Annotated in this window: 53 protein-coding genes, 2 tRNA genes and 1 pseudogene (1 of these 56 only partly in view); 36 read left to right on the forward strand and 20 right to left on the reverse strand. The window is 72.5% G+C overall.

The features are described 5' to 3' along the window. Positions 1-2 precede the first annotated feature (2 nt). Both ACLQ29_RS26870 and ACLQ29_RS26875 read left to right on the forward strand, forming a co-directional pair. Positions 3-75, forward strand: a tRNA-Glu gene (locus ACLQ29_RS26870). 153 nt (positions 76-228) lie between these two features. After that, positions 229-301 (forward strand) — tRNA-Glu (locus ACLQ29_RS26875). Between the two features lie 203 nt (positions 302-504). On the opposite strand, the gene ACLQ29_RS26880 is transcribed toward ACLQ29_RS26875, so the two are convergent. Continuing rightward, positions 505-1,191: an IclR family transcriptional regulator gene (locus ACLQ29_RS26880; protein ID WP_110562481.1), complete on the reverse strand. Its 687-nt coding sequence runs from the start codon at positions 1,189-1,191 to the stop codon at positions 505-507. A gap of 49 nt (positions 1,192-1,240) precedes the next feature. Between ACLQ29_RS26880 and leuC the strand changes: the two genes are divergently transcribed. From leuC to ACLQ29_RS26900, 4 genes are all read left to right on the forward strand, one after another. Continuing rightward, entirely contained in the window at positions 1,241-2,686 is a 1,446-nt protein-coding gene (gene leuC / locus ACLQ29_RS26885) for a 3-isopropylmalate dehydratase large subunit (RefSeq protein ID WP_425774231.1), read from the forward strand. 14 nt (positions 2,687-2,700) lie between these two features. Beyond that, positions 2,701-3,288, forward strand: a complete 588-nt coding sequence (gene leuD / locus ACLQ29_RS26890) for a 3-isopropylmalate dehydratase small subunit (RefSeq protein WP_425774232.1) — start codon at positions 2,701-2,703, stop codon at positions 3,286-3,288. A 172-nt stretch (positions 3,289-3,460) separates the two neighbouring features. Beyond that, positions 3,461-4,144 (forward strand): HU family DNA-binding protein, encoded by a 684-nt coding sequence (locus ACLQ29_RS26895; RefSeq protein ID WP_425774233.1) that lies wholly within the window; start codon positions 3,461-3,463, stop codon positions 4,142-4,144. 141 nt (positions 4,145-4,285) lie between these two features. Further along, the gene (locus ACLQ29_RS26900; RefSeq protein WP_425774234.1) at positions 4,286-6,364 is read left to right on the forward strand and encodes an endonuclease/exonuclease/phosphatase family protein; all 2,079 of its coding nucleotides are present in this window, start codon (positions 4,286-4,288) and stop codon (positions 6,362-6,364) included. A gap of 11 nt (positions 6,365-6,375) precedes the next feature. On the opposite strand, the gene ACLQ29_RS26905 is transcribed toward ACLQ29_RS26900, so the two are convergent. From ACLQ29_RS26905 to cofC, 5 genes are read right to left on the reverse strand one after another with little or no spacing between them, the layout of a single operon-like run. Continuing rightward, positions 6,376-7,254 carry an NUDIX domain-containing protein gene (locus ACLQ29_RS26905; protein WP_425774235.1) on the reverse strand — a complete coding sequence of 293 codons (879 nt, stop codon included), beginning with the start codon at positions 7,252-7,254 and terminating at the stop codon, positions 6,376-6,378. After that, positions 7,242-8,762 (reverse strand): CHAD domain-containing protein, encoded by a 1,521-nt coding sequence (locus ACLQ29_RS26910; RefSeq protein WP_425774236.1) that lies wholly within the window; start codon positions 8,760-8,762, stop codon positions 7,242-7,244. The genes ACLQ29_RS26905 and ACLQ29_RS26910 overlap by 13 nt, the downstream gene beginning before the upstream one ends. Before the next feature lie 24 nt (positions 8,763-8,786). After that, positions 8,787-11,147, reverse strand: a complete 2,361-nt coding sequence (locus ACLQ29_RS26915; RefSeq protein ID WP_425774237.1) for an RNA degradosome polyphosphate kinase — start codon at positions 11,145-11,147, stop codon at positions 8,787-8,789. Between the two features lie 54 nt (positions 11,148-11,201). Then, complete coding sequence (locus tag ACLQ29_RS26920) at positions 11,202-11,399, reverse strand: cold-shock protein (protein WP_030335323.1); 198 nt, start codon at positions 11,397-11,399, stop codon at positions 11,202-11,204. A 22-nt stretch (positions 11,400-11,421) separates the two neighbouring features. Then, a complete protein-coding gene (cofC, locus tag ACLQ29_RS26925) occupies positions 11,422-12,069 on the reverse strand; it encodes a 2-phospho-L-lactate guanylyltransferase (RefSeq protein WP_425774238.1) in 648 nt (215 codons plus the stop codon). A 127-nt stretch (positions 12,070-12,196) separates the two neighbouring features. On the opposite strand from cofC, the gene ACLQ29_RS26930 reads away from it, so the two are divergent. The 5 genes from ACLQ29_RS26930 to ACLQ29_RS26950 all read left to right on the forward strand — a co-directional run bounded on the left by ACLQ29_RS26930 (position 12,197) and on the right by ACLQ29_RS26950 (position 17,392). Further along, a complete protein-coding gene (locus tag ACLQ29_RS26930) occupies positions 12,197-12,934 on the forward strand; it encodes a lysophospholipid acyltransferase family protein (protein ID WP_425774239.1) in 738 nt (245 codons plus the stop codon). 67 nt (positions 12,935-13,001) lie between these two features. Continuing rightward, positions 13,002-14,009 carry an NAD(P)H-dependent glycerol-3-phosphate dehydrogenase gene (locus tag ACLQ29_RS26935; protein ID WP_425774240.1) on the forward strand — a complete coding sequence of 336 codons (1,008 nt, stop codon included), beginning with the start codon at positions 13,002-13,004 and terminating at the stop codon, positions 14,007-14,009. A 7-nt stretch (positions 14,010-14,016) separates the two neighbouring features. Further along, positions 14,017-15,135 carry a cystathionine gamma-lyase gene (locus ACLQ29_RS26940; protein ID WP_425774241.1) on the forward strand — a complete coding sequence of 373 codons (1,119 nt, stop codon included), beginning with the start codon at positions 14,017-14,019 and terminating at the stop codon, positions 15,133-15,135. A gap of 7 nt (positions 15,136-15,142) precedes the next feature. Then, on the forward strand, positions 15,143-15,922 hold the full coding sequence (locus ACLQ29_RS26945) for a putative protein N(5)-glutamine methyltransferase (protein ID WP_425774242.1): 780 nt from the start codon (positions 15,143-15,145) through the stop codon (positions 15,920-15,922). Positions 15,923-16,342: 420 nt separating this feature from the next. Continuing rightward, on the forward strand, positions 16,343-17,392 hold the full coding sequence (locus tag ACLQ29_RS26950) for an ROK family protein (protein WP_425774243.1): 1,050 nt from the start codon (positions 16,343-16,345) through the stop codon (positions 17,390-17,392). Positions 17,393-17,492: 100 nt separating this feature from the next. On the opposite strand, the gene ACLQ29_RS26955 is transcribed toward ACLQ29_RS26950, so the two are convergent. Together ACLQ29_RS26955 and ACLQ29_RS26960 are read right to left on the reverse strand one after the other, a co-directional pair. Continuing rightward, positions 17,493-17,693, reverse strand: a complete 201-nt coding sequence (locus ACLQ29_RS26955; RefSeq protein WP_425774244.1) for a DUF397 domain-containing protein — start codon at positions 17,691-17,693, stop codon at positions 17,493-17,495. A 5-nt stretch (positions 17,694-17,698) separates the two neighbouring features. Further along, complete coding sequence (locus ACLQ29_RS26960; protein ID WP_393372848.1) at positions 17,699-18,544, reverse strand: helix-turn-helix domain-containing protein; 846 nt, start codon at positions 18,542-18,544, stop codon at positions 17,699-17,701. A 277-nt stretch (positions 18,545-18,821) separates the two neighbouring features. Here ACLQ29_RS26960 and ACLQ29_RS26965 point away from each other — a divergent pair, with 277 nt between their 5' ends. Further along, positions 18,822-19,040 carry a hypothetical protein gene (locus ACLQ29_RS26965; protein WP_425774245.1) on the forward strand — a complete coding sequence of 73 codons (219 nt, stop codon included), beginning with the start codon at positions 18,822-18,824 and terminating at the stop codon, positions 19,038-19,040. Between the two features lie 195 nt (positions 19,041-19,235). After that, positions 19,236-20,336 carry a D-alanine--D-alanine ligase family protein gene (locus ACLQ29_RS26970; protein ID WP_425774246.1) on the forward strand — a complete coding sequence of 367 codons (1,101 nt, stop codon included), beginning with the start codon at positions 19,236-19,238 and terminating at the stop codon, positions 20,334-20,336. 45 nt (positions 20,337-20,381) lie between these two features. Here ACLQ29_RS26970 and ACLQ29_RS26975 read toward each other — a convergent pair whose 3' ends face one another. Both ACLQ29_RS26975 and ACLQ29_RS26980 read right to left on the reverse strand, forming a co-directional pair. After that, positions 20,382-21,062, reverse strand: coding sequence for a DUF3515 family protein (locus tag ACLQ29_RS26975; protein WP_425774247.1), 681 nt, complete (start codon positions 21,060-21,062; stop codon positions 20,382-20,384). Between the two features lie 9 nt (positions 21,063-21,071). After that, positions 21,072-21,305, reverse strand: coding sequence for an Lrp/AsnC ligand binding domain-containing protein (locus ACLQ29_RS26980; RefSeq protein WP_013284547.1), 234 nt, complete (start codon positions 21,303-21,305; stop codon positions 21,072-21,074). A 153-nt stretch (positions 21,306-21,458) separates the two neighbouring features. On the opposite strand from ACLQ29_RS26980, the gene ACLQ29_RS26985 reads away from it, so the two are divergent. Both ACLQ29_RS26985 and ACLQ29_RS26990 read left to right on the forward strand, forming a co-directional pair. Next, positions 21,459-22,391: a thiamine-phosphate kinase gene (locus ACLQ29_RS26985; protein WP_425774325.1), complete on the forward strand. Its 933-nt coding sequence runs from the start codon at positions 21,459-21,461 to the stop codon at positions 22,389-22,391. Between the two features lie 29 nt (positions 22,392-22,420). Next, positions 22,421-22,882 (forward strand): GNAT family N-acetyltransferase, encoded by a 462-nt coding sequence (locus ACLQ29_RS26990; protein ID WP_425774248.1) that lies wholly within the window; start codon positions 22,421-22,423, stop codon positions 22,880-22,882. 97 nt (positions 22,883-22,979) lie between these two features. On the opposite strand, the gene rpmB is transcribed toward ACLQ29_RS26990, so the two are convergent. Beyond that, a complete protein-coding gene (rpmB, locus tag ACLQ29_RS26995) occupies positions 22,980-23,171 on the reverse strand; it encodes a 50S ribosomal protein L28 (protein WP_091671657.1) in 192 nt (63 codons plus the stop codon). A 303-nt stretch (positions 23,172-23,474) separates the two neighbouring features. Between rpmB and ACLQ29_RS27000 the strand changes: the two genes are divergently transcribed. Then, the gene (locus tag ACLQ29_RS27000; RefSeq protein ID WP_425774249.1) at positions 23,475-25,088 is read left to right on the forward strand and encodes a DAK2 domain-containing protein; all 1,614 of its coding nucleotides are present in this window, start codon (positions 23,475-23,477) and stop codon (positions 25,086-25,088) included. After that, positions 25,085-27,283: an ATP-dependent DNA helicase RecG gene (gene recG / locus ACLQ29_RS27005; protein ID WP_425774250.1), complete on the forward strand. Its 2,199-nt coding sequence runs from the start codon at positions 25,085-25,087 to the stop codon at positions 27,281-27,283. The genes ACLQ29_RS27000 and recG overlap by 4 nt, the downstream gene beginning before the upstream one ends. Positions 27,284-27,327: 44 nt before the next feature. Here recG and ACLQ29_RS27010 read toward each other — a convergent pair whose 3' ends face one another. Next, positions 27,328-27,588, reverse strand: a complete 261-nt coding sequence (locus tag ACLQ29_RS27010; protein WP_425774251.1) for a flavin reductase — start codon at positions 27,586-27,588, stop codon at positions 27,328-27,330. A gap of 267 nt (positions 27,589-27,855) precedes the next feature. On the opposite strand from ACLQ29_RS27010, the gene ACLQ29_RS27015 reads away from it, so the two are divergent. Together ACLQ29_RS27015 and ACLQ29_RS27020 are read left to right on the forward strand one after the other, a co-directional pair. After that, a complete protein-coding gene (locus tag ACLQ29_RS27015) occupies positions 27,856-28,578 on the forward strand; it encodes an XRE family transcriptional regulator (RefSeq protein WP_425774326.1) in 723 nt (240 codons plus the stop codon). After that, the gene (locus tag ACLQ29_RS27020) at positions 28,575-29,048 is read left to right on the forward strand and encodes an NUDIX domain-containing protein (protein ID WP_425774252.1); all 474 of its coding nucleotides are present in this window, start codon (positions 28,575-28,577) and stop codon (positions 29,046-29,048) included. Before ACLQ29_RS27015 ends, ACLQ29_RS27020 begins: the two co-directional genes overlap by 4 nt. A gap of 203 nt (positions 29,049-29,251) precedes the next feature. On the opposite strand, the gene ACLQ29_RS27025 is transcribed toward ACLQ29_RS27020, so the two are convergent. Then, positions 29,252-30,463 (reverse strand): cell wall anchor protein, encoded by a 1,212-nt coding sequence (locus ACLQ29_RS27025; protein ID WP_425774253.1) that lies wholly within the window; start codon positions 30,461-30,463, stop codon positions 29,252-29,254. Between the two features lie 430 nt (positions 30,464-30,893). On the opposite strand from ACLQ29_RS27025, the gene rsmD reads away from it, so the two are divergent. The 9 genes and pseudogenes from rsmD to ACLQ29_RS27070 all read left to right on the forward strand — a co-directional run bounded on the left by rsmD (position 30,894) and on the right by ACLQ29_RS27070 (position 38,907). Further along, positions 30,894-31,457: a 16S rRNA (guanine(966)-N(2))-methyltransferase RsmD gene (rsmD, locus tag ACLQ29_RS27030; RefSeq protein WP_425774254.1), complete on the forward strand. Its 564-nt coding sequence runs from the start codon at positions 30,894-30,896 to the stop codon at positions 31,455-31,457. Continuing rightward, the gene (gene coaD, locus ACLQ29_RS27035) at positions 31,454-31,936 is read left to right on the forward strand and encodes a pantetheine-phosphate adenylyltransferase (RefSeq protein ID WP_425774255.1); all 483 of its coding nucleotides are present in this window, start codon (positions 31,454-31,456) and stop codon (positions 31,934-31,936) included. The genes rsmD and coaD overlap by 4 nt, the downstream gene beginning before the upstream one ends. 262 nt (positions 31,937-32,198) lie before the next feature. Continuing rightward, positions 32,199-32,696, forward strand: a complete 498-nt coding sequence (locus tag ACLQ29_RS27040; protein ID WP_281899866.1) for a hypothetical protein — start codon at positions 32,199-32,201, stop codon at positions 32,694-32,696. A 110-nt stretch (positions 32,697-32,806) separates the two neighbouring features. Continuing rightward, positions 32,807-33,370 (forward strand): YceD family protein, encoded by a 564-nt coding sequence (locus ACLQ29_RS27045; RefSeq protein WP_425774256.1) that lies wholly within the window; start codon positions 32,807-32,809, stop codon positions 33,368-33,370. A 5-nt stretch (positions 33,371-33,375) separates the two neighbouring features. Continuing rightward, complete coding sequence (gene rpmF / locus ACLQ29_RS27050) at positions 33,376-33,549, forward strand: 50S ribosomal protein L32 (RefSeq protein WP_252416735.1); 174 nt, start codon at positions 33,376-33,378, stop codon at positions 33,547-33,549. 114 nt (positions 33,550-33,663) lie between these two features. Continuing rightward, the gene (locus tag ACLQ29_RS27055; RefSeq protein WP_425774257.1) at positions 33,664-34,650 is read left to right on the forward strand and encodes a phosphate acyltransferase; all 987 of its coding nucleotides are present in this window, start codon (positions 33,664-33,666) and stop codon (positions 34,648-34,650) included. Continuing rightward, positions 34,647-35,396, forward strand: a pseudogene (gene rnc / locus ACLQ29_RS27060) (ribonuclease III); the annotation flags it as partial. The gene ACLQ29_RS27055 and the pseudogene rnc, both read left to right, overlap by 4 nt. A 211-nt stretch (positions 35,397-35,607) precedes the next feature. After that, entirely contained in the window at positions 35,608-36,465 is an 858-nt protein-coding gene (gene mutM, locus ACLQ29_RS27065) for a bifunctional DNA-formamidopyrimidine glycosylase/DNA-(apurinic or apyrimidinic site) lyase (protein WP_425774258.1), read from the forward strand. A gap of 222 nt (positions 36,466-36,687) precedes the next feature. After that, a complete protein-coding gene (locus ACLQ29_RS27070) occupies positions 36,688-38,907 on the forward strand; it encodes an MMPL family transporter (RefSeq protein ID WP_425774259.1) in 2,220 nt (739 codons plus the stop codon). 223 nt (positions 38,908-39,130) lie between these two features. Here ACLQ29_RS27070 and ACLQ29_RS27075 read toward each other — a convergent pair whose 3' ends face one another. Beyond that, complete coding sequence (locus ACLQ29_RS27075) at positions 39,131-39,973, reverse strand: endo alpha-1,4 polygalactosaminidase (protein WP_425774260.1); 843 nt, start codon at positions 39,971-39,973, stop codon at positions 39,131-39,133. 117 nt (positions 39,974-40,090) lie between these two features. Beyond that, complete coding sequence (locus ACLQ29_RS27080; RefSeq protein WP_425774261.1) at positions 40,091-41,392, reverse strand: CAP domain-containing protein; 1,302 nt, start codon at positions 41,390-41,392, stop codon at positions 40,091-40,093. Between the two features lie 373 nt (positions 41,393-41,765). On the opposite strand from ACLQ29_RS27080, the gene ACLQ29_RS27085 reads away from it, so the two are divergent. From ACLQ29_RS27085 to ACLQ29_RS27095, 3 genes are all read left to right on the forward strand, one after another. Beyond that, positions 41,766-41,960 (forward strand): hypothetical protein, encoded by a 195-nt coding sequence (locus ACLQ29_RS27085; RefSeq protein WP_030487463.1) that lies wholly within the window; start codon positions 41,766-41,768, stop codon positions 41,958-41,960. 524 nt (positions 41,961-42,484) lie between these two features. After that, positions 42,485-46,099, forward strand: a complete 3,615-nt coding sequence (gene smc / locus ACLQ29_RS27090) for a chromosome segregation protein SMC (RefSeq protein WP_425774262.1) — start codon at positions 42,485-42,487, stop codon at positions 46,097-46,099. Then, the gene (locus tag ACLQ29_RS27095) at positions 46,099-46,719 is read left to right on the forward strand and encodes an HAD family hydrolase (protein ID WP_425774263.1); all 621 of its coding nucleotides are present in this window, start codon (positions 46,099-46,101) and stop codon (positions 46,717-46,719) included. The genes smc and ACLQ29_RS27095 overlap by 1 nt, the downstream gene beginning before the upstream one ends. 7 nt (positions 46,720-46,726) lie before the next feature. Here the strand turns inward: ACLQ29_RS27095 and ACLQ29_RS27100 are convergent, their stop codons facing one another. The 5 genes from ACLQ29_RS27100 to ACLQ29_RS27120 form a co-directional block, all read right to left on the reverse strand. Then, positions 46,727-47,257: a DinB family protein gene (locus tag ACLQ29_RS27100; RefSeq protein WP_425774264.1), complete on the reverse strand. Its 531-nt coding sequence runs from the start codon at positions 47,255-47,257 to the stop codon at positions 46,727-46,729. Positions 47,258-47,299: 42 nt separating this feature from the next. Then, entirely contained in the window at positions 47,300-47,794 is a 495-nt protein-coding gene (locus tag ACLQ29_RS27105) for a universal stress protein (RefSeq protein WP_425774265.1), read from the reverse strand. Between the two features lie 9 nt (positions 47,795-47,803). Beyond that, positions 47,804-49,423, reverse strand: coding sequence for an MDR family MFS transporter (locus ACLQ29_RS27110; RefSeq protein WP_425774266.1), 1,620 nt, complete (start codon positions 49,421-49,423; stop codon positions 47,804-47,806). 146 nt (positions 49,424-49,569) lie between these two features. Further along, positions 49,570-50,010, reverse strand: coding sequence for a MarR family winged helix-turn-helix transcriptional regulator (locus tag ACLQ29_RS27115; RefSeq protein WP_425774267.1), 441 nt, complete (start codon positions 50,008-50,010; stop codon positions 49,570-49,572). A gap of 10 nt (positions 50,011-50,020) precedes the next feature. Further along, positions 50,021-51,748, reverse strand: a complete 1,728-nt coding sequence (locus ACLQ29_RS27120) for an alkaline phosphatase D family protein (protein ID WP_425774268.1) — start codon at positions 51,746-51,748, stop codon at positions 50,021-50,023. Between the two features lie 218 nt (positions 51,749-51,966). On the opposite strand from ACLQ29_RS27120, the gene ftsY reads away from it, so the two are divergent. From ftsY to ACLQ29_RS27145, 5 genes are all read left to right on the forward strand, one after another. Beyond that, the gene (gene ftsY / locus ACLQ29_RS27125; protein WP_425774269.1) at positions 51,967-53,154 is read left to right on the forward strand and encodes a signal recognition particle-docking protein FtsY; all 1,188 of its coding nucleotides are present in this window, start codon (positions 51,967-51,969) and stop codon (positions 53,152-53,154) included. A gap of 6 nt (positions 53,155-53,160) precedes the next feature. Beyond that, positions 53,161-54,024 carry an aminoglycoside phosphotransferase family protein gene (locus ACLQ29_RS27130; RefSeq protein ID WP_357077819.1) on the forward strand — a complete coding sequence of 288 codons (864 nt, stop codon included), beginning with the start codon at positions 53,161-53,163 and terminating at the stop codon, positions 54,022-54,024. Positions 54,025-54,299: 275 nt separating this feature from the next. Next, positions 54,300-55,712 carry an ammonium transporter gene (locus tag ACLQ29_RS27135; RefSeq protein ID WP_425774270.1) on the forward strand — a complete coding sequence of 471 codons (1,413 nt, stop codon included), beginning with the start codon at positions 54,300-54,302 and terminating at the stop codon, positions 55,710-55,712. 25 nt (positions 55,713-55,737) lie between these two features. Then, a complete protein-coding gene (locus ACLQ29_RS27140; protein ID WP_172862163.1) occupies positions 55,738-56,076 on the forward strand; it encodes a P-II family nitrogen regulator in 339 nt (112 codons plus the stop codon). Positions 56,077-56,096: 20 nt separating this feature from the next. After that, on the forward strand, positions 56,097-56,970 hold the beginning of the coding sequence (locus ACLQ29_RS27145; RefSeq protein ID WP_425774271.1) for a [protein-PII] uridylyltransferase. Its footprint extends 1,403 nt past the window's final position; only the first 874 of its 2,277 coding nucleotides appear in the window; it begins with the start codon at positions 56,097-56,099; its stop codon lies off the right edge, out of view.

A 56,970-nucleotide genomic window follows, 5' to 3' on the forward strand; every position in this document is an offset into this window, starting at 1 on the left:
CTGGCCCCGTCGTCTAGCGGCCCAGGACGCCGCCCTCTCAAGGCGGTAGCGCCGGTTCGAATCCGGTCGGGGCTACATCGTGCACAGCCCGTCTCACCAGGTGAGGCGGGCTGTTTCGTGTCCGCCGCGAGGCCCCGCGTGCGACCCCGCACCCCGCGCTTGTGCCCGGGTACGGTGCCGCTAGACTACAGCCGCACCGCTCGCGAGGGCGGTGAACAGGAAAGTTCTGGCCCCGTCGTCTAGCGGCCCAGGACGCCGCCCTCTCAAGGCGGTAGCGCCGGTTCGAATCCGGTCGGGGCTACAACCAAAGGCTCATCTCGCCAAGCGAGATGAGCCTTCGCCGTACCCACCTCCCCCTGCCCCCGCCCCGCCCCCGCCCCCGCCCCCTGGCCCCGGTGATCATGAGGTTTGCGGGCGCGACACGCCGTCGCGCGTCACGCTAACCCCATGATCAACGCGGGAAAGGGTGGGGTGGGGCCGGGGGGTGGGGGGGTGGGGGACTGGTTAGAGGCCGGAGAGGCGTTGGCCGGCTCTTACTACGGCCATGGCGTGGCGTTCGCCGGGGCGGCGGCCCAGGCGCTCGATGGGGCCGGAGATGCTCACCGAGGCGATCACTCTGCCGGTGCGGTCGCGGATCGGGGCGGAGACGCTCGCCACACCGGCCTCCCGCTCGGCGACGCTCTGCGCCCAACCACGGCGGCGTACCTCGGCCAGGGTGCGGCCGGTGAACTTGCTGCGGGGCAGCAGCGGCATCACCGCCTCCGGCGGCTCCCAGGCGAGCAGGATCTGCGCCGCGGAGCCGGCGGTCATCGGCAGCACCGAGCCGACCGGAACGGTGTCCCGCAGGCCGCTGGCGCGTTCCGCGGCGGCCACGCAGATCCGCTCGTCGGCGCGGCGCAGGTAGAGCTGGGCGCTCTCGCCGGTGGCGTCGCGCAGCGCGGCCAGCAACGGCTCGGCGGCGGTCAGCAGAACGTCCGGCGCGGCGTTGGCCAGCTCGCCGAGGCGGGGCCCGGGGCGCCATCTGCCCTGGGTGTCCCGCACCAGCATCCGGTGTATCTCCAGGGCCTGGGCCAGCCGATGTGCGGTGGCCCGGGGCAGCTTGGTGCGATCAACGAGTTCGGCCAGGCTGGCGCCGTCGACGCAGGCGGCCAGGATGACCACCGCCTTGTCGAGAACGCCGACACCGCTCATACTGTGTCCCACAAGCCGAAACTTACCTCCCAGAATTTAGGATGTCCAGATGGTGGGAGTCACTCCTGAGCCGAGGACCCTGGCCGAGAAGGTCTGGGACGCGCACGTCGTACGGTCCGCCGCTGGTGAGCCGGATCTGCTCTTCATCGACCTGCACCTGCTGCACGAGGTGACCAGCCCGCAGGCGTTCGACGGGCTGCGGCTCGCCGGCCGCCGGGTGCGTCGTACCGACCTGACCCTCGCGACCGAGGACCACAACACCCCGACCGGGTACGCCGACCCGGCGTTCCGCCTGCGCCGTGGTGACCTGCTCACCATCGAGGACCCGACGTCGCGTACGCAGATCGAGACGCTGCGGCGTAACTGCGCCGAGTTCGGGGTGCGGCTGCACCCGCTCGGCGACGAGAACCAGGGCATCGTGCACGTGATCGGCCCGCAGCTCGGTGTCACCCAGCCGGGCATGACGATCGTCTGCGGCGACTCGCACACCGCCACCCACGGCGCGTTCGGGGCGCTCGCCTTCGGCATCGGCACCAGCGAGGTGGAGCACGTGCTGGCCACCCAGACGCTGCCGCAGAGCCGGCCGAAGACGATGGCCGTGAACGTCACCGGGCGGCTGGCCCCGGGCGTCACCGCCAAGGACCTGGTGCTCGCGCTGATCACCCAGGTCGGCACCGGCGGGGGGCGCGGGCACATCGTCGAGTACCGCGGCGACGCGATCGAGGCCCTCTCCATGGAGGGGCGGATGACCATCGCCAACATGTCCATCGAGTGGGGCGCCAAGGCCGGCATGATCGCGCCGGACGAGACCACCTTCGCGTACCTCAAGGGTCGACCGAACGCGCCGCAGGGCGCGGACTGGGACGCGGCGCTGGAGTGGTGGCGGACGCTGCCCACCGACGAGGGCGCGCGCTACGACGCCGAGGTGACCCTGGACGCCAGCCGGATCACCCCGTTCGTCACCTGGGGCACCAACCCGGGGCAGGGGGCGCCGCTGAGCGCTCCGGTGCCGGACCCGGAGGACTTCGTCACCGACTCGGAGCGCACCGCCGCCCGCCGCGCCCTGGAATACATGGACCTGCGCCCCGGCACACCGCTGCGGGAGCTGCCCATCGACGTGGTCTTCGTGGGTTCCTGCACCAACGGCCGGCTGGAGGACCTGCGGGCCGCCGCCGACGTGCTGCGCGGCCACCGGGTCGCCGACGGGGTCCGGATGCTCGTGGTGCCCGGTTCCGCCGCCGTCCGGGAGGCCGCCGAGGCCGAGGGGCTGGACAAGGTCTTCGCGGACGCCGGGGCCGAGTGGCGGTTCGCCGGCTGCTCCATGTGCCTGGGGATGAACCCCGACACGCTGAAGCCGGGTGAGCGCTCGGCCTCCACCTCGAACCGCAACTTCGAGGGCCGTCAGGGCCGGGGTGGGCGTACCCACCTGGTCTCCCCGCCGGTCGCCGCCGCCACCGCCGTGGTCGGCCGGCTGGCCGCCCCCGCCGACCTGTAGAAGGGACCGAGGAGATGGACAAGTTCACCACCCACACCGGCACGGCCGTGCCGCTGCGGCGGTCCAACGTGGACACCGATCAGATCATCCCCGCCGTGTACCTCAAGCGGGTGACCCGGACCGGCTTCGCCGACGGGTTGTTCAGCGCGTGGCGGGAAGAGCCGACATTCGTCCTCAACGATGAAAGCTATTCCGGCGCGTCGATCCTGATCGCCGGTCCGGAGTTCGGCACCGGCTCCTCCCGGGAGCACGCGGTCTGGGCTCTGCGGGACTGGGGCTTCCGTGCGGTGGTGGCGCCCCGCTTCGGCGACATCTTCCGCGGCAACGCCCTCAAGGAAGGTCTGTTGCCGGTCGAGCTGGAATTGAAAGCCGTCGAAGAGTTGTGGGATCTCGTCGAGGCGGATCCGACCACCCCGGTGACCGTCGACCTGACCGCCCGCCAGCTCCGGGCCGGGGACGCCAACTGGTCGTTCCCGCTTGACGACTTCAGTCGTTGGCGGCTGCTGGAGGGCCTCGACGACATTGGACTCACCCTCCGCAACGTCGCCGACATCGACTCCTACGAGGCCCGCCGACTGCCGTTCCTGCCCTCCGTGGCATAGCCGTACGCTCGGCCGCACAGCGGATTTCACCCCCATCGGTCCCACCGGTGGGGGTGAATCCGTTACGACACAAGGGCTTTTTTCTACCGAATGTTTGTGTCCCGGCAGCGCAGGGCATAACGTGCGCGCAGAATGGCTCGCGACGAGTCAGTTGCACAATCGGGAGGAAGTCGTGAACAAGGCCGAGCTCATCGAGGCGCTCGCTGTTCGCCTGGGGGACCGGAAGACGGCGACGAACGCCCTCGAGGCGGTCCTCACCGAGGTCCAGGCGGCGGTCACCAAGGGCGAGAAGGTGGCGATCACCGGATTCGGAGCGTTCGAAAAGCGTGTGCGTGGTGCGCGAACAGCGCGCAACCCGCGTACCGGCGAGGCGGTGAAGGTCAAGAAGACATCCGTCCCGACCTTCCGCCCCGGCGCCGGGTTCAAGGAGATGGTGGCCAGCGGCAAGGTGCCGAAGGCCACGGTGGCGACGAAGAAGGCCGCCACCACCACCGCCACGGCCAAGACGGCCGGCACCAAGGCGGCGGGCACCAAGGCGACAGGCGCCAAGGCCGCGGGCACCAAGGCAACCGCGGCCAAGACGGCCAGTAAGAAGACCGCCCCGGCCAAGGCGAGCAAGACCACCACGGCGACCAAGACGGTCGCCAGCAAGAAGACCGCCCCGGCCAAGGCGAGCAAGACCACCACGGCGACCAAGACGGCCGCCAGCAAGAAGACCACCGCGGCGAAGAAGACCACCGCGGCGACCAAGTCGACCGCGGCGAAGAAGACCACCGCGGCGGCGAGCAAGAGCACGGCGGCCAAGAAGGCGCCGGCGAAGAAGGCTCCGGCCAAGAAGGCGGCCAGCAAGCGCTGACCGACCAACACCGAAAGGGCGTCCACCCGTTGGTGGACGCCCTTTCGGCGTACGGGGACCGTTGACCCGGTCGGCGCGCTCGCGCAGAATCGCCGTGCCGGCCCCCCTCCGCCGGTCCGCCGACACCGAAATGGGGCGCCGGTGCGCTACCGCCAGGTCACCACCGGGACGCTCGCGCTGGGCGTACTCCTGCTCATCGACGTGCTGCGCGTCTGGCTGCCCGGCATCATCACCATCTTCGGTCAGGCGGCGTCCACCCCGGCCGAGCTGATGGGCGCGTTCGCCCTCGGCTGGTTCGTGCTCGCCCTGGGCGCACCCGCTGTGGTTCGCCGGGTCGGCGCCCGCCCGGTCACTGTCGCCGCCGCCGTCCTACTCGCCGTCGCCCGGCTCGCGCTCACCGTCGCGCCCGGAGGGCGTACGCAGCTCTGGCTGGCCACCGCCGGGCTGCTCGCCGGGCTCGTCTGGTTGGTCGGCGTCGCCGCCGACACCGACCGACCGGTCCCGGGGCTGGCGTTGGGATTCGCGGTCAACGCGGCCCTGCACGCGGCGCTGGACACCGTCGACCTGGTCTGGCGGGGCGACTGGGTGGCCTGGCTGCTCAGCTCCGTGACGGTGGCCCTGTTCCTGTTCGGTACGGCGCGCTCTGGCAGCGCGGCCGGTACGGCGGGCTCTGGCAGCGCGGCCGGTACGGCGGGCTCTGGCAGCGCGGCGGGAGCGGCGGGTTCCGGCAGCCGGGCGGGCGATGGTGGGGTTCGGGCCTGGCTGCTGGCGGGGCCGGCGCTGCTGCTGGCCGGCATGGTGGCGCTCTCCCCGGCGCTGGCCCAGACCGGAATGTCGTACCTGCAGGTCGGTGGCGGCGTGGCGCGCTCGCCGCTGCTCGGCATGGCGCCGGCGCCGGTGGCGGTCGCGGCGTTCCTGTACACCGCGTTGACCCGACCGCCCGAGCGGTGGGGCCGTGCGTACGGGCCGGTGGCGGTGGTGGCCGGCGCCGTGCTGTTCGCCCTCGGCCAGGGTGACCTGCTCCTCCCCGCCGTCCTGCTCGCCGCCCTCGGTCTCGGCACCTGCCTCGCCCGCACCGACGACGCCACCAGCCCGAGGAGCGGCACCACTGCCGGTCCGGCGGACGCTGTCGGGAACGAGGCGGACGCTGTCGGGAACGAGGCGGTCGCTGTCGGGGACGAGGCGGTCGCCGCCGGCGGTGAGACGGTCGACGAGGCGGTCGTTGCGCGGGGGGCGGCCCGGCGGGGGTACGCGGCCGCCGCCGGCATGCTCGTCTTCGCGCTCGGTGCCGTCGGGTACTACTCCGCCTACGACCTCGGCTACCCCAACGCTCCGGTGCCCGTGCTGGTGGCCCTGCTGGTCGCTGTGGTGGCGTTCACGGCCCGTCCCGTGGCGAACCCCACCCCCGGGCCGTTTGCGCCGCTCCGGGCCGTGGGGGCGGTCGCCGCGCTGGCCCTGCTGGCGCCGGTGCTCGCCGACGAGGTGCAGGTGGCCAGCAACCGGGAGGGTCCACCGGAGCGGCTGACCGTGGTGGCGTACAACATCCGGATGGGTTTCGGGCTGGACGGTCGGTTCGACCTGACCGGGCTCACCGAGGCCGTCGACAGGCAACGACCGGACGTGGTGCTGCTCAGCGAGGTGGACCGGGCCTGGCTGCTCAACGGTGGGCACGACACCCTGGACCTGCTGGCCGATCGGCTCGACATGCAGTACGTCTTCGGGCCGGCCGCGGACCCGGTGTGGGGCGACGCGGTGCTCAGCCGTTGGCCGGTCACCGATCCGCGGACCCTTGCCCTGCCGGCCGTCGGGGCGCCCACCGGCGCGCAGGCGCTCGCCGTCACGCTGGATCTCGGCGACGGCGTCCGCACCGCCGTGGTGAGCACCCACCTGCAACCTCCACCCGGGCGGGGTCCGGTGGTCCAGGCCCGTGCGGTCGCCGACTTCGCCACCGGGTACGCGGCCGGCCGGCCGCTCGTGGTGGCGGGTGACCTGAACACCGAGCCCGGCGACGAGGCGTTCGGACAGTTCACCGCGGCCGGTCTGGTCGACGCGTTGGCCACCGCCCGACCACTGGCGACGAGCCCCGCCGACGATCCGCGCCAGCAGATCGACCACATCTTCGTCTCGCCCGGCCTCACCGCCACCGATCCGGTCGCGCCGCGCGGCACGGCCAGCGACCACCTGCCGGTGGCGGTGACCCTGACCCTGCCACCCCGCTGACCCCGCCCGCGCTACAGGCGGTCGGCGGCGAGCAGCCGATCGCCGCCGAAGGCGAGCAGCCACCCGCCGCCCTTGGGGGTGGAGAAGTCCTCGTCGGTGCGGCCGGTCAACCGTTGCAGGGCACCGGGCAGCACCTTGCCCTGGCTGCACACCGCCACCTGCCCACCGGCGGTGGCCAACTCCAGCACCGTGGCGGCGGTGGCGAGGATCTGCTCGTCGGCCTGTTGGCCGGGCTGTGGCTCGTCCAGGTCGCCGCAGATCTCGATCGGCAGGTCGAGCAGCGCGGCGGCCGGGTCCAGTGTCTGCACGCAGCGTCGCGGTGACGCCGACACCAGCCGGGCCGGTCGGATCAGGGCGACCAGGTCGGCCAGCGCGGCAGCCTGGGCCCATCCCTCGGCGTCCAGGGGCCGGCCGACATCCGGGCCGGACCAGGTGGCCCGCTTACCGGCGTGCGCGTGCCGGACCAGCGCGACAGTCGCGGTGACCGCCGGCAGCGCGGCGAACGCCGCCAGCACCTCGGCGTCGTGCGGGTAGCTGACCAACTGGATCGCGTCGTCCACCGCGAGCCAGCGGATGTCGTCCACCTCGGTGTTCGGTTGGAAACCGCCCTGGGCCGCCGCGAGCATCGACCAGTAGTCGACAAGCTTGTCCTGCCCCTCGCTGCGGTACCGCACCGACGGCAGCCGGACCTGCGGCACGCCCCGGACGTCGGCCTCCTCGGCGACTTCGCGCACCGCGGCGGCCATCGGGTGCTCACCCCGCTCCAGCTTGCCCTTGGGCAGCGTCCAGTCGCCGTAGCGGGGGCGGTGCACCACACAGACACGTACGCCGTCGGCGGTCGGCCGCCAGGCCACCCCGCCCGCCGCCCGGATACCGGTCACGGCAGCCAACTGGTCCGCCGCCGTCGGGTGGCCCGGTGCCAGGCGGCCGGGAAGAGGTCCCGCATCCGGCGTACCGACAGGCGCTCCCGCTCGGCCAGCCGCCCGGCGGTGACCGCCAGCTCGTGGTCGTCCGGCCGCTCGGCGGCGATCTCCAGCCAGGTGTCCGCCGCCACCGCCGCATCCTGGTGCTCGCCGAGCACGTCCTGCACACCGGCGAGGGCGCGGGACAGCCGGCGCGCGCCCTTGCCGACGGTCGACGCCACCGCGTTCACCGCGTACCGGGCCTGTTTGCCCTCCTTGCGGACGGCGTGCCAGCGCTCGTCCGGCGACTGGGCGTCGAGCCCGTCGACACCGTCCGGCCCGGACAGCCGCCGCCAGGGCCGGGCCACGAGCGTGGGCAACGCCTCCGCCGCGGGGGCAGCCGCCGCACGGGTCAGCCGGGGCGCGCGGGCGGCCAGCACCAGGGCGTCCACCAGGGCCAGGTAACGCGGGGAGCGCAACGCCTCGTCGATGGCGACGAGCGCCTGCCGCTGCCGTTGGGCGAGCACCTCGTCCAGCCGGTCCACCGCGCCCTGGTCGAGCGGGCTGAGCGGATCGGCGCTCGCGGTGTCGCGCAACCGCCCGCGCAGCACCTCGGCGTCGCGGGCCGCGCCGAGGACACCGGCCAGCCAGCGCAGCTCGTCGCGCAGCGGCCGGGACCAGGTCTTGCGGATCAACGGCTTGAAGGTACGCAGATCACTGCGCAGACGTCGGCAGCCCACCCGCATCTGGTGCACGGCGGAGTCGCCACCGCCCGCCGAGGCGCGCAGCCGGACCAGCGGGTCGTGCGCCAACAGCCGGCGGATCTCCTTGCGGATCGCCTCGGTCACCACGTCGCCGGCGCTCGGCTCCCCGGTCAGCCCGGCCGGCGCGACCAGGTCCGGGTCGGCCTGCGCCGACGCGCCCAACGCCCGTACGTGCTTCGGGGTGAACGTGCCGCCCTGGGCGCCCGCCTCGCGCAGCACCGCCCCGATCCGGTCGAGCAGCGCCCGGTCGCCGGCCTTGCGCTCCACCTCCAGCTCGCGGAACGTGTCAGTGGTGGCGCCGGCGTCGTCGAGCACTGTCACCCGGTCGTCCACCACCTCGGCGAGCACCGCGCCGGCCTTGTCGCACACCTCGTACGCGTGTCGGACGGTCCGCACCACTGTCACCGGGGCCAGCGGGGCGCCCCGGTGCAGGACGGTGGCCAACTCGACAAGGTCCGGCGGCGGCTGGCCCTTCCGACCAGGGCGGGAAATCTCGTGCCGGACGCCCGGCGTCCCGGTCGGCAGCTTCACCGTCCAGGGCAGCTCGTCGCCCCGGCGGTGACGCAGCGAGGCGCCGGCCCGGGCCAGCCGTAGGTCGACCGTGTCGAGGTAGCGGGCCACGAGTGTCACCGGTGGCAGGGCGCGGACCCGACCGCCGGCCGGGGCCGTGGCGGCCAGGTCCGGCAGCACGTAGGCGTCGTCCACCTCGTACTTCTGCTCCTCCTCGACCATCAGTTCAGCCTAGGCGCTGATCGGTCAACTGGCCGTGCCACCGACCCGGCGCAGCAGTAGTTCCTGCAGGTGAGCCCGCGCTTTTGCGTCTTCGCCGGTACGCCTGGTCCAGGTGCCGTCGCCGGCCAGCTCGAACGCGTCCACGTCGGGGCTCATCGCGGCGGCCAGCACCTGGTCCAGCTCGGCGCGGGCGATCGGGTCGCTCACCCGCACCAGCGCCTCCACCCGACGGTCGAGGTTGCGGTGCATCAGGTCGGCGGAGCCCATCCAGAACTCGGCCTCGCCGTTGTTGCCGAACCGGAAGACCCGGGAGTGCTCCAGGAACCGACCGAGGATCGAGCGGACGCGAATGTTCTCCGACAGCCCCGGCACCCCCGGCCGAAGCGTGCACATGCCCCGGATGAGCAGGTCGACGTGCACACCGGCCTGGGAGGCCCGGTACAGCGCGTCGGTCACCCCCTCGTCGACCAGCGAGTTGACCTTGAACTGGACCAGGCCGGGCATGCCCAGCCGAACGTGCGAGATCTCCCGCTCGATCCGCTCGATGAGCCCGCTGCGAATGCCCTGCGGGGCGACGAGCAACCGCCGGTACGCGGTCTGTCGGCTGTACCCGGTGAGCACGTTGAACAGGTCGGTCAGGTCCGCGCCGATCTCCGGGTCGGCGGTCAGCATGCCGAAGTCCTCGTACATCCGGGCGGTCTTCGGGTGGTAGTTGCCGGTGCCGATGTGGCAGTAGCGGCGGATCTGGTTGCCCTCCTGACGGACCACGAGCGCGGTCTTGCAGTGCGTCTTGAGGCCGACCAGGCCGTACACCACGTGGCAGCCGGCCCGTTCCAGCGTGCGCGCCCAACCGATGTTCGCCACCTCGTCGAAGCGGGCCTTCACCTCCACGAGCACCACCACCTGCTTGCCGGCGGCGGCCGCGTCGACAAGCGCGTCGACGATCGGGGAGTCGCCGCTGGTGCGGTAGAGGGTCTGCTTGATGGCCAGCACGTTCGGGTCGGCGGCGGCCTGCTCGATGAAGCGCTGCACGCTCGTGGCGAACGAGTGGTACGGGTGGTGCACCAGGATGTCCCCGTCGCGCAGGGTGGAGAAGACGCTGCGCGGCACCTCGCCCTCGGCGAGCCGGGGGTGGGTGGCCGGCACGAACGGCGGGTCCTTGAGGTCCGGCCGGTCGGCCTCGCCGTAGACCTGCCACAACGCGGACAGGTCCAGCAGGCCGGGCACCCGCAGCACGTCCTGCTCGTTCATGTCCAGCTCGCGGACGAGCAGCTCCAACATGTGATCGGAGATGGACGCGGCGGCCTCCAGGCGGACCGGCGGGCCGAACCGGCGCCGGGCCAGCTCCCGTTCCAGCGCCTGGAGCAGATCCTCGTCGCGGTCCTCGTCGACCTCCACCTCGGCGTTGCGGGTGACCCGGAACAGGTGGCACTCGACCACCTGCATGCCGCTGAACAGCTGGCCCAGGTGCACCGAGATCAGGTCCTCCACCGGCAGCATCCGTACGCCCGGCTGGTCCCGGTCCACCCGCACGAAGCGGGGGACGTTGTTGGGCACCTTCACCCGGGCGAACAGCTCCGAACCGCCATCGGGGTCGCGAACCGCCACCGCCAGGTTCAGCGACCGCCCGGAGATGTACGGGAACGGGTGCGCCGGGTCCACCGCGAGCGGGGTCAGCACCGGGAAGATGTGCTCCCGGAAGTAGGTGCGCAGCCGCTCCCGCTCGGGGTCGCCCAGCTCACCCCAGCGCAGGATGCGGATGCCCTCGTCGGCCAGTTTGGGCAGCACGTCGCCGACGAAGCAGGCGGCGTGCCGGGCGCCAAGCTCGGCGGTCCGCTCGGCGATCATCTCCAACTGGGTACGCAGCGGCAGCCGATCCCCGCCGCGCACCGGCAGGCCGGCGGAGAGCCGCCGCTTCAGCCCGGCGATGCGCACCATGTAGAACTCGTCCAGGTTGCTGGCGAAGATCGCCAGGAACTTGGCCCGTTCCAGTAGCGGGGTGCGCTGGTCCTCGGCCAGGGTGAGCACCCGGGCGTTGAAGTCGAGCCAGGAGAGCTCCCGGTTGAGGAAACGGTCCTCCGGCAGCGGCGGGGCCGCCGGCGGCTCGTCGTCCTCCTCCTCGCCGCCTGTCGGTAGGTCGCTCGGCAGGACCGGGTGGACGGCGCCGGCGGCCGGACCGTCCGCCTCGACGGTCGCCGGGGGGTCGAGGACCTCGTCCAGCCCGGAGGAGGCGGCGCCGGGATCGTCGGCGAGGGTGTCGGCGCGGGCGGCGCCGGCCCGCTCGGCGCGGGACGGGCGGAAGCGGCCGTCGGTGCCACGCGTACGGGAGCCGTTGCGGAGGTCGGTGGTGGTCGGGCGGTCCGGGTGCTCGCGAGGGGTGCTCACCCGCTCATAATCACCCGATTACGGTTAACGCAAAATGAACTTGGGCTCGCCGGCTCAGATCATCGTCGGCAATGTCACTCGGACGACCTCTCCGTCGGGATCGGTGTCGATGCGAACCCGCTGGCCGAGCCGGAGCAGTCGCAGCCCAGAGGCGTCGAAGGCCCGGGCGGGGAAGCGCATCTCGGTGCCGTCGTCGAGCAGCAGGACACCGCTGCGCGTCGCCGCGTCGTAGCTGGCCACCGTGCCCTGCATGCTGGCACCGTACACCCGGCGGTCAGCCCGCCGAGCGGGCCGGGCGGCCGGCGGTGACAAGCGCGGCGGTGCGCGACCCCAGCCCGAGCCGGGCGGCGGCGGTCAGGTCCGCGGCGGTGTCCACGTCCCGGCGCAGGCTGGGCCAGTCGCCGCTGAGCGGCAGCGCTCCACTCGCCGCGTGCGCGACCGCCGAGCCCACCCCGAAGCGAGGATCCAGCGGCACACCCGGCGGCGCGGTGAGCAGCACGGTGCCGCTGCCCGGCGCGTCGGGCACGAAACGGCGTACCGCGGGTCGTCCGTTCTGCGCCGCGAGCAGCGCGTTGGTCAGCTCGGCCGGGCGCAGCGCCGGCAGGTCCGCTGTGAGCCCGGCCACCCACCCGGCGGTCGTCGCGGTCGCGCCGTGCCGGAACGCGGCGTTCAGTCCGGCGGCCGGCTCGTCGGGCAGCACCCGCGCACCGGCGGCCCGCGCCGCCCCCGCCACCCGGGCGTCGTCGGTCACCACCAGGGCCTCGGCGACCGCCGGGCAGGCCAGCACCGCGCGGAACGTGTCGGCCGCCAGGGCCAGCGCCAGCTCCTCGTGCGGTACGCCCGGCAGAGCGCCCCGCAGCCGACTCTTGGCCGCGGCCAGATGCTTCACCGGCACCACCACGGCCCACCTCGGCTGACTCACGCCCGCAATCCTGCCAGCAGGACAGCGGGACCCTCGCTGGCCGTACCGGGGGCGAGCAGGCATGATTTCCGCTGCGGGTGTCGCGGGCGGGGTTTCGCGGCGGGGTTGGGCGCGACGAGGAGGCAGAGTGGCACGGCGGAGGCTGGGGTTCTGGCAACGGTTCGCCGTGGGGCTGGTGAAGCCGGTGATGACCGTGTGGACCCGGCGGACCTGGCGTGGCCAGGAGCACCTTCGCCGCGACGGCGGCATCATCATCGTGGCGAACCACATCTCACACGCCGACCCGCTGGTCTCCGCGCACTTCATCTACGATTCCGGGCGCTGGCCGCAGTACCTGGGCAAGGCCAGCGTGTTCCGGGTGCCGGTGATCGGCTGGATCCTGCACCGGTGCCGGCAGATCCCGGTCGACCGGGGCAGCGTCGACGCGGTCCGCTCCCTGGACTCCCTGGTCGCCGCGATCGACCACGGTGGCGCCGTGGTGATCTACCCGGAGGGCACCACCACCCGGCAGCCGGAGCTGTGGCCGATGAAGGCCAAGACCGGTGCCGCTCGGCTGGCCCTGGCCACCGGCGCTCCCGTCGTACCGGTGGTGATGTGGGGACCGGAGCGGCTCTTCGACCCCCGGACCAGCCGTGTCAACCCGCGCCCCCGGATCCCGGTGACAGTTGTCGCCGGGGCACCGATCGACCTGAGCCGGTGGGCGGACGCCCAGCCGACCCGGGCCACCCTCGAGGAGATGACGGACACCATCATGTTGCGGCTGCGGGACATGCTCGGCGAGGTCCGCGGCGGCACCCCGCCGCCGCTGTGGGAGCGGCCGGTCCGGTCCTCCGCCGGGCGCGAGCAGCAGGGTGAGGCGGCGTGAACGGGCGAGGCGTCAACTCCTGCGCCGGGGCCGTTCCGACCACTCCGACGCGCTCCGGAGCGGGCGCGTGACCGGCCACGTCGCGGTGCTCGGTGCCGGTTCCTGGGGCACCGCGTTCGCCAAGATCCTCGCGGACGCGGGGCGGGACGTGACGGTGTGGGCCCGTCGTGCGCCGGTCGCGGAGAGCATCCGGACCGAGCGCCGCAACCCGGAGTACCTACCCGGTGTGCTGCTGCCGGCCCGGGTCACCGCCACCGGTGACGCGGCCGAGGCGATCACCGGCGCCGAGGTGGTGGTGCTGGCCGTGCCGTCGCAGACCCTGCGCGGCAACCTCGCCGAATGGGCCGGGCACCTGCACCCCGACTCGACACTCGTGTCGCTGATGAAGGGCATCGAACTCGGCACCACCAAGCGGATGAGCGAGGTCATCGTGGAGACCGCCGGGGTCGCCGCGGACCGGGTGGTGGTGGTCTCCGGCCCGAACCTGGCTCCGGAGATCGCCGCCGAGCAGCCCGCCGCGACAGTCGTCGCCGGGACGAACAGCCACCGCACCGTGCTCGTGCAGTCGTCGATCCGGACGCCCTACCTGCGCCCGTACACCAACGACGACGTGATCGGCTGTGAGCTGGGCGGGGCGGTCAAGAACGTGATCGCCCTCTCGTACGGCATCGCCACCGCGATGGGCTTCGGCGACAACACCCGGGCCATGCTGATGACCCGGGGGCTGGCCGAGACGGCCCGGTTGGGCGTGGCACTCGGCGCGGACCCGATCACCTTCGCCGGCCTCGCCGGCATGGGTGACCTGGTCGCCTCCTGCTCGTCCCCGCTCGCCCGCAACCGCACCTTCGGCGAGCATCTCGGCCGGGGCGAGACGCTGGAGCAGGCCCAGGCCGCCACCCGGCAGACCGCCGAGGGTGTGAAGAGCTGCCTGGCGATCCGAGACCTGGCCCGGGCACACGGTGTGGAGATGCCGATCACCGAGCACGTCGAGCGGATCTGCCACGAGGGGATGGACCCGCGCCTCGCCGTGCAGACCCTGATGAGCCGGACCGCCAAACCCGAGTCGTACGAGTGAGGAACCGATGAGCGAACTGGGTGACGGCACCCGCTGCGTACGCGCCGGCCTGCCCGAACCGGCGCCGGGGGATCCGTTCCTGCCCGGTCCGGTCTTCGCCGCGCCGTACCACCTCGACCCGTGGCAGGGCCAGGGCACGTCGCCGAACGGCTACGGCCGCCCGGACAACCCGACCCGACGGCTGCTGGAAGCGGCCGTGGGCGAGTTGGAAGGCGGTGACTGTCGGGTCTTCGCCAGCGGTCAGGCGGCCATCACCGGGACGCTGCTCACCCTGCTGCGCCCGGGCGACACCGTGGTGCTGCCCGCCGACGGCTACTTCCCGGTCCGGGCGTTCGCCACCGCCGTGCTGGAGACAATCGGCGTGCGGGTGCTCTTCGTGCCGACCGTGGGGCCGTACCCGTCCTTCGAGGGCGTCCGGCTGGTGCTTGTGGAGACCCCGGCCAATCCGGGTCTGGACGTGGTCGACGTGGCGGCCCTCGCCGAGCGGGCCCACGCCGCCGGTGCGCTGCTCGCGGTGGACAACACCACCGCCACCCCGCTCGGTCAGCGCCCGCTGGACCTCGGCGCCGACCTGGTGGTCGCCTCCGGCACCAAGGCGCTCACCGGCCACTCCGACCTGCTGCTGGGCTACCTGGTCAGCCGGTCGGCCGAGCTGATCGAGGCGGTGACGACCTGGCGTACCGGCACCGGCTCGGTCCCGGGCGCGTTCGATGCCTGGCTGGCGCACCGGTCGCTGGCCACCCTCGACCTGCGCCTGGCCCGGCAGAGCGCGAACGCCGCCGCCGTCAGCGACCTGCTCGCCGGCCGGCCGGACGTGACCGGGCTGCGCTGGCCGGGGCGGCCGGACGACCCGGCGTACCCGGTGGCCTCGGCGCAGATGCGCCGGATGCCCGGGGTGCTCTCCTTCGACCTGGGCACCGCCGACCGGGTGGGCCGATTCGTCGAGGCCGCCCGGCTGGTGGCGGCGGCGACCTCCTTCGGTGGGCTGCACACCACCGCGGACCGGCGGGCGCAGTGGGGTGACGACACCGCGCCCGGCTTCGTCCGGCTGTCCTGCGGTGTGGAGGACACCCCCGACCTGGTGGCCGACATCACCGCCGCCCTGGACGCGGCCGGACCACGCTGAGGGGCCTGTGACAGTCACCGATCGGCCCGCCCTGATCCGCCGGCTGCGTGCCGCCGGCTGCGTCTACGCCGAGGACGAGGCCGATCTGCTGCTGGCCGCCGCCGACTCGCCGGCGACGTTGGCCGACCTGACCGACCGTCGGGTGGCCGGCGAGCCGCTGGAGTACCTGCTCGGCTGGGCGGAGTTCTGCGGCCTGCGGATCGCCGTCGACGCGGGCGTCTTCGTGCCCCGCGGTCGGACGGCCCTGCTGGTCGAGGTGGCGGCCGAGTTGACCGGCCCGGCTCCGGCGGTGGTCGACCTGTGCTGCGGCTCCGGGGCCACCACCGTCGCGTTGGCGCATCGGCTCGCGCCGCGCTGGCTGGCCGCCGCCGACATCGACCCGGCGGCCGTGGCGTGCGCGCGCCGCAACCTCACCGGCCTGAGCGCCGAGGTGTACGAGGGTGACCTGTTCGCGCCCCTGCCCGCGCGGTGGCGGGGTCGGCTGGACCTGGTGGTGGCAAACGCTCCGTACGTGCCGACCGACGCGGTGGCGCTGATGCCGCCGGAGGCGCGGCTGCACGAGGCCCCGGTGGCGCTCGACGGCGGGCCGGACGGGCTCTCCGTGCTGCGCCGGGTGGGTGTCGGGGCGGCCGACTGGTTGGTGCCCGGTGGGCACCTGGTCGTCGAGGCCGGCGTCACGCAGGTGGATGCGCTCTGCGCGGCGTTCGAGGCAGCCGGCCTGGTGCCTGGCGTGCGGCAGGACGAGGACCTGGACGGCACCGCGGTGACCGCCCGACGCCCCGACTGAACCCGCGCCCCGACTGAATCCGCGCCCCGACTGAACCCGCGCCCCGACTGAACCCGCGCCGCGGATGACACCGCATCGCGGATGACACCGCGTCGGCCCGGTGGCGGGCAGAACCTGGTCGGGACCCCCTTGCGCGCCCTTTGCTCTGCACCCGCCCACGCACCACTAACGGTCCGTAACTGGCGCGTGGGCGGGTGCAGAGCAAAGGGGAAAGAGGAGGGCAGGGGGGCGAGGCCCGGCGGCGACGCCACGGCACCGTCGAGCTGACCGCGCCGAGCGCGAGACGGATCTTCTGGTCAAACGGGACGTGCGGTGACGCATGGCGGCACCTCTGCCGGCCGGCGGGTGGCCGGGCGTGGCGGGGGAGAGGGGTTGGCACTAGCCTCGGCTCACACTCTTACGGGCGGGAGGCGGTTTTCGGTGGGCAGCGCAGGGGTGCCGGTGGTCGTCGGGCTGGACAACGGCGGCACCAGCAACAACGCCACCGTGCTGACGGTGGACGGCCGCTTCCTGGTGGACGGGCTGTTGGAGATCCCCAGCGAGGTGCGGTCCGGGCCGGAGGCGGCGATCGAGGCGCTGGCCAGGGCGTTGGACGGCGCCCTGGCGCAGACCGGCGTGCCGCGTGAGCTGGTCCGGGCGGTGGGGCTCGACACTCCCGGCCCGGCCAGCGCCGACGGCGTCATCTCGTCGCGGGGTTCCACGAACTTCTCCCAGCCGGCGTGGCGGGGCTTCGACGTGCGGGGCGCGTTGGAGCGACGGCTCGGCCTGCCGGTGATCTACCACAACGACGGCAACGCGGCCGCCCTCTACGCCCACCACGTGCACTTCGGCGAGGACGCGATGAACCGCTCGTCGGTCTCCGCGATCGTCGGCACCGGCCTCGGCGGCGGTGTGGTCGAGAGCGGCCGGGTGATCGCCGGCGCTGCCGGGATGGCCGGGGAGCTTGGTCACGTGCACGTTCCGCTGAGCGGGCTGCTCGGCCCGGGGCAGTCGGAGCCCACCTGCGCCTGCGGCTTCACCGGGGACGTGGAGAGCATCGCCTCGCTGACCGGCATCGAACGTAACCTGCTGCCGTACTGGTTGACCCGCTATCCCGACCACCCGCTCACCGCCGAGCCGGTGGCGCGGGCGGCGAAGTTGGTCCGGGGGTACGGCGAGCGGGGGGACGCCCTCGCGCGGGACCTCTTCACCCAGCAGGCGATGGCGCTGGGGCGGCTGTTCACCGTCGCGGCGAACTTCACCGATCCGCACGCGTACTTCGTCGGTGGTGGGGTGGTGGAGGCGGCTCCTGAGTTCCGCGACTGGTTCCTGGCGACGGTCCGTGAGCACACCGTGCTTCGCGAGGAGCAGGCGGCGGTGGCCACCTTCGCGCTGGTGCCGGACCGGGACATGGCCGGTGCCCGGGGCGTGGCGATCGCCGCGTTGGAGGCGCTGCGGGCCGTCCCGGAGCCCCGGCCGCTCGTCGCCTGAGCCCGGTCCGCCCCGGTCGCCGCGCCGAGTGGTCGGCGGTGCGGCGGCCGGGGCGGCGGGTGGTGGTGCGGTTTGTCGAATCAGTGCCTCGGCCTCCCGGTCACCGCAGGGGTGGTGCCTGGGCGAAGGCGGCCCAGGCGGCCGGCGGGAACAGCAGCGCGGGCCCGGACGGGTCCTTGGAGTCGCGGACGGCCACCAGCCGCGGGATCGTGGCCACCTCCACGCAGGCGCCCTCGTCGCCGCTGTGGCTGCTCTTGCGCCACGCCGCCGCGGCGATGGCCGCTGTGATCGTCGGTGTCATTGGTCTTACCGTCCCTTCAGGGCTGTCAGGAGCATTCCGCGGCTGTCGGCCGGGCTGAGCGCCACGCTTCGGAGGTGCTCCATGATCTTGGTGCAGGTCCGCGTCTCGCCGGCTCGGTCGAGGATCATCTGACCGGCGACGGTCTCCACCGAGGCGATGATCGGATCCTCCGGATCGGCGAACTCGAGGATGTGCAGCGAGCCCCGGGTGCCCCGGTGGTAGCCGGCGGAGAGCGGGATCACCTGCACGGTGATGTTCGGCAACTCGGCCATCTTGACCAGGTGCCGCAGTTGGCCGTCCATCCCCGACTGGTCGCCGACCGGACGCAACAGCGCGCCCTCGTCGATGATCGCGTCGAGGATGGGCGGGTCGTCGCCGGTGAGCCGTTGCTGCCGGTCGAGTCGGACCTTGACCCGCTGCTCCACCAGGTCGTCGGTGAGGGTGTGCGGACCACCGCGCATCACGCCACGGATGTAGTCGGCCGTCTGGAGCAGGCCGGGCACCACGGAGGGCTCGAAGTTGGCGATCGCGGTCGCCTCGGCCTCCAGCGCGATGAAGTCGATGGTGCGCGGATCCAGCAGGTAGGAGTACGAGACCCACCAGCCTGGCTTGCGGGCGTCCTTGGCGAGCTGCACCGCCGCGGCCACCTCCTCGGCACCCACCCCGTACGACGTGAGCAGCGCGCGCACGGTGGCCGGGGTGATCAGGGACTGGGCGTTCTCGTACCGGGAGAGGGTGCTGCGGGTGCTGTTGATCTCATCCGCGGCGGTTTCCAGCGTCAGGCCGGCGGCTTCCCGGTGGTGGCGCAGGGCGATGCCGAGCCGGCGGGCACGGGCTGTCTTCGGGGCCATGCATCGATGGTCGCATACATCCTTGGGAACGTCTGCATGGGAGCGTCTCGATGAGAGTTGCATTCACGGCGGTAAACGTGTCAATCTGTTAGCGCGTCCTCACCGCCGGTTGTCGTGGCGACGGTGGTGGTGAGCGACCGGAGGGATGGGGCGCGCGGCGATCGGGTTTCTCCCCCGTGCCCGATCGTCGCGTGCCGCGCCATCCCGGCCTGCCGGAAGGAGACGACGACGTGCGTACCGTTCCGGAGTCCTACCACTTACGCCAGGTCGGCCCCTGATGACCCGCTTCCTGGTGGTGCTCACCGACGTGCGTCCGGTCGACGGCGTCGACCGCGACGAGCGGACCGTGCCCGAGCGGCGACGGCAGGTGGTCGGCGCCAGCAGTCGGGAGGCTGCCGACCGGATCGCCGGAGCGTTCATGGCGCTGGGCATGGTGCGCGCCGGCCGGCAGCGGGTGAAGGTCATCGCGGTCGGCCGCCGGCACTCCCACGACTGACCATGCCCAGGCCGCACCTTTACCGCATGGCAATAGTCCCATCACGCACCGTATATACCGTGATGACCGATCGCCGTGTCGCGCCGTGGCTCGCCGGGTATCGCCTCGTCCCATCGCCACGCACAGTAAGGTCAACCGGGTGAGCGCCACCGGCGAGCACGACCAGCCGCAGTCGCGTACGAAGAGGTGACCGGAGTGACCACCCCAGGCAAAACCCGCGTGGCGATCGTCTTCGGCGGCCGCAGCCCGGAGCACGGCATCTCCTGCGTCAGCGCCGGCAGCGTGTTCGGCGCGCTCGACCCGGACGAGTTCGAGGTGGTGCCCGTCGGCATCACCCGAGCCGGCCAGTGGGTGCTGACCAGCGGAGACCCCGCCCATCTCGCCATCGAAGCCCGTCGGCTGCCGGAGATCACCGCCGATTCCGGGGACGACATCGTGCTGCGCGCCGACCCGACCGGCAACGGCCTGATGGTGCTCGACCCGACCGAGGGCCCCCGGGTGCTCGCCGACGTCGACGTGGTCTTCCCGGTGCTGCACGGCGCGTACGGCGAGGACGGCACCATCCAGGGCATGCTGGAGATGGCCGGCATCCCCTACGTCGGGGCGAACGTCTTCGCCTCCGCGGCCGCCATGGACAAGGAGTTCACCAAGAAGCTCTGCGCCGTCGAGGGCATCCCGGTCGGCACGTACGCCGTGCTGCGCAACGGGATGACACTCAGCGAGCAGGACAAGGAGCGGCTCGGCCTGCCGGTCTTCGTCAAGCCGTCCCGGGCCGGATCGTCCTTCGGAATCAGCAAGGTCACCGACTGGGCGGACCTGGACACGGCGGTCGCCACCGCCCGGCAGTTCGACCCGAAGGTCATCATCGAGGCCGCGATCGTCGGCCGCGAGATCGAGTGTGGCGTGCTGGAGGGCGAGGCCGGGGGCACACCCGAGGCGTCCGTCCTGGCCGAGGTGCGGGTCGTCGCGGACCACGACTTCTACGACTTCGAGGCGAAGTACCTCGACGACTCCTGCGAGTACGACATCCCGGCCGACCTGCCGGAGCGGGTGACCCGCCAGGTGCAGGAGTACGCGGTTCGCGCGTTCACCGCGCTGGACTGCGCCGGTCTGGCCCGGGCCGACTTCTTCGTCACCCCCGAGCTGGACGTCTATCTCAACGAGATCAACACGATGCCCGGGTTCACCCCGACGTCGATGTTCCCGCGGATGTGGGCGGCCTCCGGCCTGGAGTACCCGAAGCTTGTCAACCGGCTGATCCGTACCGCCCAACGGCGCGGCGTCGGCCTGCACTGAGCAACCCGGTCCCCCCGCGCGGCTCGGTCGGCGCGGGGGGCCAGCTCAGCGCTGGCAGCCGGAGGGGATGGCGCCGCCGGAGGGCACGCTCGCCACGATCGTGCTGGAAATCGACGGCACCCACTGCAACGGCTGCTCGTACGAACGCGGGACGCGCACCTCGATCGACGTCTCCCGGTCGACAGTGGTGAGCACGGTCTGCTCGCCCTGCTCGGCCAGGTGCCAGCAGACCCGGTTGACAGTCCAGACCTCGTCGGTGGCGGGGAAGGTCGGCTCGGCGCCGCCGCAGGCCACGGTGAGCGCGGGGTCGCCGTACGCCGCGTTCTGCTCCGGACCGGCGGTGACCGGCCGCTGGGCCAGGTCGCGGATGCTCGTCGGCAACTGGGAGAGCAGGGCCCGGCAGACCGTGGCCGGGCGGGCGGCCAGGGCCGGGGCGGCCATCTCCACCGGAGCGGTGGACTGCGCCCGGGCGCTTGTCGCGGACGGCGACGGCGCGGCGGCCGGTGCGTCCGGGGTGAGCTTGGTGAAGGCGAACACGGCCACCAGCAGCGTGATCGGCAACGCGATCAACGTGGCCAGCAGGGCGGCGCCACGAATGGTCCGATCCCGTCCGGCCGGCGCGGCGGCGGCCGGGTCGGCCGACGCACCGATACCGTCAGCCGGCTCGGGTGTCCCGTCGGACGCGTCGCGCGCGCCGTCGTCCAGAGCAGCGGAGGAGTTCGTCATCTCGTCCACTTACAGCCGCACCACCGAACACGTGAGGGTGCGGGTGATGCCAGGCACCATCTGCACCTTGCTGACAATGAGTTTGCCGAGTTCGTCGACGGTGTTCGCCTCGGTGAGGACGACCACGTCGTACGGCCCGGTGACGGCGTCGACCCGCACCACGCCGGCGAGGTCCGCGATGAGACCCGCCACGTCACGTGCCCGGCCCACCTCGGTCTGGATGAGGATGTACGCCTGTACCACGACTAGACCTCCGTCCGTCGCCGCCCGGGAGCGGCCCGAAGGGTGAAACTACCTTACGGACCAGGTCTGATCCCTATCGGTGGTCAAGGAGCAGCGGTGAGCGAGCACGGCGGAGCCGGGCAGTACGGGCGGAACACCGGCGGCGGTGCCAGCGTGTCCGGAATCGGGGAGTTCGGGCTGATCGGAAAGATCACCGCCCGGCTGACGTACGGACCGACGACCCTGCTCGGCCCGGGTGACGACGCGGCGGTGGTGGCCGCGCCGGACGGACGCGTGGCGGCCTCCACCGACGTCCTTGTCGACGGGCGGCACTTCCGGCGGGACTGGTCCTCCGCGCGCGACGTCGGGCACCGGGCGGCGGCGGCCAACCTCGCCGACATCGTGGCCATGGGGGCCACGCCGACCGCCCTGCTTGTCGCCCTCTGCATGCCGGCGGACCTGGACACCGGCTGGGCGGAGGAGTTGGCCGACGGCCTCTCCGCCGAGGCGGCCACCGTCGGCGCGAGCGTCGTCGGCGGCGACATGTCGGCCAGCCCCACCCTGACCGTCGCGGTCACCGCGCTGGGCGACCTGGCGGGCCGCCCGCCCGTGCTGCGCTCCGGCGCCCGCCCCGGGGACGTGCTCGCCCTGGCCGGGCGCACCGGGCACGCGGCAGCCGGGCTGACCGTGCTCACCCGGGGCTTCCGCACTCCCCGGCTGCTGGTCGAGGCGTACCGGCGGCCGCAGGTGCCCTATCCGGCCGGCCCGCAGGCCGCGCGGCTCGGCGCCACCTCGATGATCGACGTGTCGGACGGGCTGCTCGCCGACCTCGGACACGTGTCGGCGGCCAGCGGGGTCGCGATCGACGTGCGCCGCAACGCGTTCGAGGTGCCCCGGCAGATGGCCGACGCGGCGCAGGCGCTCGGCGTCGACCCGTACACCTGGATCCTCGCCGGTGGCGACGACCACGCGCTGGCCGCGACCTTCCCGCCGGCTGTGGTGTTGCCGCCGGACTGGCTGCCGATCGGGGTGGTCACGGACGGTGCCGGAGTGACTGTCGACGGCGCGCCCCACCACGGCCCGACCGGCTGGGACCACTTCCGGTGAGGCCCGCCAGCGGTCGTACTCTGGGCACCGTGAGTGAGATTGAGATCCGGGCCGTGCGGTTCGACGCACCTGTGGCGCAGCAGTTGATCCATGCCGCGCTTACCGACCTCGCTGTCCGCTACGGCGGCAACGGTGATGACACACCCGTCGACGCGACCGAGTTCGAGCCGCCCGATGGGGCGTTCCTCGTCGCCTATCTGGCCGGCGAGCCGGTCGGCTGCGGTGGCTGGCGCAGCCACGGCACGGACTGCGCGGAGGTGAAGCGGATGTACACCGCCCCGACGGCGCGTGGGCGGGGCGTGGCCCGCGCCGTGCTGGCGGCCGTCGAGCGTTCGGCCCGCGAGCAGGGCCGCAAGCGGGTGGTCCTGGAGTGCGGCGACAAGCAGCCCGAGGCGATCGCCATGTACGGCTCCGCCGGTTACGAGCGGATCCCGAACTTCGGCTTCTACAAGGACGAGGAGGGCTGCGTCTCCTTCGGCCGCACGCTCTGACCGACGGTCTCCGGCGGCGGGTGGGCGCGCGCACGACAGAGCCGGCGGACCCGGAGGTCCGCCGGCTGAGCCGTACGAGAAGGTGGGTGCCGCCGCGTCAGGCGCGGGTGACCTTGCCGGCCTTGATGCACGAGGTGCAGACCTGCAGCTTCTTGGTGTTGCCGCCACCGGCCGGGGTGCGCACCGACTGGATGTTCGGGTTCCAGCGGCGGTTGGTCTTCTTCTTGGACCAGGGCACGTTGTGGCCGAAGCCCGGCCCCTTGCCACAGACGTCGCACACGCTAGCCACGGGATACTCCTGGGATTGAAACGTTCATGAGGTTGCCGGCAGAGGTGCTGCACGGGCAACCGCGTCAGCCTACCCGATGTCCCGCCGAGGTGACCAACCGCCCTGGCCCGGTGATCAGCCGCCCCTCCGCCGGTGGGCGGTGGTCGGCCCGCCGGGGTGACGGGGGGTGGTTCCGGCGGCAACTGTACCTGGAGGGCGGATCCCGTCCGTCCGGGCCAGGGGGACGGGCGTGCCGCGTGCGGGGCAATCGGACACGCCGGACGAGCCCGGCGCGTGTCGGTGCGCGCCAGTAGGCTTCTGGCCGTGCTGGACACCCTCGACGCCGCCGCGGTGCGCCGTTGGTGCGCGGGTGGACTGGCCGCGCTGAAGCGTCACCAGGGCGAGATCGACCAGCTCAACGTCTACCCGGTGCCGGACGGCGACACCGGCACCAACCTGGTGCTCACCCTCACCTCCGCCCAGCAGGCCCTCGCGATGGACCTGGACACCCTCCCCGACAGTGGGCCGACCGCGCACGGGCACGCGCTGCGGTTGATGGCCCAGGGCGCGCTGCTCGGCGCGCGGGGCAACTCCGGGGTGATCCTCTCGCAGATCCTGCGGGGTTTCGCCGACCAGGTCGCCGTGGCGTCGACGGTGCGTGGCCGGGAGTTCGCCGCCGCCCTGCGGTCCGGCACCGCCGCCGCGTACACCGCTGTCGCCCGACCGGTCGAGGGCACCCTGCTCACCGTGGTCGCGGCGGCCGCCGCCGCGGCCGAACGCGCGGACAGCGACGACCTGCCGGCGGTGGCCCGCCTCGCGGCCCGGGCGGCGGCCGAGGCGCTCGCCCGGACCCCGGAGCAACTGCCGGCGCTGGCCCGCGCGGGCGTGGTCGACGCGGGTGGCCGGGGGCTCTGCGTGCTGCTCGACGCCCTGGTCGAGGTGCTGACGGGGGAGAGCGTCGACCAGCCGACGCCGACGACCCGCTCCGCCCGTCCGGCGGCCACCGTCGCGCGGGAGACCGGCTCCGACGAGTACGCGTACGAGGTGCAGTTCCTGCTCGACGCCCACGCCGAGGCGGTGGCCGGGATGCGACGGGCGCTGGACGCGCTCGGGGATTCGCTCGTCGTCGTCGGCGACGGGCGTGAGCCGGAGGGCACCTGGAACGTGCACGTGCACGTCAACGACGTGGGCGCGGCGGTCGAGGCGGGCGTCGCGGCCGGCCGCCCGTACCGGATCTCGGTGACCCGGTTCGCCGACCAGCCGGAGCCGCCCCGCGGCCCGGTGTCGGACGGCCGGGCCGCGGTGGTGGTGGCCACCGGCGGGGGCATCGCCGACCTGTTCGCCGCGGAGGGCGCCACGGTGGTGGCGGGCAACCCGTCCACGGGTGAGCTGCTGGACGCGGTCCGGGGCACCGGCGCGGCCCGGGTGGTGGTGCTGCCCAACGACCCCAACACGGAGGCGGTGGCGAGCGCCGCGGCCCGTGCGGCCCGTCGGCACGGCATCAGGGTGAGCGTGGTGCCGACCCGCTCGCCGGTGCAGGCGCTTGCCGCCCTCGCAGTCCGCGACGCCGACCGCCGCTTCGAGGACGACGTGATCGCGATGGCCGAGGCCGCCGGTGCCTGCCGTTACGCCGAGGTCTGCCACGCCAGCCGCGAGGCGCTGACCATGGCCGGCCCGTGCCGTCCGGGCGACGTGCTGGCGCTTGTCGAGGGGGAGGTGCACCTGATCGGCACCGACCTCACCGACACCTGCGCCGCAGTGGTCGACCGGATGCTGGGCGGCGGGGGCGAGATGGTCACCCTGCTGTCCGGCGTGGACGCCCCGGCCGGGCTCATCGACGCCGTGCGCGCGCACGTCGCGCGACGGTGGCCGTTCGTCGAGGTGCACGCGTACCCGGGCGGCCAACCGTTTTATCCGCTCCTGGTAGGGATCGAATGAGCGAACCAGCCACCGTCGACACTCCGCTGAAGAAGCTGGTCGGGGACAAGACAGCCAAGGCGCTGGCCGCGCACCTCGACCTGCACACGGCGGGTGACCTGGTCTACCACTTCCCTCGCCGCTACGACGAGCGGGGCGAGCACACCGACATCCGCTCGCTGGACGTCGGCGAGCAGGTCACCGTGCTGGCCCAGGTGCAGCGCACCGCCGTACGCCCGATGCGGCAGCGACGGGGCAACCTGCTGGAGGTGACCGTCGGTGACGGCTCCGGTGGGCTGCTGACGTTGACCTTCTTCGGCAACCAGGCGTGGCGGGAGCGCGAGCTGCGCCCCGGCCGGTGGGGGCTGTTCGCCGGCAAGGTCACCGAGTTCCGGAGCAAGCGGCAGCTCAACGGCCCGGAGTACGTCCTGCTCGGTGAGGGCGGTGACGGCGAGGCGGCGGCCAGCGACGAGATCGAGGAGTTCGCCGGTGCGCTGATCCCCGTCTACCCGGCCGCCGCGGCCGTGCCGACCTGGGTGATCGCGCGGTGCGTGCGGGTCGTGCTCGACACGTTCACCCCACCCGACGATCCCCTGCCGGGCGAGGTGCGCGCCAGCCGCAAGCTGGTCGGGTTGGGCGCCGCGTTGACCGAGATCCACCGGCCGACCAGCAAGGAGGCGCTCTACCGGGCGCGGCGGCGACTCAAGTGGGACGAGGCGTTCGCCGTCCAGTTGACGCTTGTGCAGCGCAAGCACCGGGCGGCCGACTGGCCGGCCCGACCCCGCCCGGCGCGCCCCGGCGGGCTGTTGGACGCCTTCGACGCCCGACTCCCGTACGAGCTGACGGACGGTCAGCGTGACGTCGGCGTGGAGATCGCGGGAGATCTCGCCACCCCGCACCCGATGCACAGGTTGTTGCAGGGTGAGGTGGGCTCGGGCAAGACGGTGGTGGCGTTGCGGGCGATGCTCCAGGTGGTCGACGCGGGCGGGCAGGCCGCGCTGCTGGCACCCACCGAGGTGCTGGCCGCCCAGCACCACCGCGGCATGCTCGACCTGCTCGGGCCGCTCGGGCGGGCCGGCGAGCTGGGGTCCGCCGAGCACGCCACCCGGGTCGAGTTGGTCACCGGCTCACTGGGCGCGGCGGCCCGGCGGCGGGCGCTCGGCGAGGTGGCCAGTGGCGCCGCCGGCATCGTGCTCGGCACCCACGCCCTGCTCTACGAGGGCGTCGACTTCGCCGACCTCGGCCTGGTCGTCGTCGACGAGCAGCACCGCTTCGGCGTGGAGCAACGCGACGCGCTGCGGGCCAAGGCCGACCAGCCGCCGCACGTGCTGGTGATGACGGCCACCCCGATCCCGCGCACGGTGGCGATGACCGTCTACGGCGACCTGGAGGTCTCCACCCTCTCCCAGTTGCCCCGGGGGCGGTCGCCGATCGCCTCGCACGTGGTGCCGGCCGCGGAGAAACCGGCCTATCTGGACCGGGCCTGGCGTCGGCTGCGCGAGGAGGTGGCCGCCGGCCACCAGGCGTACGTGGTGTGCCCGCGGATCGGTGACGGGCCGGTGTCCGACGAGGAGCCGCCACCCGAGGACGACAACGGTCGGCGTCCGCCGGTGGCGGTGACCGAGGTGGCTCCGCTGCTGGCCGAGGGCCCGCTGCACGGGCTGCGGATCGGGGTGCTGCACGGTCGCCTGCCGGCCGACGAGAAGGACGCGGTGATGCGGTCCTTCGCCGCCGGTGACCTGGACGTGCTGGTGGCGACCACGGTGATCGAGGTCGGCGTGGACGTGCCGAACGCCACCGTGATGATCGTGCTGGACGCCGACCGGTTCGGTGTCTCCCAACTGCACCAGCTGCGGGGCCGGGTCGGTCGGGGCGCCGCCGCCGGGCTCTGCCTGCTGGTCAGCGAGGCCGCCGAGGGCTCGTCGGCACGCGAACGGCTGGACGCGGTCGCGTCCACGAGCGACGGCTTCACGCTCGCCGAGTTGGATCTGGAGCAGCGCCGCGAGGGCGACGTGCTGGGTGCGACCCAGTCCGGGCACCGCTCCCACCTGCGACTGCTGTCGCTGCGCCGCGACGCGGACCTGATCCGCGACGCCCGCGCCGAGGCGATCACCCTGATCGAGGAGGACCCGGACCTGACCGGCAACCCGGCGCTGGCCGCCTCGGTCGCCGCGTTGGTCGACGAGGAGCGCGCCGAATACCTGGAAAAGGGCTGAGGCGTCTGCCGATCTCCTCCTGGCGGAGTCAGCACCGTCCAGGCTCAGGGCGCTTGCCGATCGCTGCGCAATGCGGCCGAGCGTGGCCAGGCGAGAAACCGTGCGTGCAACACGCCCGACGGCGTGTGGGGCAGGTCCTCGCACGCCTGGACCAGGTACGCCGCCAGGTGCAGCATCAACGAGATCCGCGCACCTGTGAACTCCGCCACGAGCTGCCGCTTGCGAGTCCGACACGGCCACGGTGCTCCGCACCCTGCGCAGGTCCACTGCGGCCGTACCGGCTGATGCGTCGACAACACCCCCACCACCCCTCCGGCTCGCTGGAAGGGAAGAGGCCACCGCCGGCAGCCGGCCCGACCACCTCCCGGGCGGGCGGTGGCCCCTTCCCCTGGCACCCACCAGCCCGGCGTATTGCCGCAAGCGAACCGGCGAGGCCCCGCCGCTGAACCTACGAACCAGCCCGGGGCACCCCAACGTCCCAACAGACACCACGCCGGACACTTTCACGAGCCTGATGCGTCCCGCCGTGTCCACTACCGTGAGACGGTATGAGTCACCGCCTCCGCGCGGCCATGCTCCGCGCCCACCTCGACCCGGCCGCCCTCGCCACAGCTGTCGGTGTCGACGTCAAGACCGTCACCCGGTGGCTCACCGGCCGCGTCCCACACCAACGCACCCGCCTCGCCGTCGCCGATGCCCTCGGTGAGACCGAAGCCGACCTGTGGCCGCAGACCCGCCCCGACCAGGCGCCCGGCGCCGAGGCCACCGCCGAGGTCGTCGCCGCCTACGCCCACCGAGCCGACATCCCCCACCACGTCTGGGCTGCCCTACTCAGCGGCGCCACCACCCGGATCGACCTACTCGGCTACGCCTACCCGTTCCTACTGGAACTGCTGCCCAACACCATGCAACTCATCACCGACAAAGCCACCGACGGCGCCCGCGTCCGGCTCGCGTTCGCCGACCCCGACTGCCCGCACGTCGCCGAACGCGACACCCTCGAACAGATCGGCGGCACCCTGCCCGGCCGGATCCGCAACGCCCTCAACTTCTGCGAACCCCTCCACGACGTGCCCGGCGTCCAGATCGGCCTGCACACCGTGCACCTGTACAACTCGGTGTTCCGCTTCGACCACCAGATGATCGTCACTCCACACCTCTACCGCGCCCGCGGCTACCAACACCCCGCCATCCACCTGCGCGAACTCTCCCCGCACGGCATCTTCGCCGCCCACGCCGATCAATTCGAACAGATCTGGCAAACCACCACCGCCTATCCCAAGGAGACCCGGTGACCGGCCGGCGCGACTACTACCACGACCCGGACGCCCCCACCGCCAACAGCCTCGTCCCCGGCGCCGCCGCCATCGTCACCGACGACCACGGCCGTGTGCTGCTGCAACGGCGCACCGACTCCGGCAACTGGGCACCACCCGGCGGCGCCATGGACATCGGCGAAACTCTTCAACAGTGCGCCGTCCGCGAGGTCAAAGAGGAGACCGGCCTCGACATCGAGATCACCGGCCTGCTCGGCATCTACACCGACCCCGCGCATGTCGTCGCGTACCCCGACGGTGAGGTGCGGCAGGAGTTCACCGTGACCTACCTCGCCCGAGCCACCGGCGGCACACTGACCGTCAGCGAGGAGTCCACCGAGGTCCGCTTCATCCACCCCACCGACTTCGGCCACATCCCTATCCACGACACCGTTCGCCTCCGCCTTCACCACCACGCCGAGAACCGCCAAGCCCCCTATCTCGGATAGCGCCAACTTCTTCGCCCGGCACGGGCTGAGGGTGACGCGGGGCGGCGAGTGGCGCCCACCCCGCCGTCCACCGACGGGAGTCCTGAACTCCCTACTCGGCTCGCGCAAGGCGCTGGCTCTACTCGGGTACTGCCAAGAAATGGCTGAGGGCGCGTCGACCGGATGGTCGACGCGCCCTCAGTTGTTGGTCAGAGCGGGTTGTCTCAGGCGGTGAAGCGCACCCGACGACGACGCGCCATCACGAACAGCACAGCACCAACGGCGAGCAGCGCCGCGGCGCCGGCGATGATCCCGCCGGTCGCGGCACCGGTCAGCGGCAGCGCCGGCTCGTCCTTGTCGCCGCCACCCTGGCCCGGGTTGCAGTCGGCCGGCTTTTCCCAGGCGATCGGGGTGGTGTCGTCGAGGCCCTCGGCCGCCGGCGTCACGGTCAGACCCTCGGACGCCGGGAACTCGACGACCACGGTCTTGCCGGGCTCGACGGTCCGCTTCTGCACCTCACCCTTGTTCGGGGTCAGGGTCACCTCGAAGGCCTTGCCGTTCGCCGGGTTGGCGAAGCCGAAGACCAGCTTGTCGCAGGTGGACTCGAAGCCCGCCTGGGGCTCGCCCGGCTTGACGCAGTCCTCCGGCGTCACCCAGGTGTAGGGCTTGCCGACCGGCTTGTCGCCCTCGCTGACGGTGATCGCGCCGGCCTTGGCCGGAACGACGATGTCACTCTTGCTGGCGCCCGGCTTGACCGTGTAGGTCTGCGAGAAGCCCGTCGCCTTCACGGTGAGCTTGGCGTCGGTCGTGGCGTCGGCGCCGTTGGCCAACGTCACCGTGACGGCACCCTCGCAGTCGGAGGCGAAGCTGGCGGTGGGCACGGTGACCGCTGCAGGCGGGGTGGTCACGGTGGGGCTCGGGGTGGGGGTCGGGCTGGCCGGCGGCGTCGAGGTGGTCGGCGACGGCGTCGGGCTCGCCGGCGGGGTGGTCGGCGGCGTGTCCTTCTCGCAGGTGCCGCCGAACGTCACAGTGCCCTTGACGGCCTTGTCCTCGGGGTAGCCGTCGTCCCACTTGGCCTTCACCGCGAGGGTGGCCTGGGTTGCCGAGCCGGGCACCCGCTGCACGCCGGTGATCGGGGTGTTGACGTCGTACGGGTACTTGTTGCGGTCCGACACCTTGATGTTGGTCACCGTGGTGTTGGCGGGGGTGAGTTCGACAGTACGCAGCTGGAAGAACTTGGAGGAGTAGTGGGCCTTGCTCTTCACGGTCCAGGTCACCACCCACTCGCCGGTGGTGGTCTCGCAGACCGCTTTGCCGCTGACCTGGGAGTAGTGGGCGCTGGCGGGGGACGCCATGACGCCGACACCGGTGAGGCCGATCAGCGCGCCTGCGGCGATGGCCGCGACGCGCCGCATCGGAGACTTGGGGAGGTTCAACGCCTGCTCCTGGTGAGGGGTACGGATCGCGCGCGGGAGGTCGGGAGACGGGGCGACCGGTGGGTCGTCTGCTCACCGGGACGTCGCGCGACGCGGGGGTGCTCCCCGCCATAAGCGGGGACAGAGGGTGACTGTACTGACGAGTCATGAATGAGGGGAGTTCTCATCATTGCCATTAGGCAATGTGGTTGATTCGTGATCTTTGATGCACGGAAGGTGGTCGAGTGATCACTGAGGACGAGTGGCGTCGACCGTCGGTGGAGGGCTCCGCAGTGGACCGATCGACAGCGGGGGAGGTCACAGACGTTCCCGGTGCGGTGGACGACGTCAAGACCCCACGCGGGGCGCCGCCCGGCCCTGCGATACCGGCGGTGTCGGTCGTGGTCGGCGTCGACTCGCGTAGCGTCGCGGGCATGAGCAGGAGGAGACGGTGACCCGGATCGTGGCCGGAACGCTCGGCGGGCGGCGGATCGCCGCACCTCCCGGCGCCGGCACCCGACCCACGTCCGACCGGGTCCGGGAGGCGCTGTTCAGTGCCGTCGAGGCCGACGTCGACCTCGACGGCACCCGCTTCGCCGACCTGTACGCGGGCTCCGGCGCGGTCGGGCTGGAGGCGCTGTCCCGGGGCGCCCGGCACGTGCTGCTCGTGGAGTCCGACCCCCGGGCGGCCCGGGTGATCCGGGAGAACGTGGCGACCCTGCGCGCCGGTCCGGCCGTCCGCCTGGTTGCCGGCAAGGTGGCGACCGTGCTGGCCGCCGGCCCGGACGGCGGACCGTACGACGTGGTCTTCGCCGATCCGCCGTACGCGGTGCCGGACGCGGAGATCACCGCACTGTTGACGACGCTTGTCGATGGTGGCTGGCTGGTGCCCGACGCTCTGGTGGTCGTGGAGCGGTCCAGCCGGACCAGGCAGTTCGACTGGGTGGAGGGGATCACCCCCGAGCGCAGTCGCCGGTACGGCGAGACCACCCTTTGGTACGGTCGCCGATCATGAGACGTGCGGTGTGCCCCGGTTCGTTCGATCCGGTCACCAACGGACACCTCGACATCATCGGGCGGGCCAGTCGGCTCTTCGACGAGGTGATCGTTGGCGTCCTGGTGAACCAGTCCAAGAGCGGTCTGTTCACCGTCGAGGAGCGGATCGAGATGCTCCGCGAGGTGACCTCGTCGTACGGCAACGTGCGGGTCGAGTCGTTCCGCGGGCTTCTGGTGGACTTCTGCCGGGCGCAGCAGGCGAGTGTGCTGATCAAGGGTCTGCGGGCGGTCAGCGACTTCGACTACGAGTTGCAGATGGCGCAGATGAACATCGGGCTGGCCGGCGTCGAGACGCTCTTCATGCCGACCAACCCGCTCTACTCGTTCCTCTCCTCCAGCCTGGTGAAGGACGTGGCGAAGTGGGGCGGCGACATCTCCGCCCACGTGCCCGACCAGGTCCGCGAGGCCCTGCAAACCCGCCTGCGCCCGAACCCCTGACCTAACCGCTACCCCCGGCGCCTCACCCCGCCCCGTCGCGCGATCTTGCACTTATGGTGCCCGGATCGCTACTTTTGACGTGATTTGGCGCAACCACAAGTGCAAGATCGGCGGGGTCGGGGCGGGGTCGACGATGTCGCGACGCGCCGGATTGGGGCGGATGGGGCTCGTGTGGGGCGAGCACGACATGATTGGTGACGCGGGGAACGGCCGTAGCCCGCATCATGGAGGTCGGCCGAGGAACGACAGGAGTGAGGTACCGGTGGACCCGCTCGATCGCATCGACGAACTGATCGCCATGGTGGAGCAGGCCCGCTCCGTCCCGATGTCGCGCAACAACTGCATGGTCGACCGGGGTGAGATGATCGCTGCCCTCGACGAGATGCGCGCCGATCTCCCCGCCGACCTGCGTCGCGCCGCCGCGCTCCTGGAGGAGCGCGACAAGATCATGGAAGCCGGCAAGCGCGAGGCGGACCGGATCATCAGCGAGGGTGAGGCAGAACACGCCCGCCTGGTCTCGGTGAACGAGATCACCGTGTCGGCAGAACACGAGGGCGCCCGGATCATCGCCGAGGCCCGCGCCGAGGCCCAGCGCCTGCGTGAGGAGGTCGACGACTACGTCGACACCGCGCTGGCCAACTTCGAGCAGTTCCTCACCCGGGCGCTGGCCTCGATAGAGCGTGGCCGGGACAAGATGCACGCGCTACGGGAGATCGGCACCTTCGGTGGGGATGAGGCGGAACGCCCGCTACCCTTCTGAGCGGCACCTCACCAGCCGACATTCCCACCCGGGTGTCGCCCCCGGTTCGACGGTCCGGTGGTCACCCAGGTAACCTTTTTTGTCGGCCTCTCACCGGCCGGAGTCTGACTATGCCCAAGCACTCGCCATCGACACTCAACCCCAGGTCGCCGCTGGTCCTCGACACGAGGGACCTGCCGCGCCGCCCTGGCGCGTTGCGTGAGGTCCAGCGGGTCGTGCCGGCACCGGCGGACCTCGGTGTGGAGTTGATCAGCGTGCCGGAGGGCGCAGACCTCGACCTCGATCTGAGGTTGCAGTCGGTGTCCGAGGGCGTGCTCGTCTCCGGGACCATCACCGGTCCCGTCCGGGGCGAGTGCGGCCGTTGCCTGCGCGAGATCAACGACTCGATGGGCGTGACGATCCAGGAGCTGTACGCGTACGAGGACAGCACCACGGACGCCACGACCGACGAGGACGAGGTGGGCCGGATGCAGGGCGATCTGATCGACCTGGAGCCGGCGCTGCGGGACGCGTTGGTGCTCACGCTGCCGACCAACCCGCTCTGCCGGGAGGACTGCCCAGGGTTGTGCCCCGAATGCGGGACACACTGGGACGATCTGCCGGCCGACCACAGTCACCAGCAGATCGACCCGCGTTGGGCGGGCCTGTCGCAACTGACCGTTACAGAGGAGTAAGAACCGTGGCCGTCCCGAAGCGCAAGATGTCGCGCAGCAACACCCGGTCCCGCCGGGCGAACTGGAAGGCGACGGTGGTCGCGACCATCGCGTGCCCGCAGTGCAAGTCCCCGAAGCTGCCGCACGCCGCCTGCTCCGTCTGCGGCACCTACAACGGCCGCCAGGTTCTCGAGGTCTGACCTGGACGCCGAGTGACGCCCCCGACCCCAGGTCGGGCGGCACGCGCAACCTGGCATTCGCCCGGTGCCCCGGCTTCCTCCGATGCCGGCCGGCACACTCCGGCCGGCGTTCCGATGGAGCCGGGCACCGCGCGGATCGCCGTTGACCTCCTCGGCGGGGACGACGCTCCCGCCGTCGTGGTTGACGGCGCTCTGCGGGCCGTGCGCGCTGACCCTGACCTGCACCTGCTCCTCGTCGGCCCGGCCGAGGTCGCCGACGAGCTGATTGCTGCCCTCGATCCGCCGCAACGTACGCGGATCACGGTGCGGCCCGTCCGTGATGTCGTCGGCATGGCCGACCATCCCAGCGCCGCCCGTGCCGAGAGCACGGTCCGCGCCGCGGTCACCGCCGTTCGCGACGGGACCGCCGACGCCCTGGTCTCCGCCGGCGCCACAGGTGCCACAGTCACCGCCGCCGTGCTCGGCCTCGGCCGCTGGCCGGAGATCCGCCAACCCGCGCTTGCCGCCACCCTGCCCACCGTGGCCGGACCTGTCGTCCTCCTCGACGTCGGCGGCTCGCTGGAACCCCGCCCGGCCACCCTCGCCCGCCACGCCGTGCTCGGCGCCGCGTACGCCGCGGTGGCGCACTCGATCGCCGCGCCGCGGGTCGGGCTGCTGTCGGTCGGCACCGAGGCCGGCAAGGGCGACCGGGTCCGTCGGGCCACCGACCCGTTGCTCACCGTCGAGCCGCTGCCCGGCGGGGCGCGCTACGTCGGCCTGGTCGAGGGGTACGACGTGACCCTCGGCGCGCGCGTCGATGTGGTCGTCACCGACGGCTTCACCGGTAACGTGCTGCTCAAAGCCATCGAAGGCGCGTACGCGATGGCCGGTGGCCCACCCGCCGAGGGCGGCGCGCCCCGCGCGGCCGCCCTGCTGGGCGTCGCGGGGACTGTCGTCGTCTGCCACGGTTCCGCTCGCGCCGACGATGTCGCCTCCGGCATCGCCCTCGCCGCTCACCTGTGGCGGCGGCGCGCCACCGATCTGGTCTCGGCGTTGCTCGACGGCGACGCCGCGATGGACCGCACCGACCGATCCACCGACACCGAGGTACGCACATCATGAGCAACGACAAGCGGCGGCGGGCGTCCGTCGGTCACCTGGAAGCCGCGTTCGGCGTGAGCCTGGAACCGGAGCTGCTACAGCGCGCCCTGACCCACCGCTCGTACGCGTACGAGAACGGCGGGCTGCCCACAAACGAGCGGCTGGAGTTCCTCGGCGACTCGGTGCTCGGCGTGGTGATCACCACCGCGCTTTTCCACAACCACCCGGACCTGCCCGAGGGACAGTTGGCCAAGCTGCGGGCCAGCGTGGTCAACATGCGGGCGCTCGCCGACGTGGCCCGTGGCCTGGGCCCGGACGGCCTCGGCGCGTACCTGCTGCTCGGCAAGGGCGAGGAGACCACCGGCGGCCGGGACAAGGCGAGCATCCTCGCCGACACGCTCGAAGCGCTGCTCGGGGCGATCTACCTGCAGTACGGGTTGGACACCACCGGGATCGTCATCCACCGGCTCTTCGACCCGCTGATGGCCGAGTCGGCCGGTCGGGGCGCCGCACTGGACTGGAAGACGAGCCTTCAGGAGCTGACGGCGGCGCTCGGGCTTGGCGTCCCGGAGTATCGGATCGAGGGCACCGGCCCGGATCACCTCAAGACGTTCACCGCCTGGGTGGTGGTGGCCGGCAACCGGTACGGCGGCGCCGAGGGGCGCAGCAAGAAGGAGGCGGAGCAGCGGGCCGCCGAGGCCGCGTGGCGAACGCTCGCCGAGCAGAACGGCCAGGCGGGCGGCGACGGCCAGGACGGCAGGGCCGGCGAGGGCGGCCGGGACGGCCGCGGCGGCGACGACGGTCAGACCGGCGACGACGGCCGGGGCCAGCTGATCGACCCGGACGGCTCGGCCGACCGGGACGAGCCGTTCGGGCCGCTGGAACGCGCCGGACGGGCGGCCCAGGCCGAGCAGGCCGACCATCTGGCGCAGGCCCTGCCGGCCGGGGGTGCCGACGGACACGAGACGGGCCTGCGGCGTGCCTGAGCTACCCGAGGTCGAGACCGTCCGGCAGGGGCTGGCCCAGTGGGTCATCGACCGCCGGATCGCCTCGGTCGAGGTCCGTCACCCGCGCGCCGTGCGCCGGCACGTCCCGGGCGGCGTGCACTTCGCCGACGTGCTCGCCGGCCGGACCGTGCTGGACGTCCGCCGTCGCGGCAAGTACCTGTGGCTGCCACTGGACAGCGGCGACGCGATCATCGGGCACCTCGGGATGTCCGGTCAGCTGCTGCTCCAGCCACCCGGCACCGCGGACGAGGCCCACCTGCGGGTCCGGTTCCGGTTCGCCGACGACGGGCCGGAGCTGCGCTTCGTCGACCAGCGCACGTTCGGCGGGCTGTCGGTGAGCGAGGGTGGCGCCGAGTTGCCCGACGAGATCGCGCACATCGCCCGCGACCCGATGGATCCGGAGTTCTCCGACGCGGCGTTCGTCACCGCGCTGCGCCGCCGGCACACCGAGGTGAAGCGTGCGCTGCTCGACCAGACCCTGATCTCCGGGGTGGGCAACATCTACGCCGACGAGGCGCTCTGGCGTGCCGGGCTGCACGGCGGCCGTCCCACCGACGCGCTCACCGGGCCGGCCGCGCAGCGCCTGCTCGGCCACGTCCGTGACGTGCTCGCCGAGGCGATAAGCGTGGGCGGCACCAGCTTCGACGCCCTCTACGTCAACGTCAACGGCGAGAGCGGCTACTTCGACCGGGCGCTCAACGCCTACGGTCGCGAGGGCGAGCCGTGCCGGCGGTGCGGCGCGCCGATCCGCCGCGAGGCGTTCATGAACCGCTCCTCGTACAGTTGCCCGCGCTGCCAGCCACGACCGCGGGTGTCCCTTCGGGGATGACCCCGAGTCGGCTCCGGGTCGGCACCGGCGGGTCGCGGCCGGACGCTCCGGGTCGCACCCCGGCGTACGCCCGAATCGCGGGCTGATGTCCGTCCGGCGGCCCCGGCGCCCTCGGTGTACCGGTTCCGGGGCGGGCCAGGGCCGTTCCCCGATGTGACCGCCTCGTCACGCACCTAACGTCAGCACCGTTGACAGGGGGTTGACGTGACAGGGGGACCCGAGATGGGGAGAAGACCGGTGACGGTGCGGCTGGCGCGGTGGAGCGCCGAGCACCCGTGGCGGGCGATCGCACTGTGGGTCGTGTTCGTGGCGGTGTGCTTCGTCGGTGGCAGCGCCGCCGGCCTCAACGAGGCCACCAGCGCCGACGAGGGGATCGGCGAGGTGGGGCGGGCCGGCCTGATCGTGAGCGCCGGCGACTTCGACGATCCGGCCGTGGACAACGTGCTCATCACCGCGCGGGGCGGCGCGCTGGACCAGGTGGCGGCGAAGGCGGCGGCCGACGACGTTGCGGCCCGACTGGGCACGGTCACCGGGGTCGCCGAGGTGGGCCAGCCGGTCAGTGCCCGGGACGGCTCGGCGCTGCTGTTGCCGATCACCATGTCCGGCGATCCGGAGACCGCCTCGGAGCGGGTGCAGCCGCTGCGCGACGCCACCGCCGCCGTGCAGACCGCGCACCCGCAGTTGCGTGTCGAGCAGGTCGGCGGGCCGTCGATCGAGCAGGCGCTCGACGACACCCTGGGCAAGGACTTCAAGCGCGCCGAACTGCTCAGCCTGCCGGTCACCCTGGCCATCCTGATCATCGCGTTCGGCGCGTTGATCGCGGCCAGCGTCCCGGTGCTGCTCGCGCTCTCCTCGGTCGCCGCCGCGATGGGCCTGTCCACGCTCGCCTCGCACCTGGTGCCGGCCACCGACACCACGGCACCGGTGATCCTGCTGATCGGCATGGCGGTGGGAGTCGACTACTCACTGTTCTACATCCGCCGGGAGCGGGAGGAACGGGCCAAGGGCCGCTCCGGCCTGGACGCGGTGGAGATCGCCGCGGAGACCTCCGGGCACGCCGTGGTGGTCTCCGGCATTGCCGTGATCATCGCGATGGCCGGGCTGCTGCTCGCCGGTGACGTGGTCTTCTCGTCCCTGGCCGTCGGCTCGATCCTGGTGGTCGCCGTCGCCGTGATCGGTTCGCTGACCGTGCTGCCCGCCCTGCTGGCCAGGCTCGGCCGCTGGGTCGATCGGCCTCGGGTGCCGCTGCTCTGGCGGCTGACCGCCCCGCGCACCGGCCGGCACGGCGAGCCCCGCAAGCCCCGGCTCTGGCCCGCGGTGCTCCGGCCGGCGCTGCGCGCTCCGGTGGTGACGCTCGTCATCTCGGTCGGCCTGCTGCTCGCGTTGGCCGCGCCGGCGCTCGGCATGAAGCTGAAGTTCCCCGGCTCGGAGGACCTGCCGCGCACCACCCCGGCCATGCAGGCGTACGACCGGCTCACCACCGCGTTCCCGAGCAACGGCACCAACCACGTGGTGGCCGTCCGGGCACCGGCCGAGCAGGCCGACAGGGTCCACGCCGCGCTCACCGACCTCGCCGGCAGGGCCGCCAGTGATCCGCTGTTCGTCCCGGCCGAGGCGGACGGCCCGAAGATCGAGGTGTCGGCCGACCGCCGGGTGTCGGTGCTCGACGTCGCCACCCCGTACACCAGTCGGGACGACCGGTCGGTGCGGTCATTGGAGAAGCTGCGCGGGGACCTGGTCCCGGCCGAGCTGCGGGGCATCCCCGGCATCGAGTACGCGGTCGGCGGCGGCGTGGCCGAGAACGTGGACTACGCCGCCCACGTCCGGGACAAGCTGCCCCTGGTGATGGGTTTCGTGCTCGTGCTCACCTTCCTGGTCATGATGTTCACCTTCCGGTCGGTCGTGGTCGCGGCCAGCTCGATCGCGCTGAACCTGCTCTCCGCCGGTGCCGCGTACGGGTTGCTGGTGCTGATCTTCCAGGGCGAGTGGGCGGAGGGGCTGCTCGGCTTCACCTCGATGGGCGCGATCGTGTCCTGGCTGCCGCTGTTCCTCTTCGTGGTGCTCTTCGGCCTCTCGATGGACTACCACGTCTTCGTGGTCAGTCGGATTCGTGAGGGAGTCCGGGCCGGCATGCCCAACCGGGACGCCGTGTCCTACGGGATCACCTCGTCGGCCGGCGTGGTGACAAGCGCGGCGATCGTGATGGTCGGCGTGTTCTCGATCTTCGCCACGTTGAGTACGATCGACATGAAGCAACTCGGCATCGGACTGGCGGCGGCGATCCTGCTGGACGCCACGATCATCCGGGGAGTGGTGCTGCCCGCGTTGATGACCATGCTCGGCGATGCCAACTGGTGGGCCCCGCGCTTCCTGCGCCCGCGCCCCGAGGCCGCCCCGGCCGACCCGCCGGCCGCGACCCCAGAGCTGGTGCCCGTCTCCTAACCACCCCGCTCCCGCCCGCCCCCGCCCCGCCCCGCCCCGCCCTCGCTCCCGCCCGCTCCCGCTGCGCCGATCTTGCACTTTCTGTCGCGACGAACCCGAACAAACGCCGCGAATCCACAACCGAAAGTGCAAGATCGCGGGCGGGGCGAGGGCAAGGGCGGGCGGGGCGAGGGCGGGGCGAGGGCGGGGCGCGGGCCGGGCCGGGCGGCGGGGCGGGTGGGGGTTAGGGCAGGGGGCAGGGTTCGCGCCACGCGTCCAGGTTGCGGTCCTTGCGGATCGAGGCGAAGCCGTAGCCGACCGTGGTGACACAGAAGTCCTCGGCCGAGGCGGCGTACTCCACGTGGAAGACCGGCTTGCCCGCGTCGGCGAACGGCAACAGCTTGGCGCACTGGCCCAGCCGGACGCACTCCTCGTTCACCGCGAAGTCGAAGTCCGGGGCCAGCGCGGCGAGCTGCGGCACGTCGTTGACCAACCCGGGGGAGAGGCTCAGAGTGCGGGCCAGCTGGGCGAGTCGGCGGTTGAACAGCAGTTGGTCGTCGAAGTCGAGGGGGAAGCCAGTGCGGGACGCGTACCCGTCGGCGTCGGCGAACGCCACCGCCCCGAAGCCCTTGCCCCGGCACAGCCGGAACCTGTCGGCCAGCACCGGCTCCAGCGCGTCCCAACTGCGGACGTCCAGCCAACGGCTGTCCGGTCGGCGGGCGGCCGCGCCCCGCACGGCGTCCGGGAGCCGGCTGGCGTCCGGGTCGGCGGAGCGGACCGAGCCGACGTGCACCTGGCAGATCAGCCGGCGGTCCCGGGAACGCAGCTCGGCGGTCTGCGCGGCGGTGGTGTCCACCGGGTCGAGCAGGAAGACGTCCGCCTCCACCGCCGGGTCGAGCGGGCCGCTGAGCTGCCACTGCCACTGCCACTGGCGGGCCTGCGCGGCCGGCCACTGGGTGGGCGCGCCGGGCGGGGTCAACTCGGGTCGGCATCCGTACGCCGGCACCACCAGGGCGAGCGCGACGCCGGCCGACAGGACGCGGCGCAGTGGGCGTACGGCGACGCGTCGCCGCGGCCGGATCCGCATCGGCAGCTCCCGGGTCCCGGACGGCCCGTCGCCGCCCTTGCCGGTACGCCGCCCCCACGCTCCGGCCCGGCGTACCTCACCGGGTCAAACGAGCGCGGGGGCGCGAACGACGCGCGGTCAGCGCGGCGCCGCGAAGACCTGGGTCCAGTACGGCCCGTTGCTGGTGGCGATCCCGACGCCGATCTCGGTGAACGCGCAGTTCAGGATGTTGGCCCGGTGGCCGGAGCTGTTCATCCAGGCGTCCATCACCGCGGCCGGGGTCTGCTGGTTCCAGGCCACGTTCTCGCCGTACGTGCGCCAGGCGTAGCCGACCCGGTCCAGCCGGACGCCGGCGTTGCTGCCGTCGCTGCCGGTGTGCGACATGTTCTTGTGGTCGGCTTGGTCCTGGCTGTGCTTCTGGGCCGCCGTCATCAGCTTGTCGTCGATGCTCAGCGCCCCGCAGCCGGCCTTGGCCCGCTCGGCGTTGACCAGGTCCACCACCTCACGGGCCTGGGCGCTGACGGTGCCGGTGGAACCGGTGGAACCGGTAGAGCCGTTCGAGCCGCTGCTCGTGGCCGGCGCGCTTGTGCGCGGCGTGCCGCGCCGTGACGCGGCGGTGGTACGCGACGCCTCCGGGGTGGGCTTGACGGCTCTGCTCGGTGTCGGGCTCGGCGGGGTCGGGCTGGGCGTGCTGGTCGGGGACGGCGCGGCGAGGGTGTCGAGGGCCGGCTCCTCGGTCGGCGCCGCCGACGCCGCGAAGGTGTCGTCGACGGCCGTCGGCTGGCCGGCCCCGTCGTCACCGCCGGGTAGCCCGAGCGCGCCGACGCCGAGACTCACCACGAGGGTGGCCGCCGCGGCGGCCCCACCGATCAACAGCGGCCGTCGCCAACGGGGGCGGGAACGGTGTCGCCCCTCGCCGGGCCGGCTGGCGTCGGCGGGCCAGTCATCTGTCGTCTCCGGGCCGGGGTCGGGCCGCCACCCACCTGTCGTCTCCGGGCTGGGTTCGGTGTGCCAGCCGCCGCTGGCCGGCCCGGCGGGGCTGCTGCCGTGCCAGGCGCCGGTGGTCGGCTCGGTCGGGCTGCTGCCGTGCCAAGCGCTGGTGGCCGGTCCGGTCGGGCTGCTGCCGTGCCAGGCGTCGGTGGTCGGTCCGGTCGGGCGGCCCTCGTGCCAGCCCTCGGTCGGCTCGTGCTCCGCGGGCGGGTCCGGCCAGGCGGCGCTCCGCGCGTCGGCCGGCCCGCCGGGGGCCGCCGGGTCCGGCTGCCAGCCGGTCGGGGGCTGCTCCCGCTGCCACTCGTCGCCGGGCTGGTTCGGGTCGTCGTCACCGAACAGGTAGGCCGAGCGGGGCTCCGGACGGTCGTGCAGCCAGGTCGGCTCGTCGGTCGGCCGCTCGGCGCGCCGGGAGGCGCCGTTCGGGTCCATCGGGTCGGTCCAGCCGTACACGCCTATGCCTCCACGGGTCGGTTGCGGGCCGGGGTGACGCTACGGCGCGCCTGCGACCTGCGGCAACGTGGCTAAGGAAGAGTTAAGGGGAACTCGGACGCCAGGGTGCGGAATTCCCCGGATCCGGGCGTACAGTAAAGGCGTCCGGACAGAGCGTGTCCGTGCCATTGCGGCAGCCCCCCGACAAGTGGACAGGTCGACGTAGAGATGATCTACGGCCTGCGAGAACTTGACGAAGGAGGGGTTAGCGGCTCAATATATAGGTGTCGCCAGTCGCGCCCGGTCATGCCCAGATACAGCCTGGAATGACAGCCGCGTACAAATGGGCGCGCGTTGGTCCGGCCTTTCCGGCAGCGCATATCAAGGAGTCAGCATGGCGAAGGCCCTCTACGGCCACGTAGGTGCAGCGCCCGACCGGCGTCTGCTCGACGAGGTCACCCGACTGCGTTCCAGGGTTCAGGCACTGGAGTTCGAGATCACCCGGTTGCGTGCCGACAATGATCGGCTCGCGGCGGCCGCCGCGGAGGCAGACGATCTGCTCCGTCTGGCCGAACCGGCACTGACCTGATCTCTGCGTCGCAAAACTGAATCGCACTCTCGCAAAATGCGCGCCGACACCTGTGTGCCGGCGCGCAACACTGTCCGGCCCCCTTTCGGCGCCGACGATTTATGATCTTGTGGTCGGTCCCGCCCTTACCGCGTCCTCGGTATCCGAATAGCACGCCGAGCGATAAGCCGATCATGAACGGCTCTCGTCCCTGTCGTGATCGCCAGAACAACAGCGCGCTCGCGGCTCGCGCCCGCGCCGCACGCGGCCCGGGGCGGGTCGCGTGCCCGCCCGCTTCCACCACCGGGTTAGGGTCTGTGTCAAAGCCCCTGGCCGGCCTGCGGCGGGCCCAGACGACGACCGGCCGCGTTGAAGATTCGTCCGGATACAACACCGGTATCCGGACGAATCTTCGCCTTGCCGGATCGCCGTCTGGACTCCGCCTCGGCTCGACCGAGGGCTTTGACACAGACCCTAGTCTGCGAGTTCACCCAGGTCCCCACAACCGGCGACGGTACGGCGGCCACCGGACGAGGATCGAGAAGGTGTATCTCAAGAGCCTGACGGTGAAGGGCTTCAAATCCTTCGCCTCCGCCACGACGTTGAAGCTGGAGCCCGGGATCACCTGCGTGGTGGGCCCGAACGGCTCCGGCAAGTCCAACGTCGTCGACGCCATCGCCTGGGTGCTCGGCGAGCAGGGCGCCAAGGCGCTGCGCGGCGGCAAGATGGAGGACGTCATCTTCGCCGGCACCGCTGGTCGCGCGCCGCTGGGCCGTGCCGAGGTCACCCTCACCATCGACAACACCGACGGCGCGCTGCCCATCGAGTACACCGAGGTCTCCATCACCCGCCGGATGTTCCGCTCCGGCGAGAGCGAGTACGAGATCAACGGCAACACCTGCCGGCTGCTCGACATCCAGGAGCTGCTGTCCGACTCCGGCATCGGCCGGGAGATGCACATCATCGTCGGGCAGGGCCGCCTCGACGGCATGCTGCACGCCAAGCCGGAGGACCGCCGGTCGTTCATCGAGGAGGCGGCCGGCGTCCTCAAGCACCGCAAGCGCAAGGAAAAGGCGCTGCGCAAGCTCGACGCGATGCAGACAAACCTCAACCGGCTCACCGACCTCACCGCCGAGCTGCGCCGCCAGCTCAAGCCGCTGGGTCGGCAGGCCGAGGTGGCCCGCCGGGCGGCGGCCATCCAGGCCAACCTGCGCGATGCCCGACTGCGCCTGCTCGCCGACGACCTGGCCACCCTGCGGACCACCCTGGACCGGGAGATCGCCGACGAGACGGCGCTGCGGGAGCGGCGTGAGCAGATCGAGGGCGAGCACGTCGAGGTGCAGGGCCGGCTCGGCGAGCTGGAGGCCGCCCTCGCGGAGGACGCTCCGCTGCTCGCGGCCGCCCAGGACACCTGGTACAAGCTGTCCGCCCTCCAGGAACGCTTCCGCTCGATCGAGCAGTTGGCCCGGGAGCGGCTGCGGCACCTCAGCGCTGGCGGCGACGACGAACGACCCGGCCGCGACCCGGACCAGTTGGACGCCGAGGCGGAACGCGTCCGCGAGCAGGAGGAGGAGCTGCGCGCGGCGCTGACCGACGACCAGATCCGGCTCGCCGAGGCGGTCGAGCACCGCCAGGAGCTGGAACGGCAGCTCGCCACCGCCGAGCGGGAGCTGGTCGCCGCGGCCAAGGCCATCGCCGACCGGCGCGAGGGAATGGCCCGGCTCACCGGTCAGGTCAACTCGGCCCGAGCCCGGACCACGAGCGCCGGTGAGGAGATCGACCGGCTCGCCGTCGCGCACGCCGACGCGCTGGGCCGCGCCGAGCAGGCGCAGGCCGACCTGGACGCGGTGGCGGCCCAGTCCACCGAGGCCGACCGGGACAACGCGGACCTGGACGCCCGGCACGCCGAGGCGGTCGCCGTGCAGGAGCGGGCGCAGGCCACCGTGCGGTCGCTCGCCGACGCCGAGCGGACGGCGGAGAAGGACGCCGCCACCTGGAAGGCCCGGGAGGAGGCGCTCGCCCTGGGGCTGCGGCGCAAGGACGGCGCCGGGGCACTGCTCGCCCGTGCCGGCGACGTACCCGGCCTGCTCGGCAGCCTCGCCGGCCTGCTCACCGTCGCGCCCGGCCATGAGGCCGCGCTGGCCGCCGCCCTCGGTGGTCTCGCCGACGCGGTCGCCGTGAGCGGGGTGGACGAGGCCGTCGAGGCGATGCGGCTGCTGAAGATCTCCGACGCCGGCCGGGCCGGCCTGCTCGTCGGCAGCCCGGCGGGACCCGGCATGACCGGCTCCGCCGACGCGCTGCGCCCGAAGCTGCCCGATGCGGCCAGGTGGGCCCCCGACCTGGTGGAGTGCGGTCCCGAGCTGCGCCCGGCGGTGCACCGGGCACTGCGGGACGTGGCGCTCGTCGACGATCTCGCCGCCGCGGCCGAGCTGGTCGCCAGCAACCCCGAACTGCGGGCGGTTACCCCGGACGGTGACGTGGTCGGGGCGTACGCGGCGGCCGGTGGGTCGGCCAAGGCCCCCAGCTACATCGAGGTGCAGGCGGCCGTCGAGGAGGCCCGCGGCAACCGGCTCACCGCCGAGCGCGCCGGCGCGGAACTGCGTGACCAGCTCGTCGAGGCGCGCGCCGAGGTGGCCGCGGCCAAGGAGGCCGTGCAGCACGCCGCCGCCGAGAAGCGCGAGGCGGAGAGCCACCGCAACGCCGCCGCCCGCCGGTTGGCCGAGCTGGGCGCGGCGGCCCGGTCCGCGAAGGCGGAGACCGACCGGCTCGGGGACTCCCGCTCCCGTGCCGAGGCGGCCCGGCAGCGGGACCTCACCGCGCTCGCCGAGCTGGAGGAGCGGCTGCGGCTGGCCGAGGAGACCCCTGTCGACGCCGAGCCGTCGAGCGAGGACCGCGACCAGCTCGCCGCCATGGTGCCGCAGGCCCGGCAGAACGAGATGGAGGTCCGGCTCGCGGTGCGTACCGCCGAGGAGCGGGTCTCCTCGATCGCCGGCCGGGCCGACTCGCTGACCCGGCAGGCCACCGCGGAACGGGCCGCGCGGGAACGCGCCGCGGCCCGGCGCGCCGCGCGCACCCGGGGCGCGGGCATCGCCCGTGCCGTCGCCGGCGGCGCCCGGGAGGCGCTCACCCGGCTCACCACCTCGATCGCGACGGCCGAGGAGCACCGCGACGCGGTCGCCCGGGAACGCGCCGCCCGGGAGGCCGAGCTGCAGGAGGTACGCGGGGCGGCCAAGCGGCTCGGCGCGGAGCTGGAACGGCTGACCAGCCAGGTGCACCGCGACGAGGTGGCCCGCGCGGAGCAGCGGCTGCGCATCGAGCAGTTGGAGGCGAAGGCCGCCGAGGACTTCGGGTTGGACGTGGAGACGCTTGTCGCCGAGTACGGCCCGGCGCAGCCCGTCCCGCCGACGGCTGTCGACGTCGCGGCGGCCGAACGCGACGGCCTGCCGGTGCCCGAGCCGGTGCGCTACGAGCGGCCGGTGCAGGAGAAGCGGGCCGCCAAGGCGGAACGCGAGCTGGCCCTGCTCGGCAAGGTCAACCCGCTCGCGCTCGAGGAGTTCGCCGCGCTGGAGGAGCGCTTCAAGTTCCTCTCCGAGCAGTTGGAGGACCTCAAGGCCACCCGCCGGGACCTGCTCACCGTGGTCAAGGACGTGGACGAGCGGATCCTGGAGGTCTTCGCCAGTGCCTTCTCCGACACCGCCCGGGAGTTCGAGCAGGTGTTCACAGTGCTCTTCCCCGGTGGTGAGGGCCGACTGATCCTCACCGACCCCGACGACCTGCTCACCACGGGCGTCGAGGTGGAGGCCCGCCCGCCGGGCAAGAAGATCAAGCGACTGTCGCTGCTCTCCGGCGGCGAGCGGTCGCTGACCGCGGTCGCCATGCTGGTGGCGATCTTCCGCGCCCGACCCAGCCCGTTCTACATCATGGACGAGGTGGAAGCGGCCCTGGACGACGTGAACCTCGGCCGGTTGATCACGTTGCTGGCACAGTTGCGGGAGAAGAGTCAGCTGATCGTCATCACGCACCAGAAGCGGACGATGGAGATCGCCGACGCGCTCTACGGCGTGACCATGCGCAGCGGGGTCACCCAGGTGATCAGCCAACGGCTCAACCGGGCCGACGAGGACGACAAGCGGCACCGCCGCGGCGAGGAGAACGGGTAGTGGCTCGGGAACGCGCGACGGCGCTCCTGCTGGACTTCGACGGCGTACTGCGCCGGTGGGACCCGGCGGTGGCCGCCGTCGTCGAGCGGGAGTACGGCCTCTCCGAGGGGGTGCTCGGTGAGATCGCCATGCAGTGGGGGCGGCTCCAGCCGGTGCTCACCGGCCAGGTCAGTCACGCCGAGTGGATGAGCAGCGTGGCGGACGCCCTGACCGAATCGGTGGGCAGCCCGGAACGGGCCCGCGCCGCCGTCGAGCAGTGGCAGGGCTACCGGGGCGAGGTCGACCAGGAGGTGCTGGCGTTCGTCCGGGAGGTCCGCGCGGCGGGCGTCCGGGTCGGGCTGGGCACCAACGCCACCGACCTGCTCGACGCCGACCTGGCCGCGCTCGGCCTGGTCGGCGAGCTGGACGTGGTGGTCAACTCCTCCACGATCGGCGTGCACAAGCCGGCCCCGGAGTATTTCCAGGCCGCCTGCCAGGCGCTGGCCACCCCGCCGGCCCGGGTCCTCTTCGTCGACGACGAGGACTGGGCCGTCCGGGGCGCCCGCTCCGCCGGGCTGTCGGCGCACCGCTGGGGCGGCCACGCCGACCTGCGTTACCTGCGGGCGGCCCTGGCCCTCTGAGCGTCGGTCACTCGCCGGTGACGCCGTCGATGCGTTCCCGGATCAGGTCGGCGTGACCGTTGTGCCGGGCGTACTCCTCGATCATGTGCACGTACACCCAGCGCAGGTTGAAGGTGGGGGTGCCGTCGCTGCGGGTAAGCGTGAACGTCTCGTCCAGGGACCGGCCGGCGGTCGCCGCCCGGGCCGCGTCGACCTCGACACGGAAGGCGGCGAAGGCGGCCTCCGGGTCGGCGTCGGCCGCGGCGTGGAACTCGGCGTCGTTGTCGGCGTCGAAGTCGTAGAGGTCGGGCAGGTCCTGGCCGGCGAAACGCTGGCGGAACCAGGACCGCTCGACCTCGGTCATGTGCAGGACCAACCCGAGCAGGCTCAGGCCGGACGGCTCAACACTCGCCGTGCGCAGCTGCTCGGCGGTCAGGCCGGCGCACTTGTGCAGCAGGGTGTCGCGGTGGTAGCCGAGCCAGCCCTCCAGCATGGTGCGCTCGTCACCGACGAGGGGCTCGTGGGTGCGGTCGATCTCCGGTGCCGTCCATGTCGTCATCGGGCCATCCTGGGGCTCGGGTACGACAGTCGCGACAGGTTTTCAGGGCACCACGACGACGGGCCAGCGGCCGGTGCGGACCAGACGCGTGGCGACCGAACCGACGAGCCGGTGACCGGCCTGCTCGGAGGTGCCCACCACGACCATGTCGGCCTGGAACTCGTCGGCCGCCGCGCACAACTCGCCGTACGCGTCGCCGCGCCGGAACAGGAAGGTCACCGGGATGCCCCACTGCTCGGCCGCTCGCCGGCACTCCCGCCGCAGCTCGTCGGCCAGCTCGTCGTGGGTGCGCTGGACCGCTCCGGCGTCCATGCCGGGCACCAGCGCGGTCAGTCCGCTCGCCGAGCTGACGAAGACCACCACCAGGGCGGCGCCCTGCCGGCGGGCCAGGCCGGCGGCGTAGGCACCGGCCCGCTCGGAGGTGCGGGTGCCGTCGACGCCCACCATGACCACCCGGGGGCCGTCGGTGCCGCGCTCGAACGGCAGCGGCCGGGTCCGGGGGCCGTACTCCTCGCGGTCCGGTGCTCCCACGCTCATGGCTCTACCTCACCTCTGCTCGCCGGTGCGCACCACGGCCGCGCCCGCGCCGGCTGCGACTGTCGATTCCCGCTCGACCTCGCCGGAAACCGGGTTGCCGTTGTGCTGGCGCAGCGGCACCTCCTTGATGAAGATCACCGCGATCAGCGCGACGAGCGCGAAGGGGGCGGCGGCCAGGAAGATGTCACCGGCGCCGTGGCCGTACGCGCCCTCCACGACCGCGCGCAGCGGGCCGGGCAGGGTGTGCACGTCGGGCAGGGTGCCACCGCTGCCGGAGCTGGACGCGGGGATGCCGAGTTGGGCCAACCCGTCGGCGGTGTAGTCCTTGACCTTGTGGGCGAGCACCGCGCCGAGGGCGGAGACGCCGATCGCGCCACCGAGGCTGCGGAAGAACGCCACCACCGAGCTGGCCGCGCCGAGCTCGTGCGGGCCGACGGTGTTCTGCACGGCGAGCACCAGGTTCTGCATGGTCAGGCCCAGGCCGACGCCGATGAGCGCCATGTAGATGCTGAGCAGGGTGAAGTTGGTGTCCGCGCGGAGGGTGCCCATCAGCGCGAAGCCGATGGTGAGCAGCGCCGAGCCGGCCACCAGGAACCGCTTCCAGCGGCCGGTCTTGGTGATGATCCGCCCGCCCACGGTGGAGGCGACCAACAGGCCGAGGATCATCGGCAGGGTCATCAGACCCGACATGGTCGGGCTCTGGCCACGGCTGATCTGGAAGTACTGGCCCAGGAAGATCGACGCGCCGAACAGGCCCACACCTACCGCGACGCTCGCGATCACGGCGAGGGTGATGGTGCGGTTGCGGAACAGCCGCGGCGGGATCATCGGCTCGGCGGCCCGGGTCTCCACCCGGATGGCGAGGGCGCCGAGGGCCAGCGCGCCGACGACCATGACGGCGGTCTGCCAGGAGGCCCAGGCGAACTGGTCACCGGCGAGCGAGACCCAGATCAGCAGGACCGAGACGGCCGCGGTGATCAGGGTGGCACCCCACCAGTCGATCTGTGCCTTCCGCTTGACCACCGGCAGGTGCAGGGTCTTCTGGAGCACGATCAGGGCGACGATGGCGAACGGCACGCCGACGTAGAAGCACCAGCGCCAGCCGAGCCAGGAGGTGTCGACGATCACGCCGCCGATCAGCGGGCCGCCGATGGTGCCGACGGCCATCACCGCGCCGAGGTAGCCGCTGTAGCGGCCCCGCTCGCGGGGCGCGATCATCGTGGCCATGATCACCTGGGCCAGCGCGGTGAGGCCGCCGGCGCCGACGCCCTGGAGCACCCGGCAGGCGATCAGCTCTCCGGTGCCCTGCGCGAGGCCGGCGAGCACCGAACCCAGCACGTAGATCCCCAGGGCGAGCTGGACCAGCGTCTTCTTATTGACCAGATCGGCCATTTTGCCCCAGATGGGGGTAGTCGCGGTGGTCGCGAGCAGGGCCGAGGTGACCACCCACGTGTACGCGGACTGGCCGCCGTGCAGTTCGGTGATGATCCGCGGCAGCGCGTTCGAGATGACCGTGGAGGAGAGGATCGCGACGAACAGGCCCAGCAGCAGGCCGGAGAGCGCCTCCAGAATCTGCCGGTGGGTCATGGTCACGGCGGTCGCCTGGGGAGGCGCTGTCGCCTGGCTCATCGTTGGTGCCTCCGAGTGGAGTCGAGGTGGAACGGCGGCGGGCTGGTACATGCGGGCCGCCTGGGAGTTGCCTGAAGCAACCGTATGCCTTGGTTGCCTGAAGCAACAACTTGGCGGACCGGCGTCCTATTCCCCGCCCGGTGGCGCTACTGCCAGGAGTCGTTGAACCGGCCCAGCAGCCGGGCGAACTCCTCGACGTCCCGGCTCGGCCAGCCGTCCAGCGCGCGCAGGAACTCACCCAACCGAGCCGCACGGGCCACGTCGAACCGGCGCTGACCCTCCTCGGTGAGGCGGATCTGCGCGGCCCGCCGGTCGCTCGGATCGGGGTCGCGATGGATCAGCCCCAGGGCCTCCAGCGCGTTGATCTGCCGGCTCAGCGTGCCCTTTCCCACACCGAGCCGCGACGCCAACTCGGTCAACCGGATCGACCCACTGCGCCGCAACCAGAGCAGCAGCCCATAGGTGTTCGGCTCCAGATTCGGGTGCACCTCCCGGGCGATCTCCCAGGAAACCGCCCGTCCACGACGCAGCAGAGCGGTCAACTCGTGCTCGACCGCCCGGATCGGCTCCGGCAGGTGCTCATCCACGGCGTAGAGACTACGGCGCGATCGACTCACCGCCGCCGGAGAGTCGACGCCGCATCACGGGGCGTAGGTGGCCGTCCTTCGTGGTGCCCTCGATGACCACGTCCGCACCACGCCCCTGGTGGGTGAGCGTGGCGACCGCGTTGCCGAAGTAGGGACCGGCCAGCTTGCGCCAGCGCACACCCGGCCGCCGTACGCCCGCCGAACGCGCCAACGCCCGGGTGGCCCCGGCCGGGCCCGACGACCAGCCCAACCGCATCAGCGGACGGATGCCGGCCGGCACCTGGTTGTGGATCGGGGAGCAGGTGAGCTGGTGCACGGGCGTGACCACCGCCGGGTCGAAGAACCGGGCCCGAGCCACGTACGAGTGGTGCACGTCCCCGGAGAGCACGCTTATCGACGCCGGCGGGGCGTACGCCGGACCGGCGCCGACCCGCGCGCCGGACTGCCCCGGGGTGCCGGTGCCGATCCGGGCGAAGGTCTCCGCGAGCGCCTCGAACGAGCGCCGGAACGCCGCCCAGTGCTCCAGGTCCAGGGCGCGGCGCAGCTTCTCCGCGCCGCGTGCCACCCAGGGGCGACGCGAGTCGGCGAGCTTCTCGTTCCACGCCTCGATGTGGTGGATGCCCTGCGGGAGCAGCCAGGGCAGCGACGCGCCGACCACCAGGTGGTCGTAGACGCCGTGCGCCTGGTCGAGGAACCAGGACCACTCGCCCGGCGGCAGCATGGCCCGGCTGCCCGGGTCGAGCACCCGGCTGCACCTGTTGTCGAGCATGACCAGCCGGGTCCGGCCCAGGTCCAGCGCGTAACTCCACTGGTACTGCACCGCGCGCCAGCGCTCGGTGTCGTGCGCCACGTCCGACTCCTGGTCCACCCGGTGCCCGAACTCGCGCAGCACGCCCGTGGCGTCCTCGGCGGCGGCGACCTTCGCGAAGACCGGGTCCGCGGCGATCTCGTCGGGGGACAGGTTGCCCAGGTGCTGGTAGACCCAGTACGAGGCGAGCCCGCTGCCGATCCGCTCCTGCCACCACGGCTGCTCGCGCACCTCGGCACGCCAGGCCGCCGAGGTGTTCCAGTCGTCGATGATCTCGTGGTCGTCGAAGATCATCACGCTCGGCACGGTGGAGAGCAGCCAACGGATCTCCGGATCGCGCCAGGACTCCAGGTAGAGCTTTGTGTACTCGTCGAAGCTCACCACCTGGTCGGCCGGGGCGCCCTTCGGCCGCCGCCGCCGCCGACGCAGCAGCCGGCGCACCGTGGGCGAGGTGACATCGGCGTAGACCTGGTCACCGAGCAGCACCAACAGGTCGGGCAGCGGGTTCGCCTCCGGGTCGGCCATCAACCGCCGGGCGTACGCGTCCAGCGCGTCCGGCGGCAGCTTCCGGGTGGTGGCGTGCTGGGTGGTCTCCCGGCACGAGCCGAAGATCAGGTTGACCGGCTGGTCCAGGTCGTCGGCGGCCCGGGTGCGGATCACGCTCGGCGGGAAGCCGCTGCTGGGCACCGGCCAGACCACCTCGTCGTCGACAAGCACCTCGTAACTGGTCTCGCTGTCCGGGGTGAGCCCCTCCACCACCACCAACGCGTAGTGGTGCTCGTACGCCGAGAAGGTGGGCGCGGTGCCGGTGGCGCCGCTGGCGGTGCGGACGGTGACCACGGCGGGCGCCGCCGTCTCCACCCAGACGGTCGCGCGGGTGTCGACGACTCGCCGCAGGAGGGGGCCGATGAGGAGGTGTGCGGCGGACATGCGGCCGAGCCTACCGCCGGTTGCGGGCACCGGCCGCGTGCGGTGGCAGAGACCCCGGGCGCCGCTCGCGGGGCGGTGGTGGCGACTCCCGGCGGCGCTCACGGGTGCGGTGGCGGACACCCCGGGCGGCGCTCACGGGTGCGGTGGCGGACACCCCGGGCGGCGCTCACGGGTGCGGTGGCTGGGACGCCGCCGCCGGCATCTGACAGGATTCCGGCATGGCCGAATATGTCGTCCTCGCTCTGGTCCTGCTCGGTGTGCTGATCGCCGGCACAGTCGGGCTGGTCGTGCCGCGACTGCGGCGGCGGCCCGAGCCCCCGCTTGCCCGCACCGAGGTCGACACCAGAGCCGAGGAGGATCTCGCCGGCCCGCCGGTGGAGGCACCGGAGTCCGATCTGTCCACCGGCGTCCTTGTCGAGCCGCCGCCGGTCATCGAGGCGCCCGCCCCGGTGGAGGTGCCCGAGCCGACCGCCGGACGGCTGGTCCGGCTCCGCTCGCGGCTGTCCCGCTCGCAGAGCGTCTTCGGCAAGGGGCTGCTCGGCCTGCTCGCCCGCGACCACCTCGACGAGGACGTCTGGGAGGAGATCGAGGACAGCCTGATCACCGCCGACGTCGGCGTCGACGCCACCCGCGACATCGTCGACCGGCTCCGCGAGCGCACCCGGGTGCTCGGCACCCGCTCGGCCTCCGAGCTGCGCGCGCTGCTCGCCGCCGAACTGGTGAACGCGCTCGACCCGAGCCTGGACCGGTCGCTGCGGACCGCCCCGAAGGACGGCGTACCGGCGGTGGTCCTGGTCGTCGGCGTCAACGGGGCCGGCAAGACCACCACCTGCGGCAAGATCGCCCGGGTGCTGGTGGCCGACGGTCGGACCGTGCTGCTCGGCGCCGCGGACACCTTCCGGGCCGCCGCCGCCGACCAACTGGAGACCTGGGGCTCGCGCGTCGGCGCGGAGACCGTCCGTGGGCCCGAGGCCGCCGACCCGGCCAGCGTCGCCTTCGACGCGGTCAAGCGCGGCATCGACACCGGCGTGGACACCGTGCTCATCGACACCGCCGGCCGCCTGCAGAACAAGGTCGGCCTGATGGACGAGCTGGGCAAGGTCAAGCGCGTGGTGGAGAAGCAGGGCCCGATCGACGAGACACTGCTCATCCTGGACGCCACGACCGGTCAGAACGGCCTGGAACAGGCCCGGGTCTTCACCGAGGTGGTGAACGTGACAGGGGTGGTGCTGACCAAGCTCGACGGCACCGCCAAGGGTGGCATCGTGATCGCCGTGCAGCGCAAGCTCGGCATCCCCGTGAAGCTGGTCGGCCTCGGCGAAGGCAAGGACGATCTGGCCCCGTTCGACCCGGCGCAGTTCGTGGACGCGTTGCTGGGGACCGAGGCCACCGGACGGGACGCGTAGTCTCGGGTGACCACCGACGATCGCGCGTACGCGGGCTGGCGCGAGCCCGGCCACCCCTCGCAGCGCCTCGGGAGACCGTACGTGACTTCGCAGGAGATCCCGCTGCACGGCGGCAACGTCAGCACCGTCGTCCGGGTCGGTGACACGGTCCGCCGCAACGCCGGGCCGTGGACGCCGTCCGTGCACGCCCTGCTGCGGCACCTGGAGTACGTGGGCTTCACCGGCGCTCCCCGGGCGCTCGGGATGGACGAGCGCAACCGTGAGGTTTTGTCATACCTGGAGGGGGAGTGCGGCGAATACCCGCTCGCCCCGCACTGGGTGACCGACGAGGCGCTGGTCACCGTCGCCACCATGCTGCGGATGTTCCACGACGCGCAGTACGGGTTCACCCCGCCGCCGCAGGCGGTCTGGCGCTCGTTCGGGCCCCCACCGCCGGACACCGAGGTGATCTGCCACCACGACGCCGCGCCGCACAACGTGATCTGGCGGCCGGACGGCACCCTCGGGCTGATCGACTTCGATCTCGCCTCGCCCGGGGCGCGGATCTACGACGTGGCGTACGCGGCCTGGACCTGGGTGCCGATCTTCGCGGACCGGGACTCGATCACGCTGGGCTGGAAGCACCCGGACCGGCCGCGCCGGCTCCGGCTCTTCGCCGACGCGTACGGGTTGATCCCGCGCGACCGGCACCGGCTGATCCGGACCATCCGCAAACGGATCGTGGATCACGTCGAGGGGATCCGCCGGATGGCCGCCGCCGGTGAGCCGGCGTTCGTCCGGATCGTGCACAAGGGCCACCTGCGCCGGCCGATGCGGGATCTGCGGCTGCTCGACTACGAGCGGCACGCCCTGGAAAACGCCCTCCGCTGAGCGCGGGACGGGCGATGCTCGGCCGGTCCCGTCAAGCGGACCGGTCGATGCGCCTGGCCGGTCAGCCATCGACGTGCGCCGTCCGAACGATCCACCATTGTCCATGCCGCTGACTGTGCGGAGTTCGTGACACGTACGAAACAACCCGTCACGAACCGGAAACCCGCACGGGACCGTGGGTGAAACAGCCGGCCGCGAAGCTTCCGCGCAACCGGCCTACGGGCGACGCTGCCCCGGAAAGCCGCGAAGGAGGACTTCACCTTTAGGAGGCCAGCGTGCCTGAAGCACCGACGATCGACGGCGCCAATACTACGTGGCTGCTGGTTTCGACCGCGCTCGTGCTGCTCATGACCCCCGGATTGGCGCTGTTCTACGGCGGCCTCAACCGGGCCAAGGGCGTACTCAACATGATGATGATGAGCTTCTCCGCCATCGGGCTCATCTCTATTCTGTGGTGGTTCTACGGTTTCAGCGTCGCCTTCGGGACCGACGTGAACGGCTTCTGGGGCGACCCGGGCGCGTACCTCGGCACCAAGACCTTCCTCGCCGAGACCGACCTGTGGGGTGCCACGGCGGAGAACCCCAGCGGCATCGGGGTCCCGCTCTACGTGTTCATGGCCTTCCAGATGGTCTTCGCGGTGATCACCGTCGCGCTGATCAGTGGTGCCATCGCCGACCGGGCCAAGTTCGCCGGCTGGCTGCTGTTCGCCTTCGGTTGGGCCACGCTCGTCTACTTCCCGGTCGCGCACTGGGTGTGGGGCGGCGGCATCATCGGCGGTGACATCCACGCGCTGGACTTCGCCGGTGGCACCGCGGTGCACATCAACGCCGGTGCGGCGGCCCTGGCCGTGGCGCTTGTGCTCGGTAAGCGGCTCGGTTGGCCGCGCGAGGGCATGAAGCCGCACAACATCCCGCTTGTCGCGCTCGGTGCGGGTCTGCTGTGGTTCGGCTGGTTCGGGTTCAACGCCGGTTCGGAGTTGACCGTCGACTCGGTCGCCGGCCTCGCCTTCATCAACACCCAGCTCGCCACGGCGGCTGCGGTGCTCGGCTGGATCGCGGTCGAGTGGGTCAAGGACCGTAAGCCGACGATGGTCGGTGCCTCGTCCGGCGCCGTCGCCGGTCTGGTCGCCATCACCCCGGCGTGTGGTTTCATCGCACCGTGGGCGTCCGTCCTGCTCGGCATCGTCGCCGGCGTGGTGTGCGCGCTCGCCGTCAGCCTCAAGTACAAGCTCGGCTACGACGACTCGCTCGACGTGGTCGGCGTGCACTTCGTCGGTGGGTGGATCGGCTCGCTCTGGCTGGGCCTCTTCGCCACCAACTCGGTGAACGCCGCGATCACCGACGTGGTGGGCGCCTCCGACGGTCTCTTCTACGGCGGCGGCGTCACCCAGCTCGGACGGCAGGCCCTCGCCGGCCTGATCGTCACCGTCTGGTCGTTCGCCATCGCCTGGGTGCTCGCCTTCGTCATCGAGAAGACGATCGGGTTCCGGGTGAAGGCAGAGGCCGAGGTCGAGGGCATCGACATCGGCGAGCACGCCGAGAGCAGCTACGACCTGTCCCCGGCCGGGGGCGGCACGGGCAGCGCGTTCGCGATGGCCGGCATCGGCACCCCCGGTGGCGGCACGACGAGTGGCGCCAAGCCGGAGGCCGAGTCCGCCGAGCCGGTAAGCGAAAAGGTCGCCGGTTAACGTTCCAGGGATGGAGGGGTTGGACATGAAGCTGGTGACCGCGGTCATCAAGCCGTACCAGCTGGACGCGGTGAAGGAGGCCCTGCACGCCCTCGGGGTGGCCGGGCTGACCGTCAGCGAGGTTCAGGGGTACGGGCGGCAGAAGGGGCACACCGAGGTCTACCGGGGTGCCGAGTACACGGTCGAGTTCCTGCCCAAGATCCGGGTAGAGGTGCTCACCGACGAGATCGACGTGGACAAGGTGGTGGACGCCATCGTCGGGGCGGCCCGCACGGGCAAGATCGGTGACGGCAAGGTCTGGGTCACCGGTGTCGAAGAGGTCGTCCGGGTGCGTACCGGCGAACGCGGCCTCGACGCACTGTAGATCTGGAGACCACGACCGACATGACCTCGTTGATCAAGAAGGACGCGTCAGGCAACACAGGTGACGGTGACGCGCACCTCTTGATCAACGAGGTCGTCGGCGTTCCCGGGGGGATCGGGGAGGCCGCCCGGCTGGCCCGGGCGGCCTCCTACGACACGTTTCTGCGCAGGTTGCTGCCGGGGCGGGACGGAGTGGCACTGCTTGCCGTCGGAGGGCTGGGTCGGCGGCAGTGTGCTCCGTACAGCGACCTGGACCTGGTGTTGCTGCACGCCGGGGTGCCCGGCACGAACGAGTTGGCCTCCTCGATCTGGTATCCGATCTGGGACGCGGGCCTGCGACTCGACCATTCGGTACGCACCGTCGCCGAGGCGCTCTCGGTTGCCCAGGACGACGTCAAGGTCGCCCTCGGGCTGCTCGACGCCCGCCTGGTGGTGGGCGACCAGACGCTTGCCGACGCGCTGAGCCGGACCGCCGCCGACCACTGGCGGCGTACCGCCGTACGACACCTGCCCGGCCTGCGGGAGGTCACCACCGCGCGCTGGCAGGCCCACGGTGAGCTGGCGTTTCTGCTGGAGGGCGACCTCAAGGAGGCCGCCGGGGGCCTGCGCGACGTGGGCCTGCTGCGGGCGATCGCCGCCGCCGGCATCACCGACGCGCTGCGTCCCGCCGTACGCGCCGCCCACCTTCGCCTGCTGGACACCCGCGACGCCCTGCACCAGCAGGTCGGCCGGCGGGTCGACCGGTTGGTCGCCCAGGAACGCGACGGGGTGGCCGCCCTGCTCGGTCTGGAGGACGGCGACGCCCTCCTACGCCGGGTCGCCGGTGACGCCCGCACGGTCAGCCACGCTCTGGATGACGCCTTCCGCGCCGCCGACCGACTGCGCTCCGGCCGGT

The organism is Micromonospora sp. DT228, assembly GCF_049841595.1.
In the GTDB taxonomy this organism is placed as follows: domain Bacteria; phylum Actinomycetota; class Actinomycetes; order Mycobacteriales; family Micromonosporaceae; genus Micromonospora.

Excerpts from the sequence above, each read along its gene's own strand:
- ACLQ29_RS27055 (WP_425774257.1), top strand. The coding sequence starts at position 33,664 with ATGGAGCCGGGCACCGCGCGGATCGCCGTTGACCTCCTCGGCGGGGAC.
- ACLQ29_RS26940 (WP_425774241.1), top strand. The coding sequence starts at position 14,017 with ATGAGCGAACTGGGTGACGGCACCCGCTGCGTACGCGCCGGCCTGCCC.
- ACLQ29_RS26880 (WP_110562481.1), bottom strand. The coding sequence starts at position 1,191 with ATGAGCGGTGTCGGCGTTCTCGACAAGGCGGTGGTCATCCTGGCCGCC.
- recG (WP_425774250.1), top strand. The coding sequence starts at position 25,085 with ATGAGCGAACCAGCCACCGTCGACACTCCGCTGAAGAAGCTGGTCGGG.
- ACLQ29_RS26955 (WP_425774244.1), bottom strand. The coding sequence starts at position 17,693 with ATGACACCGACGATCACAGCGGCCATCGCCGCGGCGGCGTGGCGCAAG.
- ACLQ29_RS26910 (WP_425774236.1), bottom strand. The coding sequence starts at position 8,762 with ATGGTCGAGGAGGAGCAGAAGTACGAGGTGGACGACGCCTACGTGCTG.
- ACLQ29_RS26920 (WP_030335323.1), bottom strand. The coding sequence starts at position 11,399 with ATGCAGGGCACGGTGGCCAGCTACGACGCGGCGACGCGCAGCGGTGTC.
- ACLQ29_RS27075 (WP_425774260.1), bottom strand. The coding sequence starts at position 39,973 with ATGCGGATCCGGCCGCGGCGACGCGTCGCCGTACGCCCACTGCGCCGC.
- ACLQ29_RS26975 (WP_425774247.1), bottom strand. The coding sequence starts at position 21,062 with ATGACGAACTCCTCCGCTGCTCTGGACGACGGCGCGCGCGACGCGTCC.
- ACLQ29_RS27120 (WP_425774268.1), bottom strand. The coding sequence starts at position 51,748 with ATGTCCGCCGCACACCTCCTCATCGGCCCCCTCCTGCGGCGAGTCGTC.
- ACLQ29_RS26960 (WP_393372848.1), bottom strand. The coding sequence starts at position 18,544 with ATGGCCCCGAAGACAGCCCGTGCCCGCCGGCTCGGCATCGCCCTGCGC.
- coaD (WP_425774255.1), top strand. The coding sequence starts at position 31,454 with ATGAGACGTGCGGTGTGCCCCGGTTCGTTCGATCCGGTCACCAACGGA.
- ACLQ29_RS27045 (WP_425774256.1), top strand. The coding sequence starts at position 32,807 with ATGCCCAAGCACTCGCCATCGACACTCAACCCCAGGTCGCCGCTGGTC.
- ACLQ29_RS27015 (WP_425774326.1), top strand. The coding sequence starts at position 27,856 with ATGCTCCGCGCCCACCTCGACCCGGCCGCCCTCGCCACAGCTGTCGGT.
- ACLQ29_RS26965 (WP_425774245.1), top strand. The coding sequence starts at position 18,822 with ATGACCCGCTTCCTGGTGGTGCTCACCGACGTGCGTCCGGTCGACGGC.
- leuC (WP_425774231.1), top strand. The coding sequence starts at position 1,241 with ATGGTGGGAGTCACTCCTGAGCCGAGGACCCTGGCCGAGAAGGTCTGG.
- ACLQ29_RS27100 (WP_425774264.1), bottom strand. The coding sequence starts at position 47,257 with ATGACGACATGGACGGCACCGGAGATCGACCGCACCCACGAGCCCCTC.
- ACLQ29_RS27140 (WP_172862163.1), top strand. The coding sequence starts at position 55,738 with ATGAAGCTGGTGACCGCGGTCATCAAGCCGTACCAGCTGGACGCGGTG.
- ACLQ29_RS27070 (WP_425774259.1), top strand. The coding sequence starts at position 36,688 with ATGGGGAGAAGACCGGTGACGGTGCGGCTGGCGCGGTGGAGCGCCGAG.
- ACLQ29_RS27085 (WP_030487463.1), top strand. The coding sequence starts at position 41,766 with ATGGCGAAGGCCCTCTACGGCCACGTAGGTGCAGCGCCCGACCGGCGT.
- ACLQ29_RS27110 (WP_425774266.1), bottom strand. The coding sequence starts at position 49,423 with ATGAGCCAGGCGACAGCGCCTCCCCAGGCGACCGCCGTGACCATGACC.
- leuD (WP_425774232.1), top strand. The coding sequence starts at position 2,701 with ATGGACAAGTTCACCACCCACACCGGCACGGCCGTGCCGCTGCGGCGG.
- ftsY (WP_425774269.1), top strand. The coding sequence starts at position 51,967 with ATGGCCGAATATGTCGTCCTCGCTCTGGTCCTGCTCGGTGTGCTGATC.
- ACLQ29_RS27105 (WP_425774265.1), bottom strand. The coding sequence starts at position 47,794 with ATGAGCGTGGGAGCACCGGACCGCGAGGAGTACGGCCCCCGGACCCGG.